Source organism: Hydrogenophaga soli (assembly GCF_054777695.1).
The window spans coordinates 281,544-338,393 of the sequence record NZ_BAAHAK010000004.1 but is presented as its reverse complement, the minus strand read 5'-3'; the positions used below and the strand labels follow the sequence as shown (position 1 = coordinate 338,393).

Below are 56,850 nucleotides of genomic sequence, written 5' to 3'. Positions count from 1 at the left end.
GTGGACCCCCAGGGGCGCGACGCCCTGGTGCTCAAGCGGGTGCTCACCGCGGTGTCGGTGCCCTCGCTGTGGCGCATGGGATTCGAACAGATCTACATCGACCAACCCGAGCTGGATGTCCGACGGCGCACCGATGGTCACATCGAGGTGGCGGGCCTGGACCTGATGGCCACCACCGACGACCAGAATGCGCCCAACGCCGCCGCCGACTGGTTTTTTGCCCAGACCGAATTCGCCTTGCGCGGCGGCACCGTGCGCTGGACCGACGAGCTTCACCACCAGCCGCCCGTGACGCTGGAACAGGTGGACCTGGTGGTTCGCAACCCGGGCCGCCGCCACCTGTTGCGACTCGATGCCACACCCGCAGAAGGCCTGTCAGGCCGTTTCACCCTCATGGGCGCGTTTCGTTCCCCGCTGTTTTCGCTGCACCCGGGGCGGGTGGGCGAGTGGCGCGGCACGGCCTACACCCACATGCCGTCGGTGGACCTGGCCCGGCTCGCCGCCCCGGTGCACCTCACGTCCTCCCTGGGGCTGTCGGTGCAGGAAGGACACGGCGCCCTGCGTTGGTGGGTGGATGTGGACGGAGGGCAACTGGTCAGCACCACGCTGGACCTGGCGCTGACCGATGTCCAGGCCCGTTTTGCCCAGACCCAGCAACCCCTGTCGCTCAAGACCTTCGAAGGCCGCGTGGAGCTGACGCACCAGCGGGGTGGCTGGGAACTGTCCACCCCCCAGATGGCGTTCGAAACCGCGTCGGGCACCCGCTGGCAGCCGGATCGCCTGCGCGCCTCCTGGCACCCCGACGACGACCGTCAGACCGACCCCACCGGCACCGGCCGGGGTGAGCTGAGTGCCGGACGGCTGGATTTGCGGGCCCTGAGCGAACTGGCCACCGCCCTGCCCCTGCCGCCCGAGGTGCTGAGCCAGCTGGCCTCCCTGCAACCCGCCGGACAACTGGACACCCTGACCCTGAACTGGCACGGCAACCAGCAGGCCTGGGACCGCTACAGCGCCAAGGGCAAAGGCAGCGGCCTGTCCCTGGCCGCCGCCTTGAACCCGCCACCCGGCCACCCCCTCAGCCCCAAACCCCGCCGCCCCGGGTTCAGCGGCGCGGCGGTCGACTTCCAGTTCGACCAGCAGGGCGGGCAAGCCAAGCTGGACGTCGAGCACGGCGAACTGGTGTTCCCCGGCGTGTTCGAAGACCCCACCGTGCCCATGGACCGGCTGACCGCCGACCTGCGCTGGACCCTGCAGGGCAGCGACATCCAGGCCCAGTTCCAGAACGTCAAGTTCAGCAACGCCGACGTCCAGGGCCAGGCCAGTGGCCAGTGGCGCACCAGCAAGCCGGACACCAGCTCGTCCCGCGACCGCTTTCCCGGGGTGCTGCAGCTGGACGGGTCGCTTTCGCGTGCCAAAGGAGACCGGGTGCACCGCTACCTGCCCCTGGTGGTGGCCCAGGACGCACGGCGTTACGTGCGCGAGGCCATTGTGGGTGGCGAGTCGCACGACGTGCGCTTCCATGTTCACGGCGACCTGTGGGACATGCCCTTTGACGACCCGGTCACCGGCGACTTCCGCATCACCGCCAAGGTCAACCGCGTGGACTACGCCTTTGTGCCCCCGGGCTGGCAACCCGAAGCCTCCCTCAAATGGCCCGCGCTGCGGCAGCTGGAAGGTGAGTTGGTGTTTTCGCGCAGCAGCATGTCGCTGCAGGTGGCCCGTGGCTCGGTGGCCGATGCCCCGGGCCTCAAGGTCACCCGGGCCAGCGCCCGCATTGCCGAACTGTCCGACAAGGCCGTGGTGGAGGTGAACGCCCAGATCGAAGGCCCCTTGGCCGACGCCCTGGGCGTGGTGCGCCGCAGCCCCTTGGCCGACATGACCCAAAAGGCCTTGAACGACGCCAAGGGCAGCGGTCCGGCGGTGGTGCAGTTCGGGCTCAAGCTGCCGGTGGCCCACCTGGCGCAAACCTCGGTCAAGGGCACGGTCACCCTGCCCGGCAACGACCTGCAGGTGAGCCGCAACGCCCCGCTGCTGGCGCGAACCCGCGGCGTGGTGGAGTTTTCAGACAAGGGTTTTCAGGTGGTGCAGGCCAGCGCCCGGGTGGCCGGGGGGGATTTGCAGTTCTCGGGTGGCATGCGGGACGCCGACCCCGAAGGCCTGCTGAAATTCCAGGGCCAAGGCACCGCCACCGCCGAAGGGCTGCGGCAAATGCCCCAGCTGGGCCCGGCGGCGCAGCTGGCCCGACACGCCCAAGGGAGTGCGCCCTACCAGATCCAGCTCCAATGGGGGCCGCTGGGCCCCGAATGGGCCGTGCAGACAGCCCTGCAAGGCGTTCAGGTGAACCTGCCTGCGCCCCTGTCCAAACCCGCAGGGCAGGCCTGGCCCCTGAGCTACCGCAACAGCCTGCAACCGCCGCCCGCCGCCAACACCGGCCCACAGGAACTGCTGCAGGTGGACCTGACCACCCCCGAAGCCCCCTTGCTGGCCCTGCGCCTGCAACGGCCCGCGACACCCCAGGCCACGGCGCCCTGGCGCGGCGTGGTGGCGGTGGGCGCCACGGAAGTCGCCAACCCCGTGGCCTTGCCCAGCGCGGGCGTGTCGGCTCGGCTGAACCTGCCTGAGTTGGACGCCGATGCCTGGGATGCCGCGCTGAGCCAGCCCCAGGCGCCCCCGACATCCGGCAGCCGAAGTGACCCCGACAGCGGCCTGTCGGTCGACCAGGTCCAGCTGCAAACCCCCCGACTGACGACAGGGGGCAAAACGCTGACCCAGCTGAAAGCCACCGCCCGCCGCCGCGACGACCAATGGTCCGGGCAGGTGCAGGCCCGTGAGCTGGAGGGTCAGTTTGACTACACGCCCCCCGGCCGCGATGCGCCCGCCCGCAGCAGCGGGCAACTGCGGGCCCGCCTCAAGCGCCTTCAGCTGCAAAATCACCCGGGGACCGAAAACGCCGCCTCCGCCTCCACGCCCCCACCCGCGGTCACCTCGCACGGGCTGCCCGCGCTGGACGTGGAAGTGGCGGCCCTGGAGGTGGATGGACGGGCGTTGGGCGCCCTGTCCCTGCAAGCCGTCAACCGCACCACGGAGCGCAACGCCAACGAATGGCGGCTGCACCACTTCAGCCTCAAGCTCCCGGAAGCCGAACTCAGCGGCTCGGGCAACTGGGTGACGGTGGGCGCCAGCAGCCCCGAGGCCTCCAGCCAGGCCCCGCGGCGCACCGCCCTCAACCTGGTGCTGGACATCCACGACGCCGGCGCCTTGCTCAACCGCTTTGGCATGACCCACGTGGTGCGCGGCGGCAAGGGGCAGCTCACCGGTCAGTTGGCCTGGCTGGGCATGCCCTATGCGCTGCACACGCCCAGCCTGACGGGCCAGTTGCACATCGACCTCAACAGCGGTCAGTTCCTGAAAGCCGATCCCGGCATTGCCAAGCTGCTGGGGGTGCTGAGCCTGCAATCGCTGCCGCGCCGCCTGGCCCTGGATTTCCGCGACGTGTTCTCGCAAGGCTTTGCCTTCGACTTCGTGCGCGGCGACGCCCAGGTGGAGCGCGGCGTGGCCCGCACCAACAACCTGCAAATGAAAGGCCCCAGCGCCGCGGTGCTGCTGGAGGGGTCGGCCGACATCGGCAGCGAAACCCAGGACATCCGGGCCGTGGTGGTGCCCGAGCTGAATGCAGGCACGGCGTCGTTGATCGCCACCGTCATCAACCCCGCCATCGGCCTGGGCACCTTCCTGGCCCAGGCCATCATCCGCCAGCCGCTGATCCAGGCCTCCACGCAGACGTTCCGCATCCACGGCCCCTGGGCCGATCCGGTGGTGGACCGTGTGAAGGACGTGCCCGATGCTGCCCCCACCCCCCCATGAACCCAGGAGACCGCCCATGAACCCCCGTGTTGCTGCCATCCAGATGGTGTCGGGCACCGACGTGCACGACAACCTGGCCCAGGCCCGCACCCTGCTGGCCCAGGCCGCCACGCAAGGTGCCGAGCTGGCCGTGCTGCCCGAGTATTTCTGCCTGATGGGCCAGCGCGACGCCGACAAGCTGGCCTGGGCCGAACAACCCGGCCAAGGCCCCATCCAGTCCATGCTGCGCACGGCGGCGCGTGAGCTGGGCCTGTGGGTGGTGGGCGGCACCTTGCCCATGGCCACCGACCGCCCCACCCACGTGGCCAACACCACCCTGGTGTTCAACCCGCAAGGCGAGTGTGTGGCGCGGTACGACAAGATCCACCTGTTCCGTTTCGACAATGGCCGCGAGCGTTACGACGAGGCCGCGGTGCTGGTCCCCGGGCAGCGCCCCGTCACCTTCCAATGGACACCCCGCGACGGCCTGGCCCCGCTGACGGTGGGCCTGAGCGTGTGTTACGACCTGCGCTTTCCCGAGCTGTTCCGACAGCTGCAGGCCGACCTGCTGCTGGTGCCTGCCGCCTTCACCCACACCACGGGCCAGGCGCACTGGGAGGTGCTGCTGCGTGCACGCGCCATCGAAAACCAGGCCTTTGTGCTGGCCAGCGCCCAAGGTGGCCTGCACGCCAACGGGCGGCGCACCTGGGGCCACAGCCTGGTGATCGACCCTTGGGGCCAAGTGCTTGCGCTGCAAGGGCCGGGCGCGGGTGTGGTGCTGGCCGACCTGGACCGAGCCGTGCTGGCCCAGACCCGCAGCGACCTGCCCGCCCTCCAGCACCGCGTGTTCTGACACCGCGCAGCGGGCTCAGGTGACCCCGACACCCCCGACCACCGACCCGGTCTCGCCGGTGATCCACCCGCCCATGGGCGGGATGGAACGTCGCGGCCAACTGCGCCGACGGCTGTTGTGGACGGCCATGGTGGCCTTGCTGCTGGGCCTGGTGGGCACCGCCATCGTGCTGGCCCGGCGGTTCCAGGAAAGCCACATCCAGCAGCAGCTGCTGCAGGAAACGGCCACGCTGGTCAGCGACATCCGCACCGGCCTGAACCGCAACATCCAAACGCTGCAAGCCCTGCACGACCTCAACACCAGCCCCGGGGCCTGGTCGGGTCCGGCGCTGGAAATCCTGGAGCAGAACCGGGAAATGGTGCAGCTGGAATGGCGCGACAGCGCCATGCGGGTGCTGGCCTCCAGAACCAGCCCTTTTCACGCCAACAACAGCCTCCGCCGCCACCGCATCGAACGCACCCAGGACGTGACCAGCACCTGTGCCCATGCCCGTCGCACCAGCGCCCCGGCGTACTCCTCCAGCTACTTCCTGCCCGACGGGGAGGGGCATGGCCTGGAGTTGATCGACATGTGCATGCCCCAGGCATCACACGGCGACGTCGGCAGCTACCTGGTGGCCACCTACACGCTGCACGGCCTGTTGACCGAACTGCTGGAACGCACCGCCGTGCGAGGCCGCGGCGTGGCCCTGACGGAAGTGGATGGCACCCGGCTGGCCATCATCGGCGCACGCCCCCCCGGGCCTGCATGGGTGACCGAACAACTGCTGGAACTGCCGGGCACGGTGATGATGCTGCGACTGGAAAGCCCCAAGGCCCGCTTTGACATTGCCTCCAGCGGCGTCACTGGCCTGGTGGCGGCCCTGTCGGCGCTGCTGCTGGGGGTGGTGAGCCTGCTGGGGCGCGACATGCGGCGGCGTGTGCGGGTGGAAAAGCAATTGGCCGAGGCCCTCACCTTCCGCACCGCCATGGAAAACTCGCTGGTCACCGGCCTGCGGGCGCGGGACCTGCAAGGGCGCATCACCTACGTCAACCCGGCGTTCTGCCAGATGGTGGACCGCAGCGCCGACGAGCTGTTGGGTGCCAGCATGCCCTTTCCCTACTGGCCGCCCGAGATGGTGGACGAATACCAACGCCGCCAGGCCATCCGCCTGGCCGGGCAGACGCTGCCCCGGGAAGGCTACGAATCCATGTTCATGCGGCGCGACGGCACGCGCTTTCCGGTGCTCATCATCGAGGCCCCGCTGCTCAACGCCCAAGGCGTCCAGACGGGCTGGATGAGCGCCATCCTGGACCTGACCGAACAACGCCGCGTCGAAGCCCTCTCCCGCGCCAGCGAAGACCGCCTGCAAGCCACGGCCCGCCTGGCCACCGTGGGCGAAATGGCCTCGCTGCTGAGCCACGAACTCAACCAACCCCTGTCGGCCATTTCCAGCTACGCCACCGGCTCGCTGAACCTGCTGGACGCCGAAACCTCCCACCAACCTGGCAACACGCCGGTGCGCGAGGTGGCCGAGGCCCTGGTGCGCATCCAGACCCAGGCCGACCGCGCCGCCCGTGTGATCCGCAGCGTGGGCGACTTTGTCCGCCGCCGCGACCGGCAGCAGGAACTGGTGCGGGAACAGGTGGCGGTGGACAGCCTGCTGGCCGCCATCCTGCCGCTGGTGGGTTTGCAGGCGCGCCGCGAAAACATCCAGTTGGCCGTGGACGTGCCCCCCAATTGCCCCCCCGCCCTGTGCGACCGCACCATGATCGAACAGGTGCTACTCAACCTGGCCCGCAACGGCATGCAGGCCATGCCCCAGGGTCAGCCCTCGGTGGCGTCGGGCCTGCGGGTGCTGAGCCTGGCGGTGCGCCCCACCGCGGTTCAGGATGGGCGGGCCTGGCTGATGTTCAGCGTCACCGACCACGGCAGCGGCCTGCCCGACGACGTGGCCTCCAAGCTGTTCACGCCCTTCTTCACCACCAAGGCCGAAGGCATGGGCCTGGGCCTGAGCCTGTGCCGCACCGTGGTGGAACAACACGGCGGACAACTCACGCACGAACCGGCCCAACCCTGCGGCACGGTGTTCCGCTTCACGCTGCCCATCGCTTCCGAAACCAGAGCAGCCCAACCATAATGGGCGTCACCATGGCACAACATCCGCTGCACCACAAAGTGTTCATCGTGGACGACGACGTCGGCGTGCGCGACGCCCTGTCCTGGCTGCTGCGCACCCGTCGCCTGCTGTCCGACACCTTCGACAGCGCCGAGGCGTTCCTGCTCGACCCCATCTGGCAGTCGTCCCCCCACGAAGCCTGCTGCCTGTTGCTCGACGTGCGCATGCCGGGCATGAGCGGGCTCACCCTGTTCGAGCGCCTTCAGGCCCTGCCCTGGGCCGCCACCGTGCCGGTGGTGTTCCTGTCCGGCCACGCCGACGTGGCCACCGCGGTGGACGCGGTCAAGCGCGGGGCCTTTGATTTCTGCGAAAAGCCGTTTTCCGACAACGCCCTGGTGGACCGGGTGGAAAAGGCCCTGGAAGCCTCACACACGCAGGTGCTGCGGCTGGCCCGGGAGCGGGAGATCCAAGCCCTGCTGACCCAACTCACCGAGCGCGAACGCGAGGTCATGGACCGCGTGATTGCCGGGCTGCCCAACAAGCTGGTGGCCGACGACCTCAACATCAGCGTGCGCACGGTGGAGGTGCACCGCTCGCGGGTGTTCGAGAAGATGGGCGTCAAGTCCGCGGTCGAACTGGCCAACAAACTCCTGAAAAAATAGCTGCTTGCGCTTATAGAAAAAGCGCTAGAGGCCATTTTTATTGTTATTTTTTGCCTCATCATCGGGGCGACGTTCACCCCCGGGGCGCCCCGAAAACATGGTCCACCAGACGATCAGCACCAGGATGACAAGCGCACCCAGCGCTTCCAGCAACAACAAGGTCATGCCAGGCATTCTAGAAAGCCCCCCCTTCACCCCATGGGGGCCGCGGGCTTGGCGTGCCACCGCGTTGCTGGCCATGACGCTGGGCCTGCTGGCCGGGTGTGCCAGCCCGGGCCGCGCCCCCGTTTCAGCCCCACTGCCAGAGCCGCCGCACACGTCCAGCCCCGCGGACAGCCCGCCCCTCGCCGTGTCAGACCCCGAAGCCCTGGCCGAGCTGAACGATGCCCTGCTGTGGGCCGCCAGCCAGCCCGCGCCCGCGCCCCTGACCCGCCCCCGCAGCCAGTGGCTGCCCGCCGCCTGGACCGACCTGCCCGGGCTGCACAGCGACCTGGCCGCCGCCGACTGGTCCACCGCCTGGAACGCCTGGGTGCGCAGCTGTGAGCGCCCGGCCAGCGCCTGGCCCACGCTGTGCCGTCAGGTGCGCCCCTTGATGCTGGCCGCCCCCGCCAGCCAACTGGCCTGGATGGTGCGCCACCTCCAGCCCTACCGCGTGGCCGCCAGCGACGGCAGCCTGCCCAGCGGGCTGCTGACCGGCTATTACGAGCCCGAGTTGCGTGCCAGCCGGGTGCGCAGCGCCAGCCACCCGGTGCCGCTGTACGCGCCCCCGGCGGGGCTGAACGGGCAGCAGCCCTGGTTTTCGCGGCAAGACATCGACAGCCGCCCCGACGTGCAGGCCCAACTGGCCGGGCGCGAGATCGTCTGGCTGGCCGACCCCATCGACGCCCTCATCGTCCAGATCCAGGGCTCGGGCCGGGTGAAGGTGACCGAGCCCGACGGCAGCGAACGCACCGTCCGCCTGGCGTTTGCCGGGCACAACGGCCACCCCTACCGCAGCGTGGGGCGCTGGTTGCTGGACCGGCGGGCCATCACCGACGCCTCGTGGCCCGCCATCAAGGCCTGGGCGGCGCGCAACCCCGACCAGCTCAACGACATGTTGTGGAGCAACCCGCGCACGGTGTTCTTCCGCGAGGAGCCGCTGGGCCCGCTGGATGCCGCGTTCGGCCCGCGGGGTGCCCAAGGCGTGCCCCTCACGCCCCAGCGCTCCATTGCGGTGGACCCCGGGGCCATTCCCTATGGCACGCCGGTGTGGTTGGCCAGCCCCGGCCCCACGGCGGTGCTGCAACGCCTGGTGCTGGCCCAGGACACGGGGGCGGCCATCACCGGGGCCGCGCGGGCCGACTACTTTGCGGGTTGGGGGGACGAGGCCCTGGCCATCGCCGGGGGGCTCAAGCAGCCCTTGCAGTTGTGGGCCCTGTGGCCGCGCGCGGGGGTGGGCGCCCCCTGAACCCGGTGCCTGCTGCGGGCCGGGTCAGCGCCCGCCGTGGCTGGCCCACCAGGCCTCGAACGCCCGGGCGTCCATGGGCCGCGCCACCAACCAGCCCTGGATGAGGTTGCAACCCTGCTGCGCCAGGAAGCTGCGCTGCTCGGGCAGTTCCACCCCCTCGGCCACCACGCTCAGACCCAGCGCCCGGGCCATGGACAGGGTGGCGCAAACGATGGCTTCGTCCTCCTTGTCGCCCGGCAGGTCGTGCACAAAGGAGCGGTCGATCTTGAGGCTGTTGAGCGGCAGGCGCTTGAGGTAGCCCAGGCTGGAGTAGCCGGTGCCAAAGTCGTCCAGCGACAGCCGCACCCCCATGCGGGCCATGTCGCCCAGCCGCTCGACCAGCTCGGGCAGGGCCTGCATGAGCGCGGTTTCGGTGATTTCCAGTTCCAGCCAGTCGGGGTCGGCCCCGGTTTCGTCCAGGATCTGGCGCAGGCGCGGGATGAAGGTCGGGCGGCCAAACTCCACCGCCGACACGTTGACCGCCATGGTCAACCCGGTGATGCCCTGCTGCTGCCAGCGCCGCCATTGGCCAAACGCCTCGCGCATCACCCAGGCGCCCAGTTCGTCGATCTGCCCGTTGGCTTCGGCCTGCGGCACGAACTGGTCGGGCATGAGCAGGCCCCCGTCGGGGTGCTGCCAGCGCACCAGGGCTTCGACGCCCACGATCTGGCCGGTGGCGCAGTCCATCTGCGGCTGGTAGTGCAGCACCAGTTCGTTCTGGACAAGGGCGCGGCGCAGGCCGCTTTCCACCTTCACCCGCTGGGCCACGCTCTGGTCCATCTGCGGTTCGAAGAACGACCAGCCATTGCGCCCCGACGCCTTGGCCTGGTACATGGCCATGTCGGCGTGGCGAAGCAGGGCATCGACATCGGCATGCCCCCCTTCAAACCAGGCCACGCCGATGCTGGCCGACACATGCACCTCGTGTTCATGCAGGGTGAAGGGCTGGGTCAGCTGCTCGATCATCTTGGTCGCGACGGCGGCGGCATCGTCCCGGGAGCGCAAGCGGTTGAGCAGCACGACAAACTCGTCCCCGCCTTGACGGGCCATCAGGTCGTGCGAGCGCATGCAGGCCTGCAAACGCTGGGACACGGCTTGCAGCAGCAGGTCGCCCATGTTGTGGCCCAGGCTGTCGTTGACGTCCTTGAAGTGGTCCAGGTCCACAAACAGCACCGCCAGACGGTCTCCATGCCGCCGGGCTGCGTCCAGGGCCTTGCGGGCTTCGCCCACCCAGTGAAGGCGGTTGGCCAGCCCGGTCAGGGGGTCGAACATGGCCAGTCGGTGCAGGCCTTCGTTGCTCTGCGCCAGCTCCCGGGTGCGCGCCACCACCAATTGCTCGGTACGCCGGGCATGCCCGGTCTGGACGATGAGGAACACCCCCAGCAGCCCCACAGCCATCAGGCTCACGGTCAACGTGACCCAGGAGATCCAGCCCCGCTCCTGGGTTTCGAAATGCGAGCCCGACGCCACCTGGAACAACCACTGCCGCTCACCGAAATGCACGGGCAGTGACACAAAATGGTGTGGGCGCATGCCGTCGGGCTCCTCGCAACCCAACGGCCCGCTCAGGCGCTGGTTGGCGGCAGGGGCCTGGGGATCGATCAGGCACACCGTGAGGTAACTGGTGTCCAAACCTTCCAGGGCGGCCTGCAACACATCGTCCATGCGGAACACCGCCGACACCACCCCGCGCACCCGCAGCGACGAGGGCCCCATCGCGGTGGGGTCGTAGGCGGCCTGGTACATCACCACGCCCCGCTGTTCACCGGTCTCCTGCACCAGGCGGATGCCCTCGGTCACCTGCGGTTGCCCGGAGTTCAGCGCCGCCCGAACGGCGCGGGCCGTGGCCGGCAGCACCATCACGTCCAGGCCCAGCACCGACCGATTGGGCTCCAGCGGTTCCACAAACAAAATGGGCAGATAGGCTGCCGAGGGCGGTGCCACAAAGGTCTGGCCGTCCTGGTTGCGACCGCGGATTTCGTACCGGGTGCCCCCGAGAGCCGCCCGGTGCCGCGTGCGCGCCAGGGTTTCGAAGGCCGACCGATCCGCGTGGTTCACCCAGGGGCTCCAGCCAAAGTTCTGTGTGCCCGCGTAGCGGTTGAGCCAGATGGACGTGGTCAGCTCAAACGTGCGGGGGTCCTCGTCGGACGTCAGTTCCTTGAGTCGGGTCACGGCCAGCACGGCATCGGTCTGGGCATCCAGGCGCCGCTGCAACCGCTCCCTCAGGGCGTGCGAGGCTTGGTCAAACCGCTGTGCCAGCGCACGTTGCTCGCTGCGCAGGATCTGGCTGAACGACACCGCCACCACCGCCAGCGCCAGCACCATGGGCAGGGCCACGGTTTTCCAGCGCGGCCGCCAGGACTCGGCGGGCCGCCCAAAGGCCACCAGCATCAAGGGCGTGACCAGCACCGCCCCCAGGGCATCGCCTTGCCACCAGGCCCACCAACTGAATGCGGCTTCGGCCGGGGGCATGGCCCCGGAATGGACCAGCAGAGGCACGGACAGGCTGGCGTTGAGGCAATGCCCCAGCGGCACCAACACCAGCATGAACAACAGGGTTCGCCGAGGCGTGTCCACATCGTGGGGGTAGCCGCCAAACCGCCGCGCCAGCGCCGCGGTCAGCCCGGCCTGGACCACGGCCCCGAAGGGCGACAACAGCACGGTCAAGGGCCATTGCGCCATGGGCAACTGACCACTGGCCAGCCACTGCACCACCGCGGAACCCAGCCACACGCCAGGGGCCGCCCACCAGCCCCACACCAGCATGGCCCCCAAGGCCACGCCGGCGGGCAGAAACACCATGGAGATGTAATGGGGCGGCGTGCTGATCTGCAGAGACAGCCATCCACTGGCCACATACGCCAGCGCCACGGCAACACAAACAAGCACTCGAAACAGCATGGGGCATCACCTGGCCAATCAGCGAACCAATGTAGCCGAAAGCCGGATCACCGTGCCAAATGCCCCAAGGGCAGCGGAGCTGCGGCCTTGACCTCGCCCAACGAAAAGCTGGTGTGCAAGTCCTTGACGTTGGGCAGGTTGATGAGGCTGTTGAGCGCAAAGCGCGAAAAGCTGTCCAGGTCCTGCGCCACCACCTGCAATTCGAAGGTGCCGTTGCCGCTGATGTAGTGGCATGAGATGACCTCGGGCAGACGGCGGATGGCCTCCTCCAGCGCCCGGGTCGCATCGCCCGTGTTGCGCTCGGCGTCCAGCCGCACAAAGGCCAGCACCCCCAGCCCCACCTTGCGCCGGTCCAGCTCGGCCCGGTAGCCCAGGATGTAACCCGCCTGCTCCAGCGCCCGCACCCGTCGCCAGCAGGGTGCCGCCGACAAGCCCACGCGGCTGGCCAGCTCGGCATTGGTCAAACGGCCATCGGCCTGCAGGGCTTGCAGGATGGCCAGGTCAAACTTATCCAGCGTTTCCATAAAGGGCATTATCAAGAAATATTCTTTCCCAACCTAGGTGAATTTGGGCATGAAAAGCAAACACTTATCGCACAACTGTCCCTACACTGTGCCGTTCGCGCCGCTGCATGGCCATGACCCCACCCGGGCTGCACGCCCCCTGCAGACGGAACCCCGGCCCATCCCTGCCGATCCAAAAAGCCGCCTTCAGGAGACAAACCATGAACGCACCCTTCTCCCGCGAGATGCCCGAGCACATCCGCCGGGCCCTGGAAACCGTCACCCTCGACGACAAATACAGCCTGGAGCACGGGCGGGCGTTCATGAGCGGGGTGCAGGCCCTGGTCAAGCTGCCCATGCTGCAACGCCAGCGCGACGCCTTGCAGGGCAAGAACACCGCGGGCTTCATCAGCGGCTACCGGGGTTCACCCCTGGGGGGTTACGACCAGGCGCTGCAAAAGGCCAGCAAGTACCTGAAGGCGCAGAGCATCGTGTTCCAGCCCGGGGTCAACGAGGAACTGGCGGCCACGGCGGTGTGGGGCACCCAGCAACTGGGTTTTGCCCCCAAGGGCACCCAGAAGTTCGACGGCGTGTTTGGCATCTGGTACGGCAAGGGGCCGGGCGTGGACCGCTGCTCCGACGTGTTCAAGCACGCCAACATGGCCGGCACCACCCCCTGGGGCGGTGCCCTGGCGATCGCAGGTGATGACCACGTGGCCAAAAGCTCCACCGCCGCGCACCAGAGCGACCACATCTTCAAGGCCTGCGGCCTGCCGGTGTTTTTCCCCACCAACGTGCAAGACATCCTGGACCTGGGTCTGCACGCCTTTGCCATGAGCCGCTTTGCCGGGGTGTGGACCGGCATGAAGACCATCCAGGAGATCGTCGAGTCCAGCGCCACCGCCCTGATCGACCCGGAGCGGGTGAACATCGTCCTGCCCGACTTCCCCATGCCCTCTGGCGGCCTGCACATCCGCTGGCCCGACGCGGCCCTGGACCAAGAAGCCCGCCTGATGGACCACAAGTGGTACGCCGCACTGGCCTATGTGCGCGCCAACCGCCTCAACCACAACGTGATCGAAAGTGCCGATGACCGCCTGGGCGTGATCGCCAGCGGCAAGGCCTACAACGACACCCGCCAGGCGTTGCGGGACCTGGGCCTGGACGAGGCCACCTGCCACCGCATCGGGCTGCGCCTGCACAAGGTGGCCGTGGTGTGGCCGCTGGAGGCGCAGACCACCCGCGAGTTCGCCGCTGGCCTGAAGGAAATCCTGGTGGTGGAGGAAAAGCGCCAGGTCATCGAATACCAGCTCAAGGAAGAGCTGTACAACTGGCGCAGTGACGTGCGGCCCAACGTGCTGGGCAAGTTCAACGAGGTGGAGGGCGATTTCTCCGGCGGTGAATGGAGCATGCCCAACCCCAGCGCCCACACGCTGCTGCGGGCCAACGCCGACCTGTCGCCCGCCCTCATCGCCCGTGCCATCGCCCAGCGGCTGAAGAAGCTGGGCGTGCCCGACGACGTGGCCGCCCGCATGGACCGCCACCTGGACGTGCTGGACGCCAAGGAGCGCGGCATGCTCACGCTGTCCGTCGGCACCGAGGTCGCACGCCAGCCGTGGTTCTGCTCCGGCTGCCCGCACAACACCAGCACCCGGGTGCCCGAGGGGTCGCGCGCCATGGCAGGCATCGGCTGCCATTTCATGACCATCTGGATGGACCGCGACACCATCGGCTTCACCCAGATGGGCGGCGAGGGCGTTCCCTGGGTGGGACAGCAGCCGTTCAGCAGTGAACAGCATGTGTTCGCCAACCTGGGCGACGGCACCTACTTCCACAGCGGCATCCTGGCCATCCGCCAGAGCATTGCGGCCGGGGTGAACATCACCTACAAAATTCTGTACAACGACGCCGTGGCCATGACCGGCGGCCAGCAGGTGGGTGAGCGGCCCGAGGGCCACAGCGTGGTGCAGATCGCCAACAGCATGAAGGCCGAGGGTGTGACGGCGCTGACCATCGTCACCGACGAGCCCGAGAAGTACAGCGGCGTGACCGGCCTGCCCACCGGGCTGGAGATCCACCACCGCGACGAGCTGGACCGCATCCAGCGCCAGTTCCGCGAGATCCAGGGCACCTCGGTCATCATTTACGACCAGACCTGTGCCACCGAAAAGCGCCGCCGCCGCAAGCGCGGCACGATGGCCCAGGCCACAAAGACCGTGGTCATCAACGACCTGGTGTGTGAAGGCTGTGGCGACTGCGGGGTGCAGAGCAACTGCCTGTCCATCGAGCCGTTGGAAACCGAGTTCGGGCGCAAACGCACCATCAACCAGAGCAGCTGCAACAAGGACCTGAGCTGCATCAAGGGCTTTTGCCCCAGCTTTGTGACCGTGGAAGGCGAGCTGAAAAAGGCCAGCCGCACCGAAGGCAACCCCCACGCGCCTGCCACCAACCTGCCCGAGCCGCTGCCCACCCCCCTGAGTGCCCCGTGGGGCATTGTGGTGGCGGGTGTGGGCGGCACCGGGGTCATCACCATCGGACAGCTGCTGGGCATGGCCGCGCACATGGAGGGCAAGGGCATCGTCACCCAGGACGCCGCCGGTCTGGCCCAGAAGGGCGGCGCCACCTGGAGCCACATCCTGATCGCGCCCCGCCAGGACGACATCTGCACCACCCGCGTGGGCATGGCCACCGCCGACCTGATCCTGGGCTGCGACCCCATCGTCACCGCCGCCAAGGACACGCTGCTGCGCATGCGCGAGGGTCGCACCCGCGTGGCCCTCAACAGCGTCAGCACCCCCACCGCGGCCTTTGTCCGTGACGGCAACTGGCAAAACCCGGCCGAAGCCTGCGTCTCCAAGGTCTCACAGGCTGTGGCCCCGGCGGACCTGGGCCTGTTCAACGCCGAAGCCATGGCCAGCACGCTGATGGGCGACACGCTGTACATCAACCCCATGCTGCTGGGTTATGCGTGGCAAAAGGGCTGGATTCCGCTGGAACGCGGCTCACTGATGCGCGCCATCGAACTCAACGGCGTGGCGGTGGACGCCAACAAACGCGCCTTCGACTGGGGCCGCATGGCCGCCCACGACCCCGCCGCGGTGCAACGACTGCTGACCCCGGCCCAGACCATCACCCTGCACAAGCGGGAACCCCTGGAGCAGGTGATCGCCCGCCGGGTGGCCTTCCTCACCGACTACCAGGATGCCGCCTACGCCCAGCGTTACCAACAGTGTGTGGACACGGTCCGCATGGCCGAAGCCAAGCTGGGCAAGACCAGCCTGACCGAGGCCGTGGCCCGCAACCTGTTCAAGCTGATGGCCTACAAGGACGAATACGAGGTGGCCCGCCTGCACACGCTCGACAGCTTCCAGCAACGCCTGGACACGATGTTCGAGCCGGGCTACCGCGTGGGCTACCACCTGGCTCCGCCCGTGGGAGGCAAGCGCAACGACAAGGGCGAAGGCGTCAAACAGCCTTACGGCCCGGCCATGCGCACCGTGTTCCGCTGGCTGGCCCCGCTCAAGTCCCTGCGCGGCACGGCGCTGGACCTGTTTGGCCGCAGCGAGGAGCGCCGCACCGAGCGCCAGTTGATCACCGACTACCAGGCGCTGGTGGAGCAGGTGTTGAGTCGCCTGTCCGCCGCCACCCATGCGCAGGCACTGGAGCTGGCGCAACTGCCCGACGGCATCAAGGGCTTCGGGCATGTGAAGGCCCGCAACCTGGCCGCCGTCAGAACCCGGTGGGCCACGCTGGCATCGGCCTGGGAACAAGGCGGCTCACGCGGCTGACCCCGGGCCCGGTGCCCCTGACGGCAGAGGACATTGAAAGCGAAAATGACCTCTGCCGCTTTTATTTACTGAAGTTGATGCTCTCATTTTTGCACTTCAGCCTCCACCCCCTCGACCTCACCCCGCCCGACCCCACGGAACCGCCGGGTCCCCCCGAGACACATACAATCAGGAACTTTGCTTGGCCGCGCCCTGCGGCCACAGCTGTTTTTGGAATCTGGAGCCTCCCTGTGTTCATTTCTACCGCTTACGCCCAAACCGCTGGCGCCACCGACCCCCAAGGCACCCTGATGGGCATGCTGCCCCTGGTGCTGATGTTTGTGGTGCTGTATTTCGTGATGATCCGCCCGCAAATGAAGAAGGCCAAGGAACACAAGACCATGATCGAGGCGCTGGCCAAAGGCGACGAGGTGGTGGTGGGTGGCGGCATGCTGGGCAAGGTGACCAAGCTGGGCGATGCCCACATCACCCTGGAAGTGGCCAACGGCGTGGAAATCCAATTCCAGCGCGCCGCCGTGGTCCAGGTCCTGCCCAAGGGCTCCATCAAGTGATCTGCTGAACGGCACACGCATCATGAACCGATACCCCCTCTGGAAGTACGTGATCATTGGGATCATGTTGCTCCTGGGCAGCCTGTACAGCATGCCCAACCTGTTCGGCGAGGCCCCGGCCATCCAGGTTTCCCCCGTCAAGGCATCGACCAAGGTGGATGCCGGCACCCTGGCGCAGGTCGAAAAGGTCTTGCAGGACAGCGGCCACTCGGCCGGCCTGATCCAGTTGGAGGGTCACTCGGTCAAAGCCCGCTTCAACGACACCGACACCCAGATCAAGGCCCGTGACGCCCTGGAAAAGGCGCTCAACCCCAACGCCGCCGAGCCCACGTATGTGGTGGCCCTGAACCTGGTGCCCCGCACGCCGAGCTGGTTGCAAGCCCTGCACGCCAACCCCATGTACCTGGGCCTGGACCTGCGCGGCGGCGTGCACTTCATGCTGCAAGTGGACATGCAGGGGGCCCTGTCCAAGCGCGCCGAAGCGCTGGCGTCCGACCTGCGCACCTCACTGCGTGAAAAAGGCATCCGCCACGGCGGCATCACCCGCAACAACCAGTCGCTGGAAATCCGGCTGCGCGATGCCGCCGCCGTGCAGGCCACCCAGAACCTGCTGCAAGACCAGTTCCCCGACCTGATCGCCACGGTCAGCGCCGATGCGGCGGAAACCCGCATTGCGCTCAACCTCAAGCCCGAAGCGGCCCGCAAGGTTCAGGAACAAGCGCTGAAGCAGAACATCACCACGCTGCACAACCGCATCAACGAGCTGGGCGTGGCCGAACCCGTCATCCAGCAGCAAGGCCAGGACCGCATCGTGGTGCAACTGCCCGGTGTGCAGGACACGGCCAAGGCCAAGGACATCCTGGGCCGCACCGCCACGCTGGAGCTGCGCATGGTGGACGAAAGTGCCGAAGGCCGGGCCGCCGAAACCGGCGCAGGCCCGGTGCCCTTCGGGTCCGAGCGGCATCTGGACCGCAACGGCCAGCCCGTCATCACCAAGCGCCAGGTCATCCTGACCGGCGAGAGCCTGACCGATGCCCAAGCCGGTTTTGACAGCCAGACCCAGGAAGCCGCCGTGCACCTGACGCTGGACGCCAAGGGGGCCCGCATCTTCCGCGACGTCACCCGCGAGAACGTGGGCAAGCGCATGGCCATCCTGCTGTTCGAAAAGGGCAAGGGCGAAGTGGTCACGGCCCCCGTCATCCGGGGCGAAATCGGTGGCGGGCGGGTGCAGATCTCGGGCCGCATGAGCACCGCAGAAGCCAGCGACACCGCCTTGCTGCTGCGCGCCGGTTCGCTGGCCGCGCCCATGGAAATCATCGAGGAACGCACCATCGGCCCCAGCCTGGGCGCTGACAACATCAGCAAGGGCATCCACAGCGTGATGTGGGGCTTCCTGGTGATCGTGGCCTTCATGTGTGTGTACTACGCCATGTTTGGCGTGTTCTCCAGCCTGGCGCTGGCGGTCAACCTCATCCTGCTGGTGGCCGTGCTGTCCATGCTGCAAGCCACCCTGACGCTGCCCGGCATCGCCGCCATGGCCCTGGCGCTGGGCATGGCCATCGACTCCAACGTGCTGATCAACGAACGGGTGCGCGAAGAGTTGCGCAACGGCTCGTCGCCGCAAGCCGCCATCAACGCCGGTTATGAACACGCCTGGGCCACCATCCTGGACTCCAACGTGACCACACTGATCGCCGGTCTGGCCCTGCTGTTGTTCGGTTCGGGGCCTGTGCGCGGCTTTGCCATGGTGCACTGCGTGGGCATCCTCACCTCCATGTTCTCGGCGGTGTTGTTCTCCCGCGGCGTGGTCAACCTGTGGTACGGACGTCAGAAGAAGCTGAAGTCGGTGTCCATCGGCACGGTGTGGAAGGCGGTCGATGCCAGCTTGCCTGCCACCCCCTCGAAACAATCCTGAATGGAGCCCTGACATGGAATTTTTCCGGATCAAGCGGGACATCCCGTTCATGCGCCACGCGCTGGTGTTCAACGCCGTCTCGTTCATCACCTTCGCTGCCGCGGTGTTTTTCCTGTTCACCCGCGGGCTGCACCTGTCGGTGGAGTTCACCGGGGGCACGGTCATCGAGGTGGCCTACCAGGAGTCGGCCGACATCAACGCCGTGCGCCAGACCATCGAGAAGCTGGGCTACCAGGATGTGCCGGTTCAGAACTTCGGCACCTCACGCGATGTGCTGATGCGCTTGCCCGTTTTGGAGGGTCAGAATTCCGGCCAACAGACCGAAACGGTGATGGCGGCCCTCAAAGCCCAGAACCCGGCGGTGGAGTTGCGTCGCACGGAGTTTGTGGGCCCACAGATCGGCAAGGAGCTGGCCAGCGATGGCCTCACCGCCCTGGCCCTGGTGGTGGTGGGCATCATGATCTACTTGGCGTTCCGCTTCGAGTGGAAATACGCCGTGTCGGCCATCATCGCCAACCTGCACGACGTGATCATCATCCTGGGCTTTTTCGCCTTCTTCCAGTGGGAGTTTTCGCTGGCCGTGCTGGCCGCTGTGCTGGCAGTGCTGGGTTACTCGGTCAACGAATCGGTGGTGATCTTCGACCGGATTCGCGAAACCTTCCGCAAGCAGCGCAAGATGACCCCCGTGCAGGTGATCGACCACGCCATCACCTCCACCATCAGCCGGACCATCATCACCCACGGATCCACCCAGATCATGGTGCTGTCCATGTTGCTGTTCGGGGGTCCCACGCTGTTCTACTTTGCGCTGGCGCTGACCATTGGTATCCTGTTCGGCATCTATTCATCGGTGTTCGTCGCCGCCGCCATTGCCATGTGGCTGGGCATCCGCAGGGAAGATTTGATTCGGGCAGACAAACGCAGCTCCAACCCTGACGATCCCAACCACGGCGCGACGGCCTGACGCCCCGCCCCCATTGTTGGTCCGTCGTGAAGCATCCATCCGAACCATTCGTTGCACTGGCCCACGCCACCCGACAGCGTTTTTGCTCACAGGCGGGGCTCATCCTGCCCAAGGTCGTGCAAGCGGCCCAGGATGACCTGACGCAGCAGATCACGGACGCCATGTCTGCCCGCGAGGCCCAGTCCCTGCGGGACACGGTGGCCGAGTTCAATCGCCAGGCCCCCGTGTGGATCGACAACCTCAGGGCCGCGTTGCAGCGGCAACTGGCCTCACTGGGCAAGGACACGGGGCCAGACACGCTCCACACCCAAACCCTGGAGCTGATGGCAGAAGAGGCCGTTGAGGTGCAGCTCATGGCCTCCCGCCTGGGGGCCCGCATCCAGGAAGTGGCAGGGCAAGCCTTGACCGACCTGCGCGTCCGACTGCTGTTTGCCGAAGGGCGCACCGAGCTGTTTCCCCAAGACCCGGTCAAGTCGGACGTTCTGGCGCAACTGTTTTTGAGCGAATGGGTTCAAGCGGGCCTGAGCGCCAACCAATGGAAATTGCTTCAGCGGGTCATGCTGAGCGCCATTCCCAAGCAACTGCACGATGCCTACATCGAGGGCAATCGGTTTCTGGTCACCAATGGCGTGATGCCGACCATCGACCTGCGCCAAGCCATGCGCAGGCAGCCGTCGTCCGGCAGGGCAGACGCGTCTCCCACGTCGTCGTCTGGCGCGTTGGACCCTTCCCCCAACTCAATGCCCCCCCTTGCGCAAGGCCCCATCGGCAATCGGGAGCGAAGCCCGGAATGGTTGTCGTGGGCACGCGACCGCGGACAAGATGTGCTTCAGCGCATCCGACGGGTGTTCGATGAACAGCTGCCGACCACCGCCCGAGCCGCTTCATCCACGCCCCCCCAGGTGTCGCCTCACCTGAAAGCCCTGCTGGACGAAGCCCCGACCGTGCGCTTTGCACAGATGCCGTCAACGGGGACACCCGCTGTCGGCGCCCCAGGCATGGAAGCGGTGCCTGTGGACATGGAGCGCTACATCCAGTGGGTGCGCCAGCAAAGCAATCAGCTGAAGCAGGCCACCGACTCGCCCAGCGAGAAAGCCACCATTGAAGTGGTGGCGCTGATGTTCCAGAGCATCCTGACCGAAGACCGACTCAAGCCCACCCTGCGGGTGTGGTTTGCCCGCCTGCAGATTCCCGTGTTGCGGGTGGCGCTGGCCGAACCGGACTTCTTCAGCTCACTGCAACATCCGGCCCGCCGCCTGATCGACCGCATGGGGTCGTGCGCCTTGGGTTTTGATGCCAGCCTGTCTGACGATGACAGCGCCAAGGCCCTGGAGGCCGAAATCCGCCGGGTGGTCCAGGTCATTGAGCAGTACCCCGAAACCGGGCGCCGGGTGTTCCAACTGGTGTACGACGAGTTCCAGCACTTTCTGGCCAATCACCTCCAGAAGCGGGGCCAAGCGGGCAAGCTGGTGAGCGTGGCGCAACAGGTCGAACTGAAGGAAACCCTCACCGTTCAGTACACCATCGAGTTGCGCAAGCAACTGGACAACATGCCGGTGCGTGAGGTCATCCGGGAGTTCCTGTTCAAGGTGTGGGCCGAGGTTCTGGCGGTGGCCCACGTCAAGCACGACCCGCAACACGAAGTCATGGTGTTGCTGAAACAGACCGCTTCCGACCTGCTCTGGGCCGCCAGTGCAAAGCCCACCCGGGCCGAACGCAGCCAGGTCATCGCCCAGCTGCCCAACCTGCTCAGCCGCCTGCGCAAGGGCATGGGCTTGCTGGGCATCGAAGCGGACGAGCAAAACGAACACATCAAACGCATCAGCGACACCCTGGCCGATGCGTTCATGTCCCGAACCGAAACCATCCCACCGGAACAACTGGCCGCAGTCACCCGCAACCTGTCGTCGCTGGAAGACTTCTTGCCCCAGGAGGACACCGCCGACCTGGAGCTTGACCAGGACAGCATCGAGATGATCACCGGCGTCGATGCCTCCAACATCGAAATCATCACCCACGGCGGGCAGACACCGGGCGAAGCCGTCAGGGCCTGGGCCAAGGAGCTGCAGCTGGGCGCGTGGTTCACCCTGGACCACAATGGGCACATCGCCCAGGTCCAGCTGGCCTGGCGCAGTGACCGTGGCCAGCTGTGCCTGTTCGCCACCGCCCAACAGCGCTATTTCCTGATTCAGACCACCCGAATGGCGTCTTACCTTCAGGCGGGCCTGCTGGTTCCCGCCGAAGAAGAGTCGCTGACCGTGCGCGCCACCCGTGCAGCGCTCGAAAAGCTCGACGCCAATCCCGAGCGCCTGCTGGCCTGACGCCACACAGGGTTGGTCAGGCGCAAACCACCCGCTGGAACAAGCCACCCGGCAGGCGTGCCACGGCCCCGTCCAGCTCCAGTTCCAACAACCGCGACTGCAGGGCCGCCGTGGGCCAGCCGGTGCGGGCCTGCAGTGCGTCCAAACCGACGGGATCGTGGCCCAGCGCATCCAGCAGGGGATCGGACGGTTCTGCCTCGGCAAACGGGTCATCGGCCACCCGGGCGGTTCGCCGGGCATCGGTCAACTGCAACTCTTCCAGCACATCCTGCACCGTTTCCACCAGTTTGGCCCCTTGCCGGATGAGCGAATGGCAGCCCCGGGACTGCGGCGAGTGGATGGACCCGGGAATGGCCAACACCTCCTTGCCCATGTCGGCCGCACAACGGGCGGTGATCAACGATCCGGACGCCAACGCGGCCTCCACCACCAGGGTGCCCTGGGTGAGCCCGGCAATGAGGCGGTTGCGTTTGGGAAAATTGGCGGCCTGCGCGGGTGTGCCCAAGGGGTACTCGCTCAACAACACGCCGTGTGATGCAATCCGATGCGCCAAATCACGGTGCTGACGCGGATACACCCGGTCCAAGCCCGTCCCCACCACGGCCACCGTGCCACCGCCACCGGACAGCGCCCCTTCGTGGGCAGCGCCATCCACCCCCAAGGCCAGGCCGGACACGATGCAAACCCCCTGCGCCGCCAACGCCTGCGCAAAGTCCCGCGCCGTCTGGGCTCCTTGCGCGGTGGGGTTGCGGCTGCCCACCATGGCCAACCGGGTGCCTTGACGCAGCCACGGCAACTGCCCCTGTGCGTACAGCAGCAAGGGCGGATCGGGAATGTGCAGCAGGTCGGGCGGGTAGTCGGGATCGGCCAGGGTCAACACATGGCGCAACGGTGCGCCCCCCAACCATTGCTGCAACACCTCCCACTGGGATGCCAGGGCCTCCGGTTCCGTCAGCAAAGCCTGCGCCTGCGCTGCGCTGACCACCTGCCGCAACGCCGACACCGACTGCGTCCACAGGCCGTCTGGCGTTCCGAACGCCGCCAACAGCTTGCGGGCCGCCACATTGCCCACCCCTGGGGTGAGGCTCAGCCGCAGCCAGTCGCGCCGCGAGACGTCCACGTCAGGGGGTGTTGAATCGGTCACCAACCTTGACGCCATCGGTGATGTCGAGCACCAGGGCATACGACAGGCGCTCGAAGGTGCGGAACACCACCATCACCCCGTTGCGCTCGCTGGGCAAATGGATGACGGCCTTGGTGTCGTCGGTCTTGTCCTGCATCACCCGACCGTCCTTCAGCACCTGCAGCACATGCCCCACCTCGATGCCTTGCTCAGTGCCCTTGTCGATCAGCACCACCTGGTTCTGACCGGCGAAACGAACCGCCGCGCCATACACCGAGACGATTTGCCCGTTGATGGGTTCCGGCGGCACGCGGGGGACAAACGCAACGTGACCGCGATCGCCGATGGGCAACAACCGGTCGCCCACACGTATTTCCTCTTTGGTGGCCACGATGTCCACCGTGGCGGGCTCGATTTCAATCTGGCGCTGACCGTTCTTGACCCCGAGCTCGCGCAAGACCTCGGGCCGCTTCAACACGGCCTTGCCCACGTACTGCGCTTCGTAGCCCAACACTTCTTGGGTGGAGGGGTCCTTGACGGGCACCGCGTTGCGGAACACCCGGAACTGGCGTGGTTCGCCCGGCTCGGTGGACAGGCCCCCGTCTTCCGCGCCATGGACGGAACGGGCGTAGGCCCGGTCCCCCTTGCTCAACAACACACGCCCCTCTTGGGCCGCCACCAGTCGGGGGGCGCGCGCCAAGTCGCGCTCCTCCACAATCTGCGCCTCGACCAGGAAGGGTTCGATGATGTGCAAGGGCAGGGTGGGAATGGCCGACTCCGCCAACGACTCGTAACGGGTGCGCGGCTCCACTTTGACTGTGCCCGCGGGGGCCGATCCATCCACCTTCAGCAGTGCCCGTCCGTTGGTGGTGTCCAACACCAGCACCTGCCCCGGATAAATCCGGTGCGGGTTGTGGATGTCCTTGAGGTTCATGCCCCACAACTCGGGCCAGCGCCAGGGGCTGCGCAGGAACAAACGTGAAATGGCCCACAGCGTGTCCCCGCGCTTGACGGTGTAACGCTGCGGCGCATCGGCCGCCAGCTCGGACAACGGCACCCCCGCCTGGGCCACCTGCTGCGCCGTGGTCCGCTGCTGCGGGGTGACGGGGTAGGTCTGCGCCAGGGCGTTCAGACCAGTGCCCATGCACAGCGCCAGAGCCGCCCACTGGAGCCGACTCCTGCGCGACAAGGCCACGACACGGGCGGAAATGGGGTTGCAGTTCAGGCTCACGGCAGAGGGGGTGTCCGAAAACTTCATGGTGACGGCGGGCAAAGAATCTTTTCATTGTGCGCCCATGGCCCTCAACAGGCAACGGCGATGGCCGCCCTGCCTCGGGCTGCGCAGCAAAAGTGGCGAAAATAGCGACATTGTTGCCTGTACCGATCCCTGCCATGCCCCTGCTGCCCATCCTGCGTTACCCCGATCCCCGTCTGCACAAGGTGGCTGCTGCTGTCGAGCAGGTAGACGATGCCCTGCAACCGCTGATCGACGACATGTTCGAAACCATGTACGACGCCAACGGCGTGGGCCTGGCCGCCACCCAGGTGGATGTGCACCAACGGCTCATCGTCATCGACGCCAGCGAAGAACGCAACCAGCCCCTGGTGCTGATCAACCCCACGCTGCTGTGGGCCAGCCCCGAAAAGCAAAAAGGTGACGAAGGCTGCCTGTCGGTGCCCGGCATCTACGACGGCGTCGAGCGCTCGGTGGCCGTCAAGGTCCAGGCCCTGGACCGCAAGGGCCAGATGCAGACCCTGGAAGCCGAAGGCCTGCTGGCCGTGTGCATCCAGCACGAAATGGACCACCTGATGGGCAAGGTGTTCGTGGAGTACCTGTCGCCCCTCAAACGCAACCGCATCAAGACCAAGATGCTCAAGGAAGAGCGGGAAGAACGCGCCAGCGAACGCCCCGGCAAGGGCAGCCGCTGATGCCCGGCCTGCGCGTTGCCTTTGCCGGCACCCCCGAATTTGCCCGCGTGGCGCTGGAGCGCCTGCATGCCGCCGGGTTCCACATTCCGCTGGTGCTGAGCCAGCCCGACCGCCCGGCAGGGCGGGGCATGAAGCTCCAGGCCTCGCCGGTGAAGCAATGGGCCGTGGCCCAGCACATCCCCGTGGCCCAGCCCGTCAGCCTGCGACTGGACGGCAAGCACCCCGACGAAGCCGCTGCCGCCCGGCAGGCGCTGCTGGAGGCCCGCCCCGACGTGCTGGTGGTGGCGGCCTACGGGCTCATCCTGCCCCAATGGGTGCTGGACCTGCCGCGGTTGGGTTGCATGAACATCCACGCCTCGCTGCTGCCGCGCTGGCGGGGGGCCGCGCCCATCCACCGCGCCATCGAGGCGGGTGACGCCGAGACGGGCGTGACCATCATGCAGATGGACGCCGGGCTGGACACCGGCGACATGCTGGTGGTGGAACGCCTGTCCATCCACGCCAACGACACCACCGCCACCCTGCACGACCGCCTGGCCGAGCTGGGTGGGCGGCTGATGGTCGAGGCCCTGGAAATGGCCGCCTGCGGGGGCCTGACGCGCACGCCCCAACCCGCCGAGGGCGTGACCTACGCCCACAAGATTGACAAGGCCGAAAGCAGCATCGACTGGTCACACAGCGCCGACGCCATTGCCCGCCGCATCCGCGCCTTCGACCCTTTCCCCGGCGCTGCCACCATCTGGCGGGGCGAAACGCTGAAGGTCTGGGGTGCGCACACCACTCAAAACATCGAAATTAATAGCAAAAATATCAATACCAAAAAGCGTGAAGGCACGATTTCATCCTCATCGCCTGACGGCGTGACCGTGGTTTGCGGCCAAGGGCAGCTGACCCTGACCCACCTGCAACGCGCGGGTGGCAAACGCCTGCCCGTGGCCGACTTCCTGCGGGGCTGCCCCCTGGCCGTGGGCGACGTGCTGGGAACCTGCCCGGGCGACACGGATCACACGGCGGCCCCAGCCTGAAGCCCCACCTGCCCCCCCATCCACACCCGCTCACCCCCCGTTCCCCGCCCTGCATGTTCTGGAAAACCGAATACCGCCGTCACCCCGAGTTCATGCGCGGGGTGCGCGACCTGATCAGCGTGGCCACCGGCATCGGGGCCTGGGGCCTGATGACCGGCGTGGCCATGGTCAAGTCGGGCATGAGCACGGTGGAATCGGTGGTCATGACCCTCACCGTGTTTGCCGGCAGCGCCCAGTTGGCGTCCATCCCGCTGATCGCCGCTGGGGCGCCGCTGTGGGTGATCCTGGCCACCGCCTTCTGCGTCAACCTGCGGTTTGTGGTGTTCTCGGCCCACCTGCGCCCCTACCTGATGCACCTGCCCTTGCGCGAGCGTCTGGTCAGCGGCTACCTGACCGCCGACCTGAGCTACGTGTTTTTTGCCAAGCGTTTCCCGCACCCACCCCATGCCCAGACGACGCCCGAAGAGCGGCTAGCCCAGCAGGCCTACCTGATGGGCAACTGCGGCATCAACTACGTGGCCTGGATGAGCGCCAGCCTGATCGGCATTGCCACGGCCAACGCCATCCCCACCCAATGGGGCCTGGGGTTTGCGGGCATCCTGGCGCTGCTGGGGGTGCTGCTGTCGCTGGCCACCTCCCGGCTGCGGGTGCTGTCCATGGGTGTGTCCGGGGCGGCCGCAGTGGCGGCCTATGCGCTGCCGCTCAAGCTCAACATCGTGGTGGCCATCGCCGTGGCGGTGGCCCTGGCCTTGGGCCTGGACGCCCTGCGCCCGCGGACGGCCCCGGGAGCCGCCCATGGCTGAAGTCGACCTCTGGAACCTGCTGACCATCGTGCTGATGGCCGGGGTGACCGTGCTCACCCGCTGCCTGTTTTTCCTGTCGGACCAACCCTGGACCCTGCCGCACTGGGCCCAGCGCGGCCTGCAATACGCCCCCATTGCCGCGCTGGCGGCGGTGGTCATCCCCGAGGTGGTGATGACCCAGGGCCACCTCATCCACAGCTGGCAAGACCCGCGCCTGTTTGCCGTGGCCGCCGGTGCGGCCTGGTTCTTCTGGCGCAAGGGCTTGCTGGGCACCATCGTGGTGGGCATGGCGGTCTACCTGCCCTTGCGGCTGGGGCTGGGCTGGGGCTTCTGAACGTTCACACCGCCTTCATCCTGACGCCTTAGGCTCGCGTGCCCGCTGCCGTCCTTCATCCCCATGACCCACCCCTCACCACCCACCCCCTCTCCCGCCCGTGCCTGGCGTGTGTACGCCCTGGTCTGGCTGCTGGCCGCTTGGCTGGTCACGGCAGGCAACCTGCCGCTGTGGCAGCAGGTGTGGGCGCTGCCCGAAGTGGGGGGCCTGCGCGGGGCCTTGTTTGTCGCCGGGTTTGGCACACTGGTGCTGGGTTTGCTGAGTGCAATGCTGGCCCTGTGCGCCTGGCCCCGGTTGTTCAAGCCCATGGCGGTGCTGGCCCTGCTGTCGGCCGCGGGGGCGTCGCATTTCATGCGCGAGTACTCCGCGGTCATCGACCCCAGCATGCTGCTCAACGTGGTCCACACCGATGCGCGTGAGGTACGGGACCTGCTCTCGCCCGGCCTGCTGTGGACGCTGTTGTGGGTGGGCGTGGCCCCGTCGGTGTGGCTGTGGCGGCAGCCCGTGGCCTGGCAACAACCCCAGACCGGCGGTTGGAAACCATGGCTGGGCTGGGCAGGCAAGCGCCTGTTGCGCAACATCGGCCTCATCGCCCTGGGGATGGCCCTGGGAGGGGCCGCCCTGATGGCCATCTTCCAGGACTTTGCCTCGGTCATGCGCAACCACAAGCAGGTGCGCTACCTGATCAACCCGCTCAACAGCTTTTACGCTGTGACCTCGGCCACCTTGGCCTCGGCCCCGCACGCCACCAAACCCTTGCTGCCCATTGGGGAAGACGCTCGCCTGGGCCCCACCTACACGCCCCAGGCCCGCCCGCTGTTGCTGGTGATGGTGGTGGGTGAAACCGCCCGAGCCGCCAACTTCTCGTTCAACGGTTACCCCCGCCAGACCACGCCCCTGCTGGCCGAACTGGCCCGCACCGACGGCCTGCTGTGGTTTGGCAACACCCGCTCGTGCGGCACCAACACCCAGGCCTCGGTGCCCTGCATGTTCTCGCACCACGGCAAACAGGCCCACGAGGCCAGCAAGGACCGCTACGAAAACCTGATGGACGTGCTGCAACGCGCCGGGCTGGCGGTGACCTGGATCGACAACCAATCCGGCTGCAAGGGCGTGTGCGACCGCGTGCCCAACATCAACACCCGAGAGGGCCGCGACCCTCAGTTGTGCCCCGATGGCGAGTGCCTGGACGGCATCATGCTCAAAACCCTGCCCGAGCAACTCAAGGCCCTGCCCGCCGACGCCCGCCAGCGCGGCACGGTGGTGGTGTTCCACCAGATGGGCAACCACGGTCCGGCCTATTTCAAGCGATCCCCCGCCAGCCACAAGTCCTTCCAGCCCGAGTGCACCCAAAACGCCTTGCAGGCCTGCGCCCGCGAGGAGGTGGTCAACGCCTACGACAACGCCCTGCGCTACACCGACCAGGTGCTGGCCGACACCATCGCCTGGCTGAAGACGCAAGACGCCGACACCGGCCTGATCTACATGTCCGACCACGGCGAGTCGCTGGGCGAGAACAACCTCTACCTGCACGGCCTGCCCTACGCCATTGCGCCCGACGAGCAAAAGCAGGTGCCCTGGGTCACCTGGTTGTCGCCCGCGCTGAAAAAACGCCTGTACCTGGACGACGCCTGCCTGCGCACCCTGGGGGAACGCGCCTGGAGCCACGACAACCTGTTCCACAGCCTGCTGGGGCTGGCGGACGTGCAAACCCAACTCCACCAAGCGCCCTTGGACGCATTCGGCCTGTGCGCCGCGCCCGTGCCCAAGCATCAATGACGATAGCAAACAAGCCAACAGCAGAAAGCGCTGGAGGCCAAAAACACTCAACGATCTGGCCCCACCCCACACACGGGGCCTGGCTGCTGCTGGCCCTGGTGGTCCTGGTCGCCTTGGACGCCAGCGGGCTGGACATGCCGCTGGCACAGGCGTTTGGCAACGCCCAAGGCTTTGCCCTGCGCGACCACCCCTGGCTGGCCCAAGGCCTGCACGATGGCGTGCGCAAGCTGGGGTGGCTGCTGTTGCTGGGCCTGACGCTGACCGTGCCCTGGCCGGTGGGCGGGCTCAAGGCCCTCAGCCGTGGCCAACGCGCCTGGATGGTGGGCAGCATCTGGGCATCGCTGGTGGTGGTGGTGGTGCTCAAGGGACTCAGCCGCACCAGTTGCCCCTGGGACCTGGCCGCCTTCGGGGGCACCGCCCAGCACGTGTCCCACTGGCTGTGGGGCGTGGCCGACGGCGGTCCGGGGCACTGCTTTCCGGGCGGCCATGCGTCCACGGCCTTTGCCTTCCTGCCCCTGGCCTGGTGGCTGTGGTCGGTGAACCCGGTGGCCGCCCGGCGCTGGGCGGTGTTCATCGGGGTGTGCGGTCTGCTGCTGGGGGCGGTGCAACAGGCCCGGGGGGCCCACTTCCTCAGCCACAACCTGTGGACCGGCTGGCTGTGCTGGGCCACCACCTGGGGGCTGCACCGCCTGGGCGCACGCACACCATAACGGTTTGCCTACAATGGGTCGGACACCCCCTGTCGGGCGTTGCTGAAAGACCTGAGTGAGTCAGACCAGTCCCCCCCCACTGACCCTGTTGGCCGTTGACGACGACCCCACCACCCGTCGGTTGGTGCAAGCCGTGTTGGGCAAACAGGGCTACACCGTCCTGGTGGCCGACAACGGCAGCCGCGGTGTACAAGCCTTCCATGTGCACAAGCCCGACCTGGTGCTGATGGACGTGCAAATGCCCGACATGGACGGGTTCGACGCCTGCGCCCGCATCCGGCAGATCGACGCCGATGGCACCCCCATCATCATGCTCACCGGCAGCGAGGACCTGGAGTCCATCGAACGGGCCTTCAACGTCGGCGCCACCGACTTCATCACCAAACCCATCAACTTCCCGCTGCTGGCGCAACGGGTGCGTTATGCCCTGCGCAGCAGCGCCCTCAACCGCGAGGTTCGGGGCGTGCGGCAGCGTCAGGCCTCGGCCCGGCGCATTGCGGGCCTGGGCTTTTGGGATTGGGACCCGCACACCGACCAGCTGGACTGGTCGGAAGACGCCGCCAGCCTGCTGGACCTGACCGACATTCCACGCCGCCTTGACGGCTTGCTGGCCCTGGCCCACCCCTCGGACCGGTTGCGGGTGAGCCAGGCCTTTCGCGGCCTGTCCAACGCCAACGCCCGGTTGGACATCGAGTTCCGCCTGACTGACCGGAGCCACAGTGGCGAGCGCATCGTCACCATGACCGGTGAATGGCCCGAAGACCACGACCGCCCCGCCAACATCCGGGTGTTCGGCGCCTTCCAGAACGTGACCGACTCCCGCCGCACCCAGGCCCTGGTGGACTACCTGGCCCTGCACGACGAGCTGACCGGCCTGGCCAACCGGCGCATGTTCGTGCGCCAGGTGCGCGAAGCAGTGGCCGGCCCCGACCTGGGCCAGGACGTGCTGGCCGTGGGCTGGCTCAACCTGGCGCGCTTCCATCGCGTCAACGAAACCTTTGGGGAGCATGCCGGTGACGCGCTGCTGGTGCAGGTGGGCCAGCGCCTCAAAAACGCCACCACGGGGTATGTGGGTCTGGCCCGGGTGGGTGGCGATGAATTTGCGCTGGCCGTGCGGGGCCGCGACGAGGCCGACACCGATGAGCGACTGGAACGGGTGCTGCAATCGCTGGACGTGCCCTTCCTCATCGACGGGCAGGAGGTGTTCGTGTCGGTCTGCGCGGGTTTGGCCCTGCACCCCCAACACGGGCGCGAGGTCGAACAACTGCTGACGCTGGCCAAGGAGGCGCAAGGACTGGCCCGCGCCCAGGGTTTCAAGTCCCTCAAGCACGACGGCCAGAACGGCGGCCCCCGCCGCTTTGCCTCGCTGGACGTGGAGACCGACCTGCGCAAGGCGCTCAAGAACCACCAGTTCGAGCTGTACTACCAACCCCAGGTGGCCTTGCGCAGCCGACGGGTGGTGGGGGTGGAGTCGCTGTTGCGCTGGAAACACCCCACCCGCGGCACGGTGCCCCCGGTGCAGTTCATTCCGCTGCTGGAAGACCTGGGGCTGATCCACGAGGTGGGCAACTGGGTGATCCAGGAGGCCTGCCGCCAGGCCAAGGCCTGGGACGACGCCGGTCTGCCCCTGCGGGTAGCCATCAACCTGTCGCCCCGGCAGTTCATGGGCCGCGACCTGTACGACCTGATCGAGGACGCCGTGCACCACAGCCAGGTGCGCCCCGAGTTGGTGGAGTTCGAAATCACCGAAAGCCTCGCCATGCAGGACCCCGACCGCGCCATCGACCTGCTGGGCAAGCTGCGCAAAGGCGGGTTCAAGGTGGCGCTGGACGACTTTGGCATTGGCCACTCGTCGCTGGAGTACCTGCTGCGCTTCCCCGTGGACACCATCAAGATCGACCGGGCCTTTGTGAGCCGCGTGACCGAAACCGAAACCGACCGCGCCGTGGTCCGGGCCATCACCACCATTGCCCACTCGCTGCAGCTGACCACCATTGCCGAAGGGGTGGAAACCCAGCGCCAGTGCGACTTCATGGAGGCCCTGGGGGCCACCGAAATCCAGGGTTATTTCATCAGCAAGCCCATCACCGCCACCGACATCGAGGCGGTGGCCCCCCACTTCCTTCATTCACCCGGCGAATGACGCCCTCGCGCCGGGTCCTCCGGCGTCAACCCCGCTCCAGATAGGCCGTGAGGGCCTGGCGAGAATCGTCGGCCACCGCGCGCAGACCGGGCACCAGGGCCTGACAGGTGGCCGCGTCCCCCGCCAGCGCCGCCTTTTCCACCGCGGACGCCAAGGCCGCCAGCCGCCGTGCGCCCAGGTTGCCCGCACTGCCCTTGAGGGAATGGGCCGCCGCACGCAGCGCCGCTCCGCCGGGGGCCAAGGCCTGCTCGATGGCTTGGACCTCGGCGTCCAGCCCGGCCAGGAAGCCGACGACGATCTCGCTCAGGGCATCGTCCAGCATGTCCTTGAGTTCGTCCAGCACGGCATCGTCCAACACGGGCTGGGAGTCGAAGGGGGTGTCGCTCATGGAAAGTTGCTCGGAAAAGATGACCGCGGTTGAGCACATTTTGTGCCCAAACAGTGTCCGCCGCATGGCCCACACGGACCTGACGCCAACCGGTAACCCCCAGGTAACGGGGACGGCCCATAATCAAAACAAACTCGAACCCAACGCCCGTGGTGCCACGGCACCCCCATCCCCTCGGAGACCTTGTTCATGCCCCGCGCCACCAAAATTGTTGCCACCCTCGGCCCCGCGTCCAGCCAACCCGACATGCTGGAGGCCATGATCCGCGCCGGGGTCAACGTGGTGCGGCTCAACTTCTCGCACGGCAAGGCACAGGACCACATCGACCGCGCCACGATGGTGCGTGAAGCCGCCCAGCGCGCCGGGGTGGAGGTGGCCATCATGGCCGACCTGCAAGGCCCCAAGATCCGCGTGGGCAAGTTTGCCGACGGCAAGGTCATGCTGGAAAACGGTGCCCCGTTCGTGCTGGACGCCGCCCGCACCGAACCCGGTGACCTCGGCGGCGTGGGGCTGGACTACAAGGAGCTGCCCCGCGACGTCAAACCCGGCGACACCCTGCTGCTGAACGATGGCCTCATCGTGCTCAAGGTCGATGCCGTGCGCGGGGCCGCCGTGCACACCACGGTGGTGATGGGCGGCGAGCTGTCCAACAACAAAGGCATCAACAAGCAGGGCGGGGGCCTGACCGCCCCGGCCCTGACGGCCAAGGACATGGACGACATCCGCACCGCCATGGCCCTCAAGGCCGACTATGTGGCCGTGAGCTTCCCCAAGAACGCCACCGACATGGAACTGGCCCGCCAGCTGTGCAACGTGGCCTGCACCGACGGTCACCGCCCGGGGCTGATCGCCAAGATCGAGCGAGCCGAGGCCATTCCCGAGCTGGACAACATCCTCAAGGTCAGCGACGGCATCATGGTGGCCCGCGGCGACCTGGCCGTGGAAGTGGGCAACGCCGCCGTGCCTGCGCTGCAAAAACGCATGATCAAGCTCGCCCGCGAGCACGACAAGGTGGCCATCACCGCCACCCAGATGATGGAAAGCATGATCCACGCCCCGGTGCCCACCCGCGCCGAGGTGAGCGACGTGGCCAACGCCGTGCTGGACGGCACCGACGCCGTGATGCTCAGCGCCGAAACCGCTGCGGGCAAGTTCCCGCTGGAGACCGTGCGGGAAATGGCCAACATCTGCCTGGTGGCCGAGCAGGCCCACCACGGCGACCTGGACGCCAGCTTTGCCGGCCAGACCTTTGCCCGCATCGACCAGTCCATTGCCATGGGCGCGCTGTTCACCGCTTACCACCTGGGGGCCAAGGCCATCGTGGCGCTCACCGAGTCGGGCTCCACCGCGCTGTGGATGAGCCGCCAGAACGCGGGCATCCCCATCTACGCCCTCACCTCCACGGTGGCCAGCCAACGCAAGATGGCGCTCTACCGCAACGTGCGCCCGCTGCGCATGGACACCAGCTCCGACCGCGACACCGCCCTGGCCCAGGCCGAAGCCAGCCTGAAACTCAACGGCGCCCTGCGCAGCGGCGACCTCTACACCATCACCTGCGGCGAGCCCATGGGTGCCCCGGGCGGCACCAACATGCTCAAGGTATGCCGAGTGGAGTGAGCGACCACCCGGTGGCGCGCGGCACCCACCTGGTGCGGCGCAACCGCCTGCCCCGCAGCGTCGGGGTGCTGCTGTGCGGCATTTGCATCCTGGGTAGCCTGCCCGACCTGGGGCACAACCCCGTCTACCCCTGGGCCGCGGTGTATTTCATGCTGCTGTGGCCGCAGATCGCCTACTTCTGGGCCATCCAATCGGCCAACCCGCTGCGGGCCGAATACCTCAACCTGTGGGTGGACGCCATGCACGCCGGGTTCTGGATGGTGGCCATCCAGTTCAGTCTGGTGCCCTGCATTGCCCTGGCCATGGCCACCTCGCTGAGCAACATCACCGTCGGTGGGCTGCGGCTGGTCTGGGTGGCGTGGATGGGCAACTTGGCCGGGGTGGCCCTGGGGGCCCTGGTCTGGGGCTGGCACGTTCAACCGGAAAGCAGCCTGCAGGCCCAGTGGGCCGCCGCGGCCCTGATCGTGGGCTACCCGCTGCTGATGGGGCAGACCCTGCACCGGCTGGCCATGCACCTCAAGCGCAAGCAGCGGGAGCTGCGCTACCTCAGCGAACACGACCCGCTCTCGGGCGTGCACAACCGCCGCCACCTGGACGCCTGCCTGAAACACACCTTCCACCAGGCGCAACGCACCCCACGCGCCGTCACCCTGGTGCTGTGTGATGCCGACGACTTCAAGGCCGTCAACGACACCCACGGCCACGGGGTGGGTGATGCGGTGATCCGCGAAACCGCCGCCGCCCTGGCCGAAGCCGCCCGCCAAGGCGACGTGGTGGCCCGCCTGGGGGGTGACGAATTCGCCACCGTGCTGATGGACGCCTCGCCCGAACAGGCCCAGGGCTACATGGCACGTGCCCAGGCCCTGATGGACGCCAGGCTGAACGCCCTGGTGCCCGGCATGCGCCTGGAACTGTCCTTTGGCATCAGCCCCCTGGACCCCACGCTGCCCAACCACGAACGCTGGCTGGAACATGCCGACACCCTGCTCTACACCCACAAGGCCGAAAAGACCCGGCACCCGCCCGCCCTGGGCCACACCCCCGACTTGAGATAATCGGCCTTCTTTCCGTTGCGCGCCCTGCGCTTTCTGCCCCTCAGTCCATTCCGCCATGACCGCTGCCCTGCACACCTCCGCCCTCACCTCCCTGCCACTGCTGGCCCGCGGCAAGGTGCGCGACAACTACGCCGTGGGCGACGACCGCATCCTGATGGTGGCCTCCGACCGCATCAGCGCCTTCGACGTGATCATGGGCGAGCCCATCCCCGGCAAGGGCGAGCTGCTGACACGCATGGCCCTGTTCTGGTTCGACAAGCTGGGCCCCAATGGCCTCAACATCTGCCCCATCCACCTCACTGGCGACGCGCCCGAGAGCGTGGTCACCCCCGCCGAAGTGCCGCAGGTGCAGGGCCGCTCCATGCTGGTCAAGCGCCTGAAGCCCATCCCCGTCGAGGCCGTGGTGCGTGGCTACCTGGCCGGCAGCGGCTGGAAGGAATACCAGGACAGCCGCAGCGTGTGCGGCGTGCCCCTGCCCGAGGGCCTGAAAAACGCCAGCAAGCTGCCCCAGCCCATCTACACCCCGGCCGCCAAGGCCGCCGTGGGTGAACACGACGAAAACATCACCTTCGAGCGCACGGTCGAGATGATCGGCCTGGACCTGGCCACCCGCATCCGCGACATCTCCATCCGCCTCTACAGCGCCGCCGCCGAAATCGCCCTGACCAAGGGCATGATCATTGCCGACACCAAGTTCGAGTTCGGACTGGACACCGACGGCACCCTGGTGCTGATGGACGAGGTGCTCACCCCCGACTCATCGCGCTACTGGCCCGCCAACCAGTACGCCGAAGGCCAGAACCCCCCCAGCTACGACAAGCAGTTCCTGCGCGACTGGCTGGAAACCGCCAAGGTGGGTGGCGTGTTGTGGGACAAGACCGCCCCGGCCCCCCACCTGCCCAAGGACGTGATTGAAAACACCGCAGCCAAGTACCGCGAGGCGTTGACCCAACTGGTGGGCTGAAGCGGGCGACTCTGGCGCCTCCGGCGGGTCCGGCGGCTCAGGCCACCCAGCCCGTGCCCCAGCGCCACACCCGGTCGGCGCACTGCCGGGTGGTCTCGATCAAGCGGGCATTGGCCTCATCCGAGCGCATCACCCAGGCCTGCGCCGCATCGGCGCTGCGGCCAAATTGCTGGTGGCGGGCCACCAGGCGCTGCACGCGCAGTGCGTCGTCGGTTTCCACGTACCACACCTCGTCCAGCAGCGGGCGCACCTCGCGCCAGCCGGGGGTGTCCATCAGCAGGTAGTTGCCTTCGGTGACCACGCAGGACACGGCGGGCGGCACCGCCAGCGCCCCGGCCACGGGTTCTTCCAGCTCGCGGCGGAATTCAGGGGCGTACACCACCTCATCCGGCAACGGCGTGCGCAGCCGACGCAGCAGGGCCACGTAGCCGTGGGCGTCAAAGGTGTCCGGGGCGCCCTTGCGCTCGGCGCGACCCAGGCGCTCCAGCTCGGCCTGGGCCAGGTGAAAGCCGTCCATGGGCACTAGGCGGGCGCTGTCGCCCGCCGCGTTCAGGCCCTCAACCAGCGCCTGCGCCAGCGTGGACTTGCCCGCACCGGGCGCCCCCACCAGCCCCAGCAGGAACCGGCGACCGTCGGCCTGCGCCTGGGCCAGCTGCTGGCGCAGCCGGGCCAAGGCCTCGGCGGGCGCAGCCACCGGCACCGTGGACGCCGCTGACGCCATGCTCAGCTCAACACCACACTGGACAGGCGGCGGCGGTAGGTGGCCACGGTGGGGTCTTCGGGCGGAATCTGGCCCTCGGCCACCTTGGGTTTGGGCGGCTCGATCAGGTCCAGGATGGCCACGTAGGTCTTGCGTGCCAGGTCGCTGCTCCAGGCCTTGTCGCGCATGAGAATGTCCAGCAGCTCGTCCATGGCGTCGGTCCAGCGCTGCTGGGCCATGCGCAGCTGGGCCAGGCCAAAGCGGGCGTCAAAGTCACGCTTGTTGGCCGCAATTCTTGAAGAAAAATCGGCCTCAGCGCTTTCTTCAGAAGCGTGAGCAGCTACAGAATCAATAGCTTTGATCCAATGGTTCAGCGCATCCAGCTTGCGCACCCCGGCCGACTTGGCGATGACCGGTGCAAACGCCACCTTGGCCTCGTCGTCCAGGCCCTGCTGCAACAGCAGCTTGACCAGGTCGAAGCGGGCGTCGTCGTTGTTCGGGTCGGTGTCCACGGCCTCTTGCAGCTTGGCCAGGGCGGTGGCCACGTCGCCATCGGCCAGGGCCTCCAGGGCTTCTTCTTCCTCGGCTTCGGCGGCCAGTTCGTTTTCGGCGGGCACGTGTTTGTCCAGGAAGGCTTTCACCTGCCCCTCGGGCAACGCGCCCATGAAGCCGTCCACCGGCTGGCCGTCTTTCATCAGCACGCAGGTGGGGATGCTGCGGATGCCAAAGGCCCCGGCCAGCTCCTGCTCGTCGTCGGAGTTGATCTTCACCAGCTTGAAGCGGCCGTTGTAGGCCTCTTCCACCTTCTCCAGCACCGGCCCCAGTGACTTGCACGGGCCGCACCAGGGGGCCCAGAAGTCCACCAGCACGGGCACGGTTTTGGAGGCTTCCACCACCTCGGTTTCAAAATTGGCCAGCGTCACGTCGATCATGTCAGCACCTGTGGTGTGGGGGGCAAAAAGTAGAATCCGAACTTTACCGGAAGGCCCGCCGCACACCATGACCACCGCCACTGCAACCCCCCCGTCTTCGTCCCAGGCCGCCATCCAGGTGGGAGTGGTCATGGGCTCGTCCAGCGACTGGGACACCCTGCAGCACGCGGTGGACATCCTCAAGCAGTTCGGCATTGCGCACGAGGCCCGCGTGGTCTCGGCCCACCGCATGCCCGACGACCTGTTTGCCTACGCCGAAAGCGCCGCAGCCCGGGGCCTGAGTGCCATCATCGCCGGGGCCGGTGGGGCCGCCCACCTGCCGGGCATGCTGGCCGCCAAGACCGAGGTGCCCGTGCTGGGCGTGCCCGTGGCCAGCCGCCACCTGCAAGGCGTGGACTCGCTGCACAGCATCGTGCAGATGCCCAAGGGCATCCCGGTGGCCACCTTCGCCATCGGCACCGCCGGGGCCGCCAACGCCGCGCTGTTTGCCGTGGCCATGCTGGCCACCACCCAGCCCGCGCTGCGCCAGCAACTGACCGCCTTCCGCGCCGCCCAGACCGAGGCCGCCCGGGCCATGGTGGTGCCGCCCGTGTCCGCCTGAGGAGTCCGCATGAACCAACCCCTCCTCCCCGGCAGCACCTCCCCCCGTGGCCAGCAACTCACGCTGGGCGTGATGGGCGGCGGCCAACTGGGCCGCATGTTTGTCCATGCCGCCCAGGCCATGGGCTACTTCACCGCGGTGCTGGACCCCGATCCGGCCAGCCCCGCCGGGCGCGTGAGCCACTACCACATCCAGACCGCGTACGACGACGAGCAGGGCCTGGCCCAGCTGATGCAGCGTTGCGACGCCATCACCACCGAATTTGAAAACGTCCCCGCCCCCGCCCTGCTGACCCTGGGCGCCCACCGCCCGGTGGCCCCGGCGGCCTCGTGCGTGGCCGTGGCGCAAGACCGGGTGAAGGAAAAGGCCTTGTTCGTGGCCGTGGCCCAGGCCCACCCCGAACAGGCGGTGTTCCCCGCGCCCTATGCCGCCATCGACACGCCCGAGCTGCTGGCCGCCGTGCCCGCCGACCTGCTGCCCGGCATCCTGAAAACCGCCCGCCTGGGCTACGACGGCAAGGGCCAGGTGCGGGTGAGCACCCGCGAGGAACTGGCCGCCGCCTGGGACCGCCTGGGCCGTGTGCCCTGCGTGCTGGAAAAGATGCTGCCTTTGCAGGCCGAGTGTTCGGTCATCGTGGCGCGTGGGGCCGACGGCCAGGTGGTCAGCTTCCCCGTGCAGCGCAACCTGCACCGCGACGGCATCCTGGCGGTCACCGAAGTTTTTGAACAAAATCTGCCTCCAGCGCTTTCAGAGAAAGCGGTGAGCGCTGCAAAATTCATTGCAAACCACCTGCACTACGTGGGGGTGCTGTGCGTCGAGTTCTTCGTGATCGACGACGGCAGCGAACACGGTGCGCTGGTGGTCAACGAAATGGCCCCGCGCCCGCACAACAGCGGGCACTACACCCAGAACGCCTGCACGGTGTCGCAGTTCGACCTGCAGGTGCGCGCCATGGCGGGCCTGCCGCTGGTGGAACCGCGCCAGCACAGTGCGGCCCTCATGCTCAACCTGCTGGGCGACCTGTGGTTTGCCCCCGGCCAGCCCGAAGTCAGCCGCACGCCCGCCTGGGACCGCGTGCTGGCCCTGCCCGGCACCCACCTGCACCTGTACGGCAAGCTCGACGCCCGCCCGGGCCGCAAGATGGGGCACCTGAACATCACCGCGCCCACGGCAGAAGCGGCCCGCGCCACCGCCTTGGCGGCCTGCGACATCCTGGGCCTGCCCGCGTTCTGAACGCCGGGCCGCTGACCCCATGCCGCGCCTGCTGACGCCCGACACCCCCGGCCTGGACGCCGCGGCCCACCAACTGGCCCAGGGCCGCCTGCTGGGCCTGCCCACCGAAACGGTGTACGGCCTGGCGGCGGACGCCGGGCAGCCGGAGGCGGTGCGCCGCATCTTTGCGGCCAAGGGCCGCCCGGCGGACCACCCGCTCATCGTCCACCTGCCGCCCGACTGGGCCCCGGGCGTGGCCCACCACGCGCACAGCGTGCCCGGCTGGGCCACGGCGCTGATGCAGGCCTTCTGGCCCGGCCCGCTGACGCTGATCGTGCCGCGCCAGCCCGGCGTGGCCGAGGCGGCCGCGGGTGGCCAAGATTCGGTGGGCCTGCGCTGCCCCGCCCACCCTGCCGCACAGGCCGTGCTGCAAGCCGCCCAGGCGCTGGGCGTGCGGGGTGTGGCCGCGCCGAGCGCCAACCGCTTCGGTCGCGTCAGCCCCACCACCGCCGCGCATGTGATGGGCGAATTCGAAGCCCTGGACGCCGAGACCCTGGCCGTGCTGGACGGCGGGGCGTGCAGCGTGGGCATCGAGTCCACCATCGTGGACGCCACCCGGGGCCGCCCCGTGTTGCTGCGCCCCGGCCAGATCACCCCCGCCCAGCTGGAAGCCGCCTGCGGCCAGCGTGTGCTGACGCCCGAGCAGGCGCAGGACACGCCCGCCCCCCGGGCGTCGGGCACGCTGGCCTCGCACTACGCGCCCACCGCCCGGGTGCGGCTGATGAGCGCCGCCGAGCTGGACGCCGCCGCGGGCGTGCTGCTGCACACGCCCCCCAAAACCACCCGGGAAGCAGCCCGCCCGGCCATTGCCATCTACAGCCGACAAGCCCCCAAGGGCTGGCAGGCCCAGAACCCCCACTGCACCTGGCGGCGCATGCCCGACAGCGCCGACGCCTGCGCCCACGAGCTGTTTGCCGTGCTGCGCGAGCTGGACGCCCAGGGCGTGACCCTGATCTGGGTGGAAACCCCGCCGCCCGACGCCCCCTGGGATGGTGTGCGCGACCGCCTGGCCCGCGCCGCCGCCTGAAGCCCGCCCCCGCAAAGCGCCCGAACTAAGATACGCGGTCCCGTCCAAGACCGATCATCCCCTGGAGAGTTTGCCCATGACCGCCCACCTGCCCGCCGCCCACCGCCTTGAACCGTCTGCCCGGACGGGACTGTCCCGCCGGGGGGTGTTGCGAGGCGGGGTGGCGCTGGGCACGGCCAGCCTGCTGGCCGCCTGCGGCTCGGGCGATGTGGTGTCGGCCATCAACCCCAGCCGTTTCATCGCCTTTGGCGATGGCTTGAGCGACGTGGGTCAAGCCGGTTCGCGCTACACCGTCAACGACGGCACCATCAACATCTGGGCCGAGCATGTGGCCAGCCGCTACGGCAAGACCCTCACCGCCCAATCCAAGGGCGGCCTGGGGTTCGCCCAAGGACACGGCCCCACCGAAGCGCTGCCGCGCACCCTGGCGGCGCAGATCGACGCCTTCCTGGCCAGCAACACCTTCCAGACCGATGACGTGGTGCTGATCAACCTGCCCATGGCCGACGTGTTGGCCCCCGTGGCCGCCGTGAAGGCCGGCACCCTGACCGAAACCGCGGCCCTGGCCCAGGTGGACACCCACGGCAACGCCCGTGCCGACGACATGAAGCGCCTCATTGCCGCAGGCGCCAAACACATCGTGGTGTGCGGCGTGTACGACCTGAGCCGCTCGCCCTTTGCCGCCCAGCAAGACCAGAAAGGGCTGTTCAGCCTGGCCTCGCTGCGTTTGAACGACGCGTTCAAACTGGCGGCCGTCAACCTGGGGGCCAACCTGCTGTTTGTGGACGCGGCCTTCCTGGTCAACCGCAACGCCGACGACAAGACCGGCCCCGCGTTTGGCTTTGCCAACCGCACCACGGCCCTGTGCACCACCCCCACCGCCTTCAGCTGCAACGACAGCACCCTGGCGTCCACCAGCAAGGCGTCGTACCTGTTTGCCGACAACCTGCACCTGACGCCCAACGGCCACCTGCAACTGGGCGATTACGCCTACCTGCAGTTGCACTCACGCTGGTGATCGACCGCGCCCGGCTCCCGCACACGGGCCTGGGCAAACCATCAGCATGGGTTATGAAAACGCTGCTTGGTTAATCTATCTTCTGGAATGGGCGGCACAGGTGCACACTGCGGGGCACCTTCAACCCCACAGGAGACTGTTGTGCTCATCGGATGCCCCAAGGAAATCAAGAACCACGAATACCGCGTTGGCCTGACCCCGGCCAGCGTGCGTGAACTCACCAGCCGCGGCCACGCCGTGCTGGTGCAGCAGGGCGCCGGGGCCGCCATTGGCCTGTCCGACGAACAGTACGTGGCCGCCGGGGCCACCTTGGCCGCCGACGCCGCCGAGGTGTTTGCCAAGGCCGACATGGTGGTGAAGGTGAAGGAACCCCAGCCGCAAGAGTGCGCCATGCTGCGCCCCGGCCAGATCCTGTACACCTACCTGCACCTGGCCCCCGATCCCGAACAAACCGCCGCGCTGGTCAAGTCCGGCGCCGTGTGCATTGCCTACGAAACCATCACCGGCGTCGGCGGCGGCCTGCCGCTGCTGGCCCCCATGAGTGAAGTGGCCGGGCGCATGGCCATCCAGGCCGGTGCGGCGCACCTGGAAAAATCCAAGGGTGGCATGGGCGTGCTGCTGGGCGGCGTGCCCGGTGTACCGGCCGCGCATGTGGTCATCCTGGGCGCTGGCGTGGTTGGCACCCATGCGCTGCAAATGGCCGTGGGCGTGGGAGCCCGCGTCACCGTGCTCGACAAGAACGTGGACCGCCTGCGCCAGCTCGACCTGATCTTCGGCAACCGCATCAGCACCGTGTACTCCACCGCCCTGAGCGTGGAAGAAGCCGTGCTCGACGCCGACCTGGTGGTGGGCGGTGTGCTCATCCCCGGGGCCGCAGCGCCCAAGCTGGTGACCCGCGCCATGATTGCCCGCATGAAGAAGGGCGCCGTGGTGGTGGACGTGGCCATCGACCAGGGCGGTTGCTTCGAAACCTCGCACGCCACCACCCATGCCGACCCCACCTTTGTGGTGGACGGCGTGGTGCACTACTGCGTGGCCAACATGCCCGGCGCCGTGGCCCGCACCTCCACCTTCGCCCTGAACAACGCCACCATCGGCCACGCCGTGGCCTTGGCCGACAAGGGCTGGAAGCAGGCCCTCAAGGACAACGTGCACCTGAAAAACGGCCTCAACGTGTGTGAAGGCCAGGTGACGTACGAAGCCGTGGCCCGTGACCTGGGCTACACCTACGTCAACGCCGACAGCCTGCTGGGCTGAGTCCCCGCGCTGTCAAGACGCTGCGCTGCCGTCGTTGTCCCCGTTGTCGCGGTAGCGCAGCTTCATGCCCAGGATCACGCTGGCCAGCGCCAGCGTGATCGCATTGGCCACCACCACCGGCCAGGCCTGGAGCAGCAGGCCATACACCAGCCACAGGCTCACACCGACGGTGAACACCGAGTACATGCCCAGCGAGATGCCGCGCACGTCCTTGGTCTTGAAGGTGTGCCACGCCTGCGGGGCAAAGCTGACGGTGGTGAGGGAAGCGGCCACGGTGCCGATGAGGTCTGTCAAAGTCATGGGAATGCCCAAAAAGGTGGAAGGGGTCAGCGGCCTTGGCTGGCCACCCATTCCAAAACGGCGTCCAGGGCCGGACGGGCCAGCCCCGCGTTGGGGTGGTTGACAATGGCCGCCACGGCCCAGGGTCGGCCATCGCGGGCCTGCACATAACCCGCCACCGCCACCACGTCGCGCAGGGTGCCGGTCTTGACCTGGGCATTGCCCAGGGCCTTTTGCAAAATGCCCCGCTCGCCCATGCGTTTGGCCGTTCCATCCACGCCCGCCACCGGCAGCGACTGGGCCAGCACCGCACCCGCCGCAGGGTGGGCCGCCGCGTCGCGCAGCAAGGCCACCAGCCCCTCGGCGGTGATGCGCTCGTGGCGCGACAGGCCCGAGCCGTTGTCCAGCATCGGCGCGGCGACGCGGCTGCCCCAGCGGTCTTTCCACCACTGCAACACCCGCGCCCTTGAGCGCTCGAACGAGCCCTGGCCGCTCAGCTCCTGGATGCCCTGGCCCTGGGGGTCCAAGCCCTGGGCGGGCACGCGGCCCAGCGTCAGGAACACCTGCTGCGCCATCACGTTGTTGCTGAACTTGTTGACGTCGGCCACGATGTCGGACAACGGCAGCGAAGGGGCGTTGACCACCAGCCGGGCGCTGGCGGGCACGGTCCCGGCGCGCACGCTGCCGGTCATCAACCCACCCCCGGCACGCCACAGCCCCTCCAGGGCCCGGGCGGCGTAACGCTCGGGGTCCACATAGGCCACAGGCCAGGTCTGGGGGCCGCAACGGGCGGGGAAACTGCCCGCAAAGCGGATGGCCTCGGGCGAGTCGAAGCGGGCCTGCAGGGCGCTGCGCCAGTCGCCGCAGGCGGTGGGGCTCAGGGGCACGGTGGCATCCACCTTCACCCCGGCCAGCGGGGGCTCGAAGCTGACGCGGGCCACGCCCTCGGCGGCGCTGGGCTCAAAGTTGAGGATGACCGACTTGAAGTTGACCAGCAGCGCCTCGGGCGTGGCGTTGTAGGGGCGCAGCCGCTCGCCGTCGAATGCCGACGGGTCCACCGGCGGCACCTGGTACAGCGACTGGTCCAGCACCAGGTCGCCATGGATGACGCGGATGCCCGCGTCCTGCACCTGCTGCAGGGCGGCGGTGATGCGCTCCATCACAAACTTGGGGTCGCCCCCGCCTTGCACGTACAGGTTGCCGCGCAGCAGGCCGTCGGTCACCGGGCCGTCCACCCAGAAGCGGGTGTGCCACACAAACTGCGGACCCAGCAGGTCCAGGGCAGCGTAGGTGGTCACCAGCTTCATGACCGAGGCGGGGTTGACCGGTTTGTCCGCCCCCACCCGCAGCGCCAGCGGGGCCTGCGGGTCCACTGGCGCGGCGGCGACCACCAGGGCATCAACCGGCAAACGCGCCTTCACCAGCGCTTGGCGCACCGGCTCGGGCAGGCTGGGCGAGCGGCCCGGTTGGGCCCATGCGGCCGCCGTGGGCCAGCCGCACGCCACCACCAGGCCCACCGCAGCGGCCAGCACAGCACCCACTGACACCGGGCTGCGCTCCCGACGCCCCGCCGGGCTCACCCTCCCACCCCGCAGATTCCGCCCTCCGCCCACCTCCGGCGCGACGGGGCGGCTACGATTGGCGGATGTGGAACGAATCGGAAACCAGGGCATGACGGCAGAGGGCAACGCAGAACGTCCGAGTATCGGTCCTGAAGGATCGGCCTGCGGACCGCTCAGGCTTCTGGCCCTGGACACCAGCACCCACCGGGTGTCGGTGGCCTTGCAGCACGGCGGGGCCAGCGCCCCCGCGGATGGCACGGGGACAGGCCCCGCGGACGAATGGGCTGGGGAAGGCGGGGCCCAAGCCTCGGCCACCTTGCTGCCCGGCATCCAGGGCCTGCTGGCCCGGCGCGGGCTGGCGCTGGGCGACCTGGACGCCATCGTCTTCGGCCAGGGGCCGGGGGCCTTCACCGGGCTGCGCACCGCCACCGCCGTGGTGCAGGGGCTGGCCTACGGCGTGCGCTCCGAACGCCACCCCCTGGGCTTGCCCGTGCTGCCCATCGACACCCTGCTGGCCGTGGCCGAAGAGGCGCGACACCAGCACGCCCACACCGGCGCGCTGTGTGTGGTGTCGGTGCTGGACGCCCGCATGGGCGAGGTGTATGCCGCCATCGACCACTTTCCCGACGGCCAGCACCCCCAGGCCCAGCGCCTGGGCGGCCCGTGGCTGCTGGCCCCCGCACAGCTGCCCGCCTTGGTGGAGGCCACCTTGCCCCCCCACGCGCCCTGCCTGTTGGCCAGCAACGCCTTGAACCTGCTGCCCCCGCTGAACCGGCCCCACACCGCCTGCGAGGCCTGGCCCACCGCCGCCGCCCTGCTGCGGCTGGCCCCGGCCCTGGTGGCCCAAGGACACACCGTGACCGCCGCACAGGCCCAGCCGCTGTACGTGCGTGACAAGGTGGCCCAGACCACGTCCGAACGCATGGCCGCGCACGCCACCCCATCCGCCGCCCCATCCGCCACCGAGCACCGCCATGGCTGAGCGCAGCCTGCACCTGGAGCCGCTGACCGAGGCCGACCTGGACCTGGTGGCCGACACCGAAAAACGCGCCTACGCCCACCCGTGGACGCTGGGGCATTTCCGCGATTCGCTGCGCTCGGGCTACCCCGCCACGCTGCTGACCACCCCCGTGTTGCCCGGCGATGCCCCGTTGCAACGCACCGCCAGTGGCCGCATGCTGCTGGGCTACTGGGTGGCCATGGCGGGCGTGGACGAGATGCACCTGCTCAACATCGTGGTGGCCCCCGAGCACCGCCGCCAAGGCTGGGCCAAGGTGCTGATGCAGGCCCTGGCCGTGCACAGCACCGCACAAGGCGCCCACAGCCTGTGGCTGGAGGTGCGCGAGAGCAATGCCCCCGCCCAGGCGCTGTACACGCAACTGGGCTTTCAGACCGTGGGGCGTCGCAAGCAGTACTACCCGCTGGGCCACGGCCTGCGCGAAGATGCGCTGCTGATGAGCCTGGACCTGACCGCCCGCCCGGACACCCCCGCCCCATGACCGACCCCGCCCTGCACAGCCTGAACCTGGACGAGCGCCAGCGCGCCATGCTGGCCGCCATGGGCATCCGCCAGTGGTGGCCCGACCCCGCGGCGCAGCCCCAGGCGGCCCCCGCGTCTGCACAGGCCACGCCCTCCACGGCGCACGCGCCCGCGGGCAGCCCTGCGGCGGTGGCGACCACCCCGGCTCGCCCCCCGGTGCAAGCGCCCACCGCCGGGGTTTGCCCACCCGCCAGCCAAACTCCTGAAACCATAGCTGCTCACGCTTTCAATGAAAGCGCTACAGGCCCATTTGATGCTCAAAACTCGCCCCACACCGACTGCGGCTGGGACGAGCTGACCGAGCGCATCCGCAGCTGCCAGGCCTGCGGCCTGTGCCAGGGCCGTCGGCAGGCCGTGCCCGGCATGGGCAACCGCCAGGCCCGCTGGATGATCGTGGGGGAAGCCCCCGGCGAGCAGGAAGACCACCAAGGCCTGCCCTTCGTGGGGCCTGCCGGGCAACTGCTCGACGCCATGCTGGCCGCCATGGGCCTGCAACGCGAGGCCGATGTGTACATCGCCAACGTCATCAAGTGCCGCCCACCGCACAACCGCAACCCCGAGCCCGAGGAAGTCGCCCGCTGCCAGCCCTTCCTGCAACGCCAGATCGAGCTGGTGCAGCCCGACCTGCTGCTGGCCGTGGGCCGTTTTGCCGCCCAGACCCTGTTGCAAGGCGTGGTGCCCGACGTGGAAAAACTCCCCCTGGGCCGCCTGCGCGGACGCGTGCACACCGTGAACCAGCGCCCCGTGGTCGTCACCTACCACCCCGCCTACCTGCTGCGCAGCCCCTCCGAAAAAGGCAAGGTCTGGGCCGACCTGTGCCTGGCCATGGAGCGCCTGGGCCACAACCCGCTTTCTACAATCCAGCCATGACCTTCACCGAGATGCTTGGCGCTGCACGCGCCCGGAACAACAGCCTGCTGTGCGTGGGCCTGGACCCCGAACCCACCCGCTTCCCCGGCACCTGGCAGGGCGATGCCAGCAAGATCTTCGACTTCTGCGCCGCCATCGTCGATGCCACCGCCGACCTGGCCATGGCCTTCAAGCCGCAAATCGCCTACTTTGCCGCCCACCGCGCCGAAGACCAGCTGGAACGCCTGATGGCCCACATGCGCCGCGTGGCCCCCCACGTGCCCGTCATCCTGGACGCCAAGCGCGGCGACATCGGCTCCACCGCAGAGCAGTACGCCAAAGAAGCCTTCGAACGCTACCAAGCCGACGCCGTGACCCTCTCGCCCTTCATGGGCTGGGACTCGGTGGCCCCATACCTGAAGTACGAAGGCAAGGGCGCCTTCCTGCTGTGCCGCACCTCCAACCCCGGCGGCGACGACCTGCAGGCCCAGCGACTGGCCGATGTGGACGGCCAACCCAAGGTGTTTGAGCACATTGCCCGCCTGGCCCAGGGCCCCTGGAACACCAACGGCCAACTGGGCCTGGTGGTGGGCGCCACCTACCCCGCCGAAATCGCCCGCGTGCGCGAGCTGGCCCCCACGCTGCCCCTGCTCATCCCCGGGGTGGGCGCCCAGGGCGGCGACGCCCAGGCCACGGTGCAAGCCGGGCTGACGGCTGCGCCGGGTGGCAGCCAGGGGCTGATCGCCGTGAATTCGTCCCGCGCCATCCTGTACGCCAGCAACGGGGCCGACTTTGCCGATGCGGCGCGGGCCGAGGCCGAGCGGACGCGCAGTCAACTCAATGCAGCACACTCGCCTTGATCCGACATGGGTGGCCGCCGTCTTTTTGACCTTGCTGCTGCTCTTGGGTTGTGGTTTGTGGATGGGCGTTCGAGCGGGTAAGTACCAGGCCCAGCTTCGTCAAGGAGGGCCCGCGTGGCCCTGGTGGAAGCGGTGGTTGCCGTTGGGGTCAATGGCCATTCTGGTTCACGTCATTTGGTGGGTGACTGGGGTGAACCAGGGTCTTTCGTGGAGGGCTGCGTTTGAGCAAACTATCAGCGCCATGCTGGGCATGGTTTTGGAATTGGCGCCGCACTTGCTCCGTTTGTTCATCCAGCATTGACCGTCACCCACGAGTACTTTGTTATCACCATATTTCGCAGCAAAGACAACCAATTCACTCCGCTGCGACTCGATCAATTTTTCATTATTTCAACAATACACAGGAGGATCATGTGTCATCTGCACTCAATCAAAACGTTTTCTTCGTCAAAGAACATGTGGGCATGTTCAAGGCGGCAAACAACTTTGACATTCTAAATCCAGAAACCCGGCAAGTGGTGCTGACTTGCCGCGAACCCAATCTGGGTTTGTTTTCCAAGATTTTTCGGTTTACCGATTACAAGCGCATGACGCCTTTCGACATTGAAGTGGCGACCCCTGAGGGTTCCCTGGTGTTGAGCATTCGGAGGGGCATCAGCATTTTTCTGTCTGACGTCAAGGTTTTTGACCACAAGAATCGGCCCATTGGCGGATTCAAACAAAAACTGGTTTCAATCGGCGGGGCGTTCAATGTGCTGAATACCAACAATGAATCCATTTGCGCACTGAAAGGCAAATGGACTGGCTGGGATTTTTCTTTTGTTCAGGGCGAACGCAAACTGGCTCGTGTGACCAAGAAATGGGCTGGATTGGGAAAAGAACTGTTCACTTCTGCTGACAACTACGTGCTGGAAATCGATTCATCGGTGCCCGCCAATGACCCCGTTCGTCCATTGATTCTGGCGGCGGTGTTGTGCATCGACATGGTTCTCAAAGAGTGATGAATTTCCGGGCTCACCGGGACATCACTTCCGCCCCTTGCGCGGGGTGTCGAACTTGCGCCAGTACTGAAATTCGTCTTCGTGCACCTCGATGTCGATTTCGGCAACCCGGGCTTGCAGGCGCTCCTGCACGGCGGCCACGGCCTGGTTGTAGATGACCGGGCCGATTTCTTTCACAAAGAAGTTGAGCCGTGCACCCGCGGCGATGTTGCCTGAGCGTCGCAACCCACCCGCCAAAGCCCCCCAGTCCCGAGCGCACAATGGCGGCTGTACGCCCGGTTCTGCCGTGGACCGGAACTGACCCACCCTCACAAGGACTTTTCATGATCGGCTACGCCACCCTCGGCACCAACGACCTTGACCGCTCTGCCGCGTTTTACGACCCCGTGCTGGCCCTGCTGGGCGCACAGCGGCTGTGGGCGTTCGAACGCGGCATCGGCTGGGGCACCGAGCCTGACCAGCCTTCGCTGGGCATCCTCAAACCGTTCGACGGCCAGCCCGCCAGCGTGGGCAACGGCACCATGGTGGCCCTGCTGGCCCCCTCCATTGATCTGGTGGACCAGGTGCACAAGCTGGCCCTGGTGATGGGTGGCCAGAACGAGGGCGACGTGGGCCCCCGTGGCGAAGGTTTTTACGGCGGCTACTTCCGCGACCCCGACGGCAACAAACTCTGCGTGTACTGCCGTCCCTGATGCCCCGCCCGCTGCTGTTCACCCCGTACACGATGCCATCGCCTGCGGGGGGGCTGGTGTTGCCCAACCGCATCGTGGTGGCGCCCATGTGCCAGTACTCGGCCACCGACGGTCTGGCGGCCGATTGGCACCAGTTCCACTGGACCAACCTGCTCAACGGCGGGGCGGGTCTGGTCATTCTGGAGGCCACCGCGGTGGAGCCCGGTGGGCGCATCTCGCCCGGCTGCCTGGGCCTGTGGGACGACGCCACCGAAGCCGCCCTGGCCCAGCGCCTGCACCGTGCCCGGGCACTCGCCCCGCGGGTGCCGGTGTGCATCCAGCTCAGCCACGCCGGGCGCAAGGCCAGCAGCGCCGCGCCCTGGAACGGCGGCGCGCTGTTGCCGCCCGAGGCTGGCGGCTGGGTGCCACAAGCCCCATCGGCCCTGCCGCACCTGCCGCATGAAGCGCCCCCGGCGGCCCTGACGCACGACGACCTGGACCGCATCGAAGCCGCATTTGTCAGCGCCGCACAGCGGGCGCAGCGTGTGGGCATTGAGGCCATCGAGCTGCACGCCGCCCACGGCTACCTGCTGCACCAGTTTCTGTCCCCGCTGTCCAACCAGCGCGACGATGTGTGGGGCGGCGGTTACGAGGGCCGCACGGCCTACCCCAAGCGCATCTTCAACGCCGTTCGGCGGGTGTTTGACGGCCCGCTGGGCCTGCGCCTGTCGGCCACCGACTGGGTGGAGGGCGGCTGGACGCCACAAGAAACGCAGCGCCTTGCGCTTGAATTGAAAGCGCTGGGTGCCGATTTTGTTCACATTTCGTCTGGCGGCGTGTCGCCCCAGCAGCAGATTCCGGTGGGCCCGGGTTATCAGCTGCACCTGGCGCAGGCCGTGCGCCACGCGGGCCTGCTGCCCACGCTGGCCGTGGGCCTGATCACCCAGGCCCGGCAGGCCGAGGCCGTGTTGCAGCAAGGCCAGGCCGACCTGGTGGCGCTGGCCCGGGCGTTCTTGTACGACCCGCGCTGGGGCTGGCATGCCGCGGCCGAGCTGGGGGCCAGCGTGCAGGCCCAGCCGCCCTACTGGCGATGCCCCCCACGCGAGGCCGGGGCGCTGTTCGACGGCGCCCGCATCGGCATGCGTTGAGGCAAGATGCTGCCCATGCAAATCCTGAGCCTCAACATCGGACAAGCGGCCCCCCTGGACGTGGGTGGGCGACGCATCCTCAGCGCCATTGGCAAGCGGTCGGTGGTCGGCCCGGTGGCCGTGTCAACCCTGGGCCTGGCGGGCGACGAGCAGGCCGACCCCAGCGTGCACGGCGGCCTGGGCAAGGCGGTGTACGCCTACCCCACCGAACACATGGCCTTCTGGCAGGCGCAGCGGCGCGAACACGGTGTGAGCCTGTTCGACGAGCCGCTGCCCCCCGGCTTCATGGGTGAAAACCTCAGCCTCAGCGGGCTGCTGGAGGCCGACGCCTGGGTGGGCGACGAGCTGCACTTTCCCGACTGCGTGTTGCGCGTGAGCGAGCCACGCCAGCCCTGCTTCAAGTTCAACGCCGTGATGGGCTTTGCCCAGGCCAGCAAACGCATGGCCCAAAGCGGCTTTTGCGGGTTTTACCTGTCGGTGGTGAAGACGGGCCACCTGGAGGCCGGACAGGGTTTTGAACTGCACCCCGGATCGCGCCAGCTCAGCATCGCACAGGCGTTTGCGGGCAAACGAGGAAAGCACCTGACGTGACCCCAACCAACGGATCCCACACCACCGCCGACGAGGTGGCCCAGGTTCACGCCGTGTTCGCCGAGCGGACTTGGCGCGCCGTGGCCCTGGTCAGCGTGATGGCCTTGATCGGCCTGCCCCTGCGCTCCATCGCCTCGGGCCGTCCCATTGAAAACCTGCTGTTGGCGGCCATGCTGATGCCGCTGGGCTTCCTTGTGGCCTACCTGGTGCGCCGCCGCATGCCCACGTGGTTGTACGAGGGCACGCCACTGGCCCTGTTCCTGCTGGGCAGCGGTGTGGCCACGTTGCTGACCGGGCTGCAAGGCAACGGCATCGTGTTTTTTGCGATCACCAACGTGCTGGCCGCCATGGTGCTGCCCAAGGGTCGGCTGCTGTGGGTGATGGCGGGTTCGCTGGCCTGGGTGTCGCTGGTGGGCCTGGCCTACGTGAACGGCTGGTTGCCCGTGCGCCTGGGCCCCCAATACCCCACCAACCCGGTGGTGTGGGTGTATGCGGTGTCAACGGTGTCGCTGCTGGCCTATGTGGTGGTGATCGGCATCAGCGACCACCAGGAGTCCCTCAAGCGCCTGATGCGCGAGGTGATGTCACAGCGCGAGGAAATTGCCCGTTTGGCCAACCACGATGCCCTCACCGGCCTGCCCTCGCTGCGCCTGGCGCGTGACCGCCTGGACATGGCCTGCAGCCAGGCCACCCGCAGCCGCCGCAAGGCCGCGGCCCTGTTTGTGGACCTGGACGGTTTCAAAAGCGTCAACGACGGGCTGGGCCACAGGGCCGGCGACGAGGTGTTGCAGGTGGTGGCCGTGCGCCTGCAAAGCCGTGTGCGCGGCGTGGACACGGTGGCCCGCATCGGGGGTGACGAGTTCCTGGTCATCCTCAGCGGCATCGAGTCCAAGGACGACGCCCAGCGCGTGGCCGCCAAGCTGCACGAGGCGGTGGTGCAACCCATCCAGACCCACGCCGGGGCCCAGGTCAATCCCCCTCGCCTGGCCCAGGTGGGGGCCAGCATCGGCATCGCCCTGTTCCCCGACGACGCCAACACCCCCGAAGCCCTGCTGGCCGTGGCCGACCGCTCCATGTACGGGGTGAAGCACGCGCGCCGGGTGGATTGAGGTCAGCGGACGGTGGCGGGGCCAGCCCCCGCCGCGCCACGGAGGGCTGGTATGAGGGCGATCAGGGGCGGGCGGGCTGTGTCAGCAGCCGCTCGATGAGGGCCTGCCGGGAGGTCACACCGGCCTTGGCCTGCAAGCGGTTGATGTAGCTTTTGAGGGTGCTGACCGTCACCCCCAGGTGGTCGGCCAGCTGCTGGGAACTGGGCTGCCGCGTGGTGGCCACCAGGATGCGTTTTTCCTGCAAGCCCCATGGCACCCCCTGCAGCGAGCGGGCCACCGCCACGTCCAAAGGCTCGTGGTGGCTGATCCGCACCAGCACCTGGGGTTGGGCATCGTCCAGGGGAAGCATGAGTTCGGCATGGCAGTCGAAACGGCCCGCGGGCAAATCGGCGCTGAAGTGCAGGGGGGCCACATCGGAGCCCTGACGGGCTTGATCAAGCAGGTGCGCCACCGCAGTGCGCACTTGCGGCGGCAAGGCCTCCAACCCGTCCGAGCACCAATCCAACAGCCCCTCGCCCATGCTCTGGTACAGGTACAACAGCTCCACCCCCTGGGCGCTGCGCGCCAGCATGCGCCCCTGCATGTCGAACTGAAACTGCGCAGCATGCCTCAGCCGGTGCGAACAGGGTGGCAACCGGGTGGAGGGCGTGCGTCCCAGGCCCTGGAGGCGGTCGCGGGCACGTTTGAGGCGTTGGTTGTCGGCATCCGAAAACGGCCCCGCCTCCTTGGCCCGGTACAGGTACAGGAAACCCAGACACTGCCGCTGTGCATCCAGCAAGGGGGCGCAAATCCCCCAGTGCACTCCCAGGAGGTTGAGCGCCTCCTTGTAAACCCAGTGGTCTTCATCCCCAGGCATGGCCTGGAGCTGACGGATCAGGTCGCCATCGGTCTGGAGCTGGAGGTCGAGCGGAAAGTCCTTGAACACGTCGGCCATGCGGGTTTTCTGGATGGACAGCACGGAACCGTTGGTCCGGTCCATCCAGGCGGCGGCGGGTTTGAGCGGATCTCCGGCCACCCACACCACAACGCTCATGTCGGCCTGGAAGCCGCGCTTGAGCGCCGCCATCACCGTGGGCATGAGCACAGCGCCGGGGTATGGCAGCTCTGCCAACAAGGCCAGATGCTCCAGCCAGGTCGTTTCCTGACGCGCCGACAACGGGAAAGAAATCATGGGTGCCCCCACGCTGGGTTGTGCCGCGTCCCCGGCCACCAGCGCCCATCGATGGCGGCCATGACTGTTCAGCAAGCATTCATAAAAATGCCACTTTACACAGGAAATGCACCGGACAGGGCAGCCCCCATCTGTCGTCCCGCGGCCAGCCCCTGGGCAAAGGCCTCCTCGAACGTGGACATGCCGGAGGCATCGCTGTGGGCCCAGAGCAGGCGGGCGGACTCTCGCTCTGCTTTTGATAGCTGCTCACGCTTTTTGAAAAAGCGCTGGAGGCCTATTTCATTCAAAAATCCGGGGCATGGCACGCCCATGCCGTGGCCGTGGCGGGCCACGCTGGCGTGGGTGATCAGGCCGGGCAGGTCGGGATGGGCATCGCGCCACTCGGCCACGGCCTGTTCCACCCAGTGCGTCCACGGTTGCGCCAGCAGCTGGCGGCGGGCGTCCACGCCGGTGCCCAGGGCGCGGTAGTGGGTCAGCACCGTGGGGGCCTGGGGCGCACGGTGCAGGGCCTGGTGGGTGGCATCCACGTAACCCAGGCCACCCGACCCCGTGGCCGCCGCGTCGGGGCGGTAGGCCACGTTGTCCCACGACGGGGCCGCGCCGCCCCGGTCGGCCAGCGGCTGGCGCAGGTGCAGGTTGGTCACCACCCAGGCGGCGTGGCGCACGCGGGCGGCCTGGGCCCGCAGGCGCTGGGCCGCGGGCCAGGCGTCGCTCTCCAGCACGCGGGTCAGCACTTGGGCGGGCAGCGCCAGCACCACCTGCTGCGCCAGCCAGCGCACGCGTTCGCCGCTGGCGGCGTGCTGGGCGTCCACCGCCACACCCTGGCGTGTCCGCGCCACGCGCTGCACGGCCCAGCCGGTGTGCAGGCGTTCGCCCAGCGGCGCGGCCATGCGGCGCACCACAAAGGCATTGCCTTCGGGCCAGGTGAACACGGTGGCGCCGGCCTCGCCCCGGTCGGCAGGGGCCAGGTCGCCCGGCAGCGCAAAGCCGTGGCGGGCGGCAAAGTAGTGCACGCCCGCCCAGGCCGACACCTGGGTGAGTCCGGCCCCGTATTCGTCGCGGCACACGTAGTCCAGGTACCAGCGCAGGTGGGGATCGGTCAGGCCCTGCCGGGTCAGCCATTCATCAAAAAACAGAGCATCCAGCTCAAGATGCAAAAGCGCAGAGGGTGAATTGGGCTTGTGATTCACCACGCCACGCCCCGCCCACGGCGGCGCCGATCGTCCGCCCCATGGCCCCTGCCCCTGGCCCACCCAGTGCCCGACGAAGGGCACCTGGAAGGGCAGGCCCTGCGCCCGGGCCGTCTGCTGGGCGTGGCGCACCTGCTCGCCAAAGCGGCGGTATTGGTCCAGGGTGGCCGGGCCCACGCCTTGCAGGGGCAGCAGGCCGCTTTGCCATTGGCCGTTGAACCACAGGCGTTCCTGCGGGCTGTGGACCAGGTGGCGTTCGTCGGGTTGCCAGCGACCCGCGGCGTCGCGGTGCAGCAGGCCCAGCTCGGCCAGCAGGGCTTGCAGGTCGGGGTTGTCGGGGCCGGGCACGGGCAGGTAGTGCGCGCCCCAGGGGCAGGCCAGCCCTTGCAGCGTGCCGGCACGGGCGTTGCCGCCGACTTCGTCTTCCAGCTCCAGCAGGGCAAAGTCGTGCTGGCCCTGCTGCATCAGGCCCCGTGCGGCGGCCAGCCCGGCCACGCCGCCCCCGGCAATCAGGGTGCGGACGCGGCGCACCCGCCCGGGGGTGGCCCGTGCCGCCTGCGCGGCATCCCGCACCAGGGAGTGGCCGCGCTGCGGGTCGGGGCCCACAAAACCGCCTTGCACCCGGCTCAGGTCCAGCGGGGCGGCGGGGTCGGTGGGCGGAGAACAGGCGGCCACCAGGGCGGCGGCAGCCCCGGCTTGCAGCAGTTCGCGCCGCGCCAGCCGGGGGGTCACTTCATCACCCGGCCCCATTCGGCCTCGTAGGTGTGCACCAGCACCTGGTTGCTCAGGCGGTTGACCTCGGCGGGCACGCGGGCCATGTCCAGCGGAAAGTCGAACAGCTGGGGCAGGCTTTGCGGGCTGAGGAAGCGCAGGTCCGCGGGCCACGGGGCATCGGCCCCGGGCAGGCGCCAGGGACGGCGGCAGGCGATCACGTAGCCCCATTCGCCAAAGCTGGGCACATGGGCGTGGTAGGGCGCGGTGTGCAGGCCCACCGATTCCAGCGTGGTCACCACAGTCCAGAAGCTCTGGCGGGCCACCAGGGGCGAGGTGGTCTGCACCACCGCATAACCGCTGGCGGCCAGGTGTTGGTCCAGCAGGGTGTAAAAGCTCTGGGTGTAGAGCTTGCCCACGGCGAAGTTGGTGGGGTCGGGGAAGTCGACCACGATGGCGTCGAACACCTCGGTGCTGTCTTGCAGCCAGGTGAAGGCGTCGGCATTGACCACGGTGACGCGCGGATCGGTCAGCGCATGGCCGTTGAGCGCGGCCAGCGCCGGGGTGCGGGTGAACAGCTCGGTCATGGCCGGGTCCAGCTCCACCAGGGTGACGTGCTGCACGCTGGGGTGCTTGAGGATTTCGCGCACGGCCATGCCGTCGCCGCCGCCCAGCACCGCGACCTTGCGCGGTGCGCCGTGGGCCAACAGTGCGGGGTGCACCAGGGCCTCGTGGTAGCGGTATTCGTCGCGCTCGGCAAACTGCAGGTTGCCGTTGAGGAACAAGCGGTGGCCCAGCCGCCCCTCGCCAGACTGGCGGGTGACCACGATGCGCTGGTAGGGCGAGGTGGCGGCGTACACCACCTGCCCGCCGTAGAACTTGTCTTCGGCCCGGGTGGTGATGGCGTCGGCCCCGGCAAAGGCGGCCAGCAGCACCAGCAGCGTGGCCCCGCAGGCCACGGCGTGTGAGCGGAAGTGCCGCAGCTCAGCCCGGAACAGCCACAGCGCCCACAGGGCCACCACCGCATTCATCAGCCCGAACAGCAGGCCGGTTCGCACCAGGCCCAGCTTGGGCACCAACAGCAGCGGAAAGGCCAGCGACACGGCCAACGCGCCCAGGTAGTCGAAGGTGAGCACCTGCGACACCAGGTCGCGCAGCACCACGTTGCGCTTGAGGATGCGCATGACCAGCGGAATCTCCAGCCCCACCAGCACACCCACCAGCAGCACCAGCCCGTACAGCAGCACCCGGAAGGCCCCGGGCGCGTAGGCGTTGACGGCGAACAGCGCGGCGGGCAGCAGCCCCCCGGCCAGGGCCACCAGCAGTTCAATGCGCAAAAAGTGCGCGGGCAACTGGCGGTTGAAGAAGCGCGACAGGTACGAGCCCACCCCCATGGCAAACAGATAGGTGCCGATGACGGTGGAGAACTGCAACACCGAGTCGCCCAGCACGTAGCTGGCCAGGGCCCCGGCGGCCAGCTCGTAGAGCAGGCCGCAGGCGGCCACGACGAACACGCTGACCAGCAGCGCCACCTCCACCGGCGGTGGCTTGGGTGGGCGGGCCGTGCCGGTCACACCGGACGCGGCCTGGGCCTCGCTCATGAATG

At 68.0% G+C, this 56,850-nt stretch carries 48 protein-coding genes and 1 pseudogene (2 of these 49 running past the window's edge); 34 read left to right on the top strand and 15 right to left on the bottom strand.

Annotation, left to right across the window (positions count from 1 at the left end; translation table 11 throughout):
- The 4 genes from ACYVB7_RS09720 to ACYVB7_RS09705 all read left to right on the top strand — a co-directional run.
- Positions 1–3,864 carry the 3' portion of a YhdP family phospholipid transporter gene (locus ACYVB7_RS09720; protein WP_460506850.1) on the top strand. 270 nt of this gene lie to the left of the window's left edge, so 3,864 of the gene's 4,134 nt are visible here — the last part of the coding sequence; its start codon lies off the left edge, out of view; it ends in the stop codon at positions 3,862–3,864.
- 16 nt (positions 3,865–3,880) lie between these two features.
- A complete protein-coding gene (locus tag ACYVB7_RS09715) occupies positions 3,881–4,696 on the top strand; it encodes a carbon-nitrogen hydrolase family protein (RefSeq protein WP_460506848.1) in 816 nt (271 codons plus the stop codon).
- Positions 4,697–4,778: 82 nt separating this feature from the next.
- Positions 4,779–6,815, top strand: a complete 2,037-nt coding sequence (locus ACYVB7_RS09710) for a two-component system sensor histidine kinase NtrB (RefSeq protein WP_460507035.1) — start codon at positions 4,779–4,781, stop codon at positions 6,813–6,815.
- An 11-nt stretch (positions 6,816–6,826) separates the two neighbouring features.
- A complete protein-coding gene (locus ACYVB7_RS09705) occupies positions 6,827–7,456 on the top strand; it encodes a response regulator transcription factor (RefSeq protein WP_460506846.1) in 630 nt (209 codons plus the stop codon).
- A 24-nt stretch (positions 7,457–7,480) separates the two neighbouring features.
- Here the strand turns inward: ACYVB7_RS09705 and ACYVB7_RS09700 are convergent, their stop codons facing one another.
- Complete coding sequence (locus ACYVB7_RS09700) at positions 7,481–7,621, bottom strand: hypothetical protein (RefSeq protein ID WP_460506844.1); 141 nt, start codon at positions 7,619–7,621, stop codon at positions 7,481–7,483.
- On the opposite strand from ACYVB7_RS09700, the gene mltA reads away from it, so the two are divergent.
- Positions 7,554–8,903, top strand: a complete 1,350-nt coding sequence (mltA, locus tag ACYVB7_RS09695) for a murein transglycosylase A (RefSeq protein ID WP_460506841.1) — start codon at positions 7,554–7,556, stop codon at positions 8,901–8,903. The two genes, ACYVB7_RS09700 and mltA, sit on opposite strands and share 68 nt — an antisense overlap.
- A gap of 24 nt (positions 8,904–8,927) precedes the next feature.
- Here the strand turns inward: mltA and ACYVB7_RS09690 are convergent, their stop codons facing one another.
- Together ACYVB7_RS09690 and ACYVB7_RS09685 are read right to left on the bottom strand one after the other, a co-directional pair.
- Positions 8,928–11,843, bottom strand: a complete 2,916-nt coding sequence (locus ACYVB7_RS09690; protein ID WP_460506839.1) for a bifunctional diguanylate cyclase/phosphodiesterase — start codon at positions 11,841–11,843, stop codon at positions 8,928–8,930.
- A gap of 47 nt (positions 11,844–11,890) precedes the next feature.
- Positions 11,891–12,367 carry an Lrp/AsnC family transcriptional regulator gene (locus ACYVB7_RS09685; RefSeq protein WP_460506837.1) on the bottom strand — a complete coding sequence of 159 codons (477 nt, stop codon included), beginning with the start codon at positions 12,365–12,367 and terminating at the stop codon, positions 11,891–11,893.
- A gap of 200 nt (positions 12,368–12,567) precedes the next feature.
- Here ACYVB7_RS09685 and ACYVB7_RS09680 point away from each other — a divergent pair, with 200 nt between their 5' ends.
- The 5 genes from ACYVB7_RS09680 (at position 12,568) to ACYVB7_RS09660 (ending at position 21,885) form a co-directional block, all read left to right on the top strand.
- The gene (locus tag ACYVB7_RS09680; protein ID WP_460506835.1) at positions 12,568–16,134 is read left to right on the top strand and encodes an indolepyruvate ferredoxin oxidoreductase family protein; all 3,567 of its coding nucleotides are present in this window, start codon (positions 12,568–12,570) and stop codon (positions 16,132–16,134) included.
- A 230-nt stretch (positions 16,135–16,364) separates the two neighbouring features.
- Positions 16,365–16,685, top strand: a complete 321-nt coding sequence (yajC, locus tag ACYVB7_RS09675) for a preprotein translocase subunit YajC (RefSeq protein WP_460506833.1) — start codon at positions 16,365–16,367, stop codon at positions 16,683–16,685.
- Positions 16,686–16,707: 22 nt separating this feature from the next.
- A complete protein-coding gene (gene secD, locus ACYVB7_RS09670; protein ID WP_460506832.1) occupies positions 16,708–18,600 on the top strand; it encodes a preprotein translocase subunit SecD in 1,893 nt (630 codons plus the stop codon).
- A gap of 13 nt (positions 18,601–18,613) precedes the next feature.
- A complete protein-coding gene (secF, locus tag ACYVB7_RS09665) occupies positions 18,614–19,564 on the top strand; it encodes a protein translocase subunit SecF (RefSeq protein WP_460506830.1) in 951 nt (316 codons plus the stop codon).
- 26 nt (positions 19,565–19,590) lie between these two features.
- Positions 19,591–21,885, top strand: coding sequence for a DUF1631 family protein (locus ACYVB7_RS09660; protein WP_460506828.1), 2,295 nt, complete (start codon positions 19,591–19,593; stop codon positions 21,883–21,885).
- Positions 21,886–21,901: 16 nt separating this feature from the next.
- Here the strand turns inward: ACYVB7_RS09660 and dprA are convergent, their stop codons facing one another.
- Both dprA and ACYVB7_RS09650 read right to left on the bottom strand, forming a co-directional pair.
- Positions 21,902–23,044 (bottom strand): DNA-processing protein DprA, encoded by a 1,143-nt coding sequence (gene dprA, locus ACYVB7_RS09655; protein ID WP_460506826.1) that lies wholly within the window; start codon positions 23,042–23,044, stop codon positions 21,902–21,904.
- A complete protein-coding gene (locus ACYVB7_RS09650) occupies positions 23,007–24,152 on the bottom strand; it encodes a LysM peptidoglycan-binding domain-containing protein (protein WP_460507033.1) in 1,146 nt (381 codons plus the stop codon). The genes dprA and ACYVB7_RS09650 overlap by 38 nt, the downstream gene beginning before the upstream one ends.
- Before the next feature lie 248 nt (positions 24,153–24,400).
- Here ACYVB7_RS09650 and def point away from each other — a divergent pair, with 248 nt between their 5' ends.
- The 7 genes from def to ACYVB7_RS09615 all read left to right on the top strand — a co-directional run bounded on the left by def (position 24,401) and on the right by ACYVB7_RS09615 (position 31,731).
- Positions 24,401–24,937, top strand: a complete 537-nt coding sequence (def, locus tag ACYVB7_RS09645) for a peptide deformylase (RefSeq protein ID WP_460506824.1) — start codon at positions 24,401–24,403, stop codon at positions 24,935–24,937.
- Positions 24,938–24,945: 8 nt separating this feature from the next.
- Positions 24,946–25,962 (top strand): methionyl-tRNA formyltransferase, encoded by a 1,017-nt coding sequence (gene fmt / locus ACYVB7_RS09640; protein WP_460507031.1) that lies wholly within the window; start codon positions 24,946–24,948, stop codon positions 25,960–25,962.
- Positions 25,963–26,015: 53 nt separating this feature from the next.
- Complete coding sequence (locus ACYVB7_RS09635; protein ID WP_460506822.1) at positions 26,016–26,765, top strand: AzlC family ABC transporter permease; 750 nt, start codon at positions 26,016–26,018, stop codon at positions 26,763–26,765.
- Positions 26,758–27,099 carry an AzlD domain-containing protein gene (locus tag ACYVB7_RS09630; RefSeq protein WP_460506820.1) on the top strand — a complete coding sequence of 114 codons (342 nt, stop codon included), beginning with the start codon at positions 26,758–26,760 and terminating at the stop codon, positions 27,097–27,099. The genes ACYVB7_RS09635 and ACYVB7_RS09630 overlap by 8 nt, the downstream gene beginning before the upstream one ends.
- 63 nt (positions 27,100–27,162) lie before the next feature.
- Entirely contained in the window at positions 27,163–28,878 is a 1,716-nt protein-coding gene (locus tag ACYVB7_RS09625; RefSeq protein ID WP_460506818.1) for a phosphoethanolamine transferase, read from the top strand.
- Positions 28,875–29,588 carry a phosphatase PAP2 family protein gene (locus ACYVB7_RS09620; RefSeq protein WP_460506816.1) on the top strand — a complete coding sequence of 238 codons (714 nt, stop codon included), beginning with the start codon at positions 28,875–28,877 and terminating at the stop codon, positions 29,586–29,588. The genes ACYVB7_RS09625 and ACYVB7_RS09620 overlap by 4 nt, the downstream gene beginning before the upstream one ends.
- A 55-nt stretch (positions 29,589–29,643) precedes the next feature.
- On the top strand, positions 29,644–31,731 hold the full coding sequence (locus ACYVB7_RS09615; RefSeq protein WP_460506814.1) for a two-component system response regulator: 2,088 nt from the start codon (positions 29,644–29,646) through the stop codon (positions 31,729–31,731).
- A 25-nt stretch (positions 31,732–31,756) separates the two neighbouring features.
- Here ACYVB7_RS09615 and ACYVB7_RS09610 read toward each other — a convergent pair whose 3' ends face one another.
- Positions 31,757–32,119 carry an Hpt domain-containing protein gene (locus tag ACYVB7_RS09610; RefSeq protein ID WP_460506812.1) on the bottom strand — a complete coding sequence of 121 codons (363 nt, stop codon included), beginning with the start codon at positions 32,117–32,119 and terminating at the stop codon, positions 31,757–31,759.
- 189 nt (positions 32,120–32,308) lie between these two features.
- Between ACYVB7_RS09610 and pyk the strand changes: the two genes are divergently transcribed.
- From pyk to ACYVB7_RS09595, 3 genes are read left to right on the top strand one after another with little or no spacing between them, the layout of a single operon-like run.
- On the top strand, positions 32,309–33,736 hold the full coding sequence (gene pyk, locus ACYVB7_RS09605) for a pyruvate kinase (RefSeq protein WP_460506810.1): 1,428 nt from the start codon (positions 32,309–32,311) through the stop codon (positions 33,734–33,736).
- On the top strand, positions 33,733–34,791 hold the full coding sequence (locus tag ACYVB7_RS09600; RefSeq protein WP_460506808.1) for a diguanylate cyclase: 1,059 nt from the start codon (positions 33,733–33,735) through the stop codon (positions 34,789–34,791). The genes pyk and ACYVB7_RS09600 overlap by 4 nt, the downstream gene beginning before the upstream one ends.
- A gap of 55 nt (positions 34,792–34,846) precedes the next feature.
- Entirely contained in the window at positions 34,847–35,755 is a 909-nt protein-coding gene (locus tag ACYVB7_RS09595) for a phosphoribosylaminoimidazolesuccinocarboxamide synthase (RefSeq protein WP_460506805.1), read from the top strand.
- Positions 35,756–35,792: 37 nt separating this feature from the next.
- On the opposite strand, the gene ACYVB7_RS09590 is transcribed toward ACYVB7_RS09595, so the two are convergent.
- Both ACYVB7_RS09590 and trxA read right to left on the bottom strand, forming a co-directional pair.
- Positions 35,793–36,476 carry a nucleoside triphosphate hydrolase gene (locus tag ACYVB7_RS09590; RefSeq protein ID WP_460506803.1) on the bottom strand — a complete coding sequence of 228 codons (684 nt, stop codon included), beginning with the start codon at positions 36,474–36,476 and terminating at the stop codon, positions 35,793–35,795.
- A 2-nt stretch (positions 36,477–36,478) separates the two neighbouring features.
- A complete protein-coding gene (gene trxA, locus ACYVB7_RS09585) occupies positions 36,479–37,387 on the bottom strand; it encodes a thioredoxin (RefSeq protein ID WP_460506800.1) in 909 nt (302 codons plus the stop codon).
- A 67-nt stretch (positions 37,388–37,454) separates the two neighbouring features.
- Here trxA and purE point away from each other — a divergent pair, with 67 nt between their 5' ends.
- From purE to ald, 5 genes are all read left to right on the top strand, one after another.
- Positions 37,455–37,988, top strand: coding sequence for a 5-(carboxyamino)imidazole ribonucleotide mutase (purE, locus tag ACYVB7_RS09580; RefSeq protein WP_460506798.1), 534 nt, complete (start codon positions 37,455–37,457; stop codon positions 37,986–37,988).
- A gap of 9 nt (positions 37,989–37,997) precedes the next feature.
- Complete coding sequence (locus ACYVB7_RS09575; RefSeq protein WP_460506795.1) at positions 37,998–39,221, top strand: 5-(carboxyamino)imidazole ribonucleotide synthase; 1,224 nt, start codon at positions 37,998–38,000, stop codon at positions 39,219–39,221.
- Between the two features lie 19 nt (positions 39,222–39,240).
- A complete protein-coding gene (locus ACYVB7_RS09570; RefSeq protein ID WP_460506792.1) occupies positions 39,241–40,287 on the top strand; it encodes an L-threonylcarbamoyladenylate synthase in 1,047 nt (348 codons plus the stop codon).
- Positions 40,288–40,363: 76 nt separating this feature from the next.
- Positions 40,364–41,305, top strand: a complete 942-nt coding sequence (locus ACYVB7_RS09565) for an SGNH/GDSL hydrolase family protein (RefSeq protein ID WP_460506789.1) — start codon at positions 40,364–40,366, stop codon at positions 41,303–41,305.
- Between the two features lie 141 nt (positions 41,306–41,446).
- Positions 41,447–42,562, top strand: a complete 1,116-nt coding sequence (gene ald, locus ACYVB7_RS09560) for an alanine dehydrogenase (protein WP_460506786.1) — start codon at positions 41,447–41,449, stop codon at positions 42,560–42,562.
- 12 nt (positions 42,563–42,574) lie between these two features.
- On the opposite strand, the gene ACYVB7_RS09555 is transcribed toward ald, so the two are convergent.
- Both ACYVB7_RS09555 and dacB read right to left on the bottom strand, forming a co-directional pair.
- Positions 42,575–42,862 carry a SemiSWEET transporter gene (locus ACYVB7_RS09555; protein WP_460506783.1) on the bottom strand — a complete coding sequence of 96 codons (288 nt, stop codon included), beginning with the start codon at positions 42,860–42,862 and terminating at the stop codon, positions 42,575–42,577.
- A 26-nt stretch (positions 42,863–42,888) separates the two neighbouring features.
- Complete coding sequence (gene dacB, locus ACYVB7_RS09550; RefSeq protein ID WP_460506780.1) at positions 42,889–44,388, bottom strand: D-alanyl-D-alanine carboxypeptidase/D-alanyl-D-alanine endopeptidase; 1,500 nt, start codon at positions 44,386–44,388, stop codon at positions 42,889–42,891.
- A gap of 124 nt (positions 44,389–44,512) precedes the next feature.
- Between dacB and tsaB the strand changes: the two genes are divergently transcribed.
- From tsaB to ACYVB7_RS09525, 5 genes are all read left to right on the top strand, one after another.
- Positions 44,513–45,385, top strand: a complete 873-nt coding sequence (gene tsaB / locus ACYVB7_RS09545) for a tRNA threonylcarbamoyladenosine biosynthesis protein TsaB (protein ID WP_460506777.1) — start codon at positions 44,513–44,515, stop codon at positions 45,383–45,385.
- Positions 45,378–45,902, top strand: a complete 525-nt coding sequence (rimI, locus tag ACYVB7_RS09540; protein ID WP_460506774.1) for a GNAT family protein — start codon at positions 45,378–45,380, stop codon at positions 45,900–45,902. Before tsaB ends, rimI begins: the two co-directional genes overlap by 8 nt.
- A complete protein-coding gene (locus ACYVB7_RS09535) occupies positions 45,899–46,813 on the top strand; it encodes a uracil-DNA glycosylase (RefSeq protein ID WP_460506771.1) in 915 nt (304 codons plus the stop codon). The genes rimI and ACYVB7_RS09535 overlap by 4 nt, the downstream gene beginning before the upstream one ends.
- Complete coding sequence (gene pyrF, locus ACYVB7_RS09530) at positions 46,810–47,652, top strand: orotidine 5'-phosphate decarboxylase (protein ID WP_460506769.1); 843 nt, start codon at positions 46,810–46,812, stop codon at positions 47,650–47,652. Before ACYVB7_RS09535 ends, pyrF begins: the two co-directional genes overlap by 4 nt.
- Before the next feature lie 413 nt (positions 47,653–48,065).
- Complete coding sequence (locus tag ACYVB7_RS09525) at positions 48,066–48,653, top strand: LURP-one-related/scramblase family protein (RefSeq protein ID WP_460506766.1); 588 nt, start codon at positions 48,066–48,068, stop codon at positions 48,651–48,653.
- A 24-nt stretch (positions 48,654–48,677) separates the two neighbouring features.
- On the opposite strand, the pseudogene ACYVB7_RS09520 reads toward ACYVB7_RS09525, so the two are convergent.
- A pseudogene (locus ACYVB7_RS09520) lies at positions 48,678–48,866 on the bottom strand (DUF2164 domain-containing protein); the annotation flags it as partial.
- A gap of 110 nt (positions 48,867–48,976) precedes the next feature.
- Here ACYVB7_RS09520 and ACYVB7_RS09515 point away from each other — a divergent pair.
- From ACYVB7_RS09515 to ACYVB7_RS09500, 4 genes are read left to right on the top strand one after another with little or no spacing between them, the layout of a single operon-like run.
- Positions 48,977–49,345 carry a VOC family protein gene (locus ACYVB7_RS09515; RefSeq protein ID WP_460506763.1) on the top strand — a complete coding sequence of 123 codons (369 nt, stop codon included), beginning with the start codon at positions 48,977–48,979 and terminating at the stop codon, positions 49,343–49,345.
- Positions 49,345–50,472 (top strand): NADH:flavin oxidoreductase/NADH oxidase, encoded by a 1,128-nt coding sequence (locus ACYVB7_RS09510; RefSeq protein WP_460506760.1) that lies wholly within the window; start codon positions 49,345–49,347, stop codon positions 50,470–50,472. Before ACYVB7_RS09515 ends, ACYVB7_RS09510 begins: the two co-directional genes overlap by 1 nt.
- Before the next feature lie 15 nt (positions 50,473–50,487).
- The gene (locus tag ACYVB7_RS09505; RefSeq protein WP_460506757.1) at positions 50,488–51,063 is read left to right on the top strand and encodes an MOSC domain-containing protein; all 576 of its coding nucleotides are present in this window, start codon (positions 50,488–50,490) and stop codon (positions 51,061–51,063) included.
- Positions 51,060–52,172: a diguanylate cyclase gene (locus tag ACYVB7_RS09500; RefSeq protein ID WP_460506755.1), complete on the top strand. Its 1,113-nt coding sequence runs from the start codon at positions 51,060–51,062 to the stop codon at positions 52,170–52,172. Before ACYVB7_RS09505 ends, ACYVB7_RS09500 begins: the two co-directional genes overlap by 4 nt.
- A gap of 61 nt (positions 52,173–52,233) precedes the next feature.
- On the opposite strand, the gene ACYVB7_RS09495 is transcribed toward ACYVB7_RS09500, so the two are convergent.
- The 4 genes from ACYVB7_RS09495 to ACYVB7_RS09480 all read right to left on the bottom strand — a co-directional run.
- Positions 52,234–53,343 (bottom strand): helix-turn-helix transcriptional regulator, encoded by a 1,110-nt coding sequence (locus tag ACYVB7_RS09495; RefSeq protein ID WP_460506752.1) that lies wholly within the window; start codon positions 53,341–53,343, stop codon positions 52,234–52,236.
- A 95-nt stretch (positions 53,344–53,438) separates the two neighbouring features.
- Positions 53,439–55,283 (bottom strand): NAD(P)-binding protein, encoded by a 1,845-nt coding sequence (locus tag ACYVB7_RS09490; RefSeq protein ID WP_460506749.1) that lies wholly within the window; start codon positions 55,281–55,283, stop codon positions 53,439–53,441.
- A complete protein-coding gene (locus ACYVB7_RS09485) occupies positions 55,262–56,845 on the bottom strand; it encodes a spermidine synthase (RefSeq protein ID WP_460506746.1) in 1,584 nt (527 codons plus the stop codon). Before ACYVB7_RS09485 ends, ACYVB7_RS09490 begins: the two co-directional genes overlap by 22 nt.
- Positions 56,842–56,850, bottom strand: partial view of a YecA/YgfB family protein gene (locus ACYVB7_RS09480; protein WP_460506743.1) — the end only. The gene runs 687 nt beyond the window's last position; only the last 9 of its 696 coding nucleotides appear in the window; its start codon lies off the right edge, out of view; the stop codon is at positions 56,842–56,844. Before ACYVB7_RS09480 ends, ACYVB7_RS09485 begins: the two co-directional genes overlap by 4 nt.

What these genes read in the sequence shown, in the direction of transcription:
- ACYVB7_RS09715 (WP_460506848.1), top strand. Translation starts at nt 3,881, where the DNA reads ATGAACCCCCGTGTTGCTGCCATCCAGATGGTGTCGGGCACCGACGTG.
- ACYVB7_RS09710 (WP_460507035.1), top strand. Translation starts at nt 4,779, where the DNA reads ATGGAACGTCGCGGCCAACTGCGCCGACGGCTGTTGTGGACGGCCATG.
- ACYVB7_RS09705 (WP_460506846.1), top strand. Translation starts at nt 6,827, where the DNA reads ATGGCACAACATCCGCTGCACCACAAAGTGTTCATCGTGGACGACGAC.
- mltA (WP_460506841.1), top strand. Translation starts at nt 7,554, where the DNA reads ATGGTCCACCAGACGATCAGCACCAGGATGACAAGCGCACCCAGCGCT.
- ACYVB7_RS09700 (WP_460506844.1), bottom strand. Translation starts at nt 7,621, where the DNA reads ATGACCTTGTTGTTGCTGGAAGCGCTGGGTGCGCTTGTCATCCTGGTG.
- ACYVB7_RS09690 (WP_460506839.1), bottom strand. Translation starts at nt 11,843, where the DNA reads ATGCTGTTTCGAGTGCTTGTTTGTGTTGCCGTGGCGCTGGCGTATGTG.
- ACYVB7_RS09685 (WP_460506837.1), bottom strand. Translation starts at nt 12,367, where the DNA reads ATGGAAACGCTGGATAAGTTTGACCTGGCCATCCTGCAAGCCCTGCAG.
- ACYVB7_RS09680 (WP_460506835.1), top strand. Translation starts at nt 12,568, where the DNA reads ATGAACGCACCCTTCTCCCGCGAGATGCCCGAGCACATCCGCCGGGCC.
- secD (WP_460506832.1), top strand. Translation starts at nt 16,708, where the DNA reads ATGAACCGATACCCCCTCTGGAAGTACGTGATCATTGGGATCATGTTG.
- secF (WP_460506830.1), top strand. Translation starts at nt 18,614, where the DNA reads ATGGAATTTTTCCGGATCAAGCGGGACATCCCGTTCATGCGCCACGCG.
- dprA (WP_460506826.1), bottom strand. Translation starts at nt 23,044, where the DNA reads ATGGCGTCAAGGTTGGTGACCGATTCAACACCCCCTGACGTGGACGTC.
- ACYVB7_RS09650 (WP_460507033.1), bottom strand. Translation starts at nt 24,152, where the DNA reads ATGGGCACTGGTCTGAACGCCCTGGCGCAGACCTACCCCGTCACCCCG.
- def (WP_460506824.1), top strand. Translation starts at nt 24,401, where the DNA reads ATGCCCCTGCTGCCCATCCTGCGTTACCCCGATCCCCGTCTGCACAAG.
- ACYVB7_RS09635 (WP_460506822.1), top strand. Translation starts at nt 26,016, where the DNA reads ATGTTCTGGAAAACCGAATACCGCCGTCACCCCGAGTTCATGCGCGGG.
- ACYVB7_RS09630 (WP_460506820.1), top strand. Translation starts at nt 26,758, where the DNA reads ATGGCTGAAGTCGACCTCTGGAACCTGCTGACCATCGTGCTGATGGCC.
- ACYVB7_RS09625 (WP_460506818.1), top strand. Translation starts at nt 27,163, where the DNA reads ATGACCCACCCCTCACCACCCACCCCCTCTCCCGCCCGTGCCTGGCGT.
- ACYVB7_RS09620 (WP_460506816.1), top strand. Translation starts at nt 28,875, where the DNA reads ATGACGATAGCAAACAAGCCAACAGCAGAAAGCGCTGGAGGCCAAAAA.
- ACYVB7_RS09610 (WP_460506812.1), bottom strand. Translation starts at nt 32,119, where the DNA reads ATGAGCGACACCCCCTTCGACTCCCAGCCCGTGTTGGACGATGCCGTG.
- pyk (WP_460506810.1), top strand. Translation starts at nt 32,309, where the DNA reads ATGCCCCGCGCCACCAAAATTGTTGCCACCCTCGGCCCCGCGTCCAGC.
- ACYVB7_RS09595 (WP_460506805.1), top strand. Translation starts at nt 34,847, where the DNA reads ATGACCGCTGCCCTGCACACCTCCGCCCTCACCTCCCTGCCACTGCTG.
- ACYVB7_RS09590 (WP_460506803.1), bottom strand. Translation starts at nt 36,476, where the DNA reads ATGGCGTCAGCGGCGTCCACGGTGCCGGTGGCTGCGCCCGCCGAGGCC.
- trxA (WP_460506800.1), bottom strand. Translation starts at nt 37,387, where the DNA reads ATGATCGACGTGACGCTGGCCAATTTTGAAACCGAGGTGGTGGAAGCC.
- purE (WP_460506798.1), top strand. Translation starts at nt 37,455, where the DNA reads ATGACCACCGCCACTGCAACCCCCCCGTCTTCGTCCCAGGCCGCCATC.
- ACYVB7_RS09575 (WP_460506795.1), top strand. Translation starts at nt 37,998, where the DNA reads ATGAACCAACCCCTCCTCCCCGGCAGCACCTCCCCCCGTGGCCAGCAA.
- ACYVB7_RS09570 (WP_460506792.1), top strand. Translation starts at nt 39,241, where the DNA reads ATGCCGCGCCTGCTGACGCCCGACACCCCCGGCCTGGACGCCGCGGCC.
- ACYVB7_RS09565 (WP_460506789.1), top strand. Translation starts at nt 40,364, where the DNA reads ATGACCGCCCACCTGCCCGCCGCCCACCGCCTTGAACCGTCTGCCCGG.
- ACYVB7_RS09555 (WP_460506783.1), bottom strand. Translation starts at nt 42,862, where the DNA reads ATGACTTTGACAGACCTCATCGGCACCGTGGCCGCTTCCCTCACCACC.
- tsaB (WP_460506777.1), top strand. Translation starts at nt 44,513, where the DNA reads ATGACGGCAGAGGGCAACGCAGAACGTCCGAGTATCGGTCCTGAAGGA.
- rimI (WP_460506774.1), top strand. Translation starts at nt 45,378, where the DNA reads ATGGCTGAGCGCAGCCTGCACCTGGAGCCGCTGACCGAGGCCGACCTG.
- ACYVB7_RS09535 (WP_460506771.1), top strand. Translation starts at nt 45,899, where the DNA reads ATGACCGACCCCGCCCTGCACAGCCTGAACCTGGACGAGCGCCAGCGC.
- pyrF (WP_460506769.1), top strand. Translation starts at nt 46,810, where the DNA reads ATGACCTTCACCGAGATGCTTGGCGCTGCACGCGCCCGGAACAACAGC.
- ACYVB7_RS09515 (WP_460506763.1), top strand. Translation starts at nt 48,977, where the DNA reads ATGATCGGCTACGCCACCCTCGGCACCAACGACCTTGACCGCTCTGCC.
- ACYVB7_RS09510 (WP_460506760.1), top strand. Translation starts at nt 49,345, where the DNA reads ATGCCCCGCCCGCTGCTGTTCACCCCGTACACGATGCCATCGCCTGCG.
- ACYVB7_RS09505 (WP_460506757.1), top strand. Translation starts at nt 50,488, where the DNA reads ATGCAAATCCTGAGCCTCAACATCGGACAAGCGGCCCCCCTGGACGTG.
- ACYVB7_RS09495 (WP_460506752.1), bottom strand. Translation starts at nt 53,343, where the DNA reads ATGATTTCTTTCCCGTTGTCGGCGCGTCAGGAAACGACCTGGCTGGAG.
- ACYVB7_RS09490 (WP_460506749.1), bottom strand. Translation starts at nt 55,283, where the DNA reads ATGGGGCCGGGTGATGAAGTGACCCCCCGGCTGGCGCGGCGCGAACTG.
- ACYVB7_RS09485 (WP_460506746.1), bottom strand. Translation starts at nt 56,845, where the DNA reads ATGAGCGAGGCCCAGGCCGCGTCCGGTGTGACCGGCACGGCCCGCCCA.